Below are 57,671 nucleotides of genomic sequence, written 5' to 3'. Positions count from 1 at the left end.
TGACTTTCCTGGCAGAAATGAATCTCCCGAACATTTAAAAGGACTATTAGTTAGACCTTGTTTGCGAAAATACTTTCCCAATTTTGATATATACCTTTGGATTGATGCGGATGCTTGGGTTCAAGACTGGAGAGCCATTAATTTGTTGGTTGAAGGAGCATCGCGCAGGGGACTGGCAATTGTTCCCGAAGTTCACAGGGCGAGCTTGCAGCAGTACGGGCAACTTCCTCAGTTTTGGCACTGGGTTTATCAACAATATGAAGCTAACTTTGGTGAAGAAATTGCTAAGAAATTCTACAGTTATCCGATATTAAATGCCGGAGTTTTCGCACTCCGAAAAGATACTTCGCACTGGAAAATATGGGCTGAAAAACTCAATCAAGGATTGCAAAGATCCGGCTGTGTCATGACAGATCAATTTGCCCTCAACCTCGCTGTTTACAGTGGCGAATTGTTCAATCTCACTGAAATGCTCCCAGCTTGGTGCAATTGGATATTCAACGGTTTTCCGGTTTGGGACAAGCAGCGAGGCTGTTTTGTGGAGCCTTACTTGCCGCAGGAGGCGATCGGCATTTTGCATTTAGCTGGCCGCCAGCAGTTTGACCGAGTACAATTGATGGCAACTGACGGCGATATACTGGAAATTAGCGTCCGTTATCAACCTAAAAAACAGGAAGCAATACCAATATTTCAAGAACCCAAAATGACTTACCAACAATCTGAACTTAGCAAAAATAATTTATTACAACCAGGGGATTACGTTTCGCCAGAGTTCCAAATAATTATACCTGACTCCTATTTCCCCAATATGATTATTGCCGATCCAAATGCGAGTAACTGGCCTTACTTGCGCCGGGAAATTCCGCATAATTGGTATGCAGACAAGCGCTATCCATTCATCGGGTTTTTGAATCGCGACGAAGCCCACATTCTTTACAACACAGCCCTGCAATTCAAAGGTAAAAAAGCATTAGAAATAGGTTGCTGGCTGGGTTGGTCAGCCTGTCATTTAGCCCTCGCAGGAGTTGCATTAGATGTCGTCGATCCGCTGTTAGAAAGAGAAGACATCAGACAAAGCGTAATCGACTCAATTCAAGGTGCTCTAAATGCGTCGGGCGTTCAAACATCAGTCGAGCTAATACCAGGCTACAGCCCCCAAAGAGTAGAAGAATTTTCCGCTCAATTCAACCGCAAATGGTCGTTAATTTTCATTGACGGAGAACACGGAGGTGATGGGCCGTTAAATGATGCCATTGCGTGTGAAAAATTGGCTGAGGAAGATGCAATAATTTTATTTCACGATTTAACCGCTCCCGATGTTGGTAAAGGTTTAGATTACTTGAAGCAAAGAGGATGGCAAACAGTAGTATATCAAACAATGCAAATTATGGGTGCTGCTTGGCGGGGCAATGTCGAGCCAGTAAAACATCAACCCGACCCCAATATTTCCTGGCAATTGCCAGCACATTTGCAAGGTTACAATATTAGTAGTTTAGAGACAATTAACTCTCAAAGAGCAAACCAAACCCATCAAAACCAACAGTCATCTTATACAAGAGATTGTTACCAATTAATCGGAGAAGGAACTCGCAGTTCTGCTAGAGAAATTATTCCCCTGCTGTTAGACTTGCTGCAACCGACTTTACCTAAAAGTGTGGTGGATGTGGGCTGCGGTACGGGAAGCTGGTTAGCGGCTTTTCACAAGTTGGGAATTGCTGATTGTTTAGGAATAGATGGCGATTATGTCGATCGCACTCTTTTAGAAATTCCTTTAAATCAGTTCAAGTCTTACGACTTAAAGCAACCGCTGCAAGTAGAAAGAAAGTTTGATTTGGCAATTTCTCTGGAAGTTGCCGAACATTTACCCAGTACCTGTGCGGAAAAATTTGTTAATTCTCTAACTAAACTAGCACCAGTAATTTTGTTTTCAGCAGCAGTACCATTTCAAGGCGGTGTCGAACACGTTAACGAACAGTGGCCACAATATTGGGCTTATTACTTTCAGCAAAATGGTTTTGCAGTCATTGATTGCTTGAGAAAAAAAATCTGGAACAATGAAAAAGTAGAGCCTTGGTACGCTCAGAATATCTTAATTTTTGTTAAAGAAGAATACTTGTCGAAATATCCCAGGTTAGTAAATGAGTATCAAAATACCGATTTAAATCTATTAGCGATTGTTCATCCAAAGATTTATTTTTACGGCTTACAAGCGGCTCGAAATTCTAGGGAAAATTTACCTTCAAACCATCCTAAAAGCCTCCCGCCAATTGCGGCTTCGCCACAGCTTAAAAGTCAACCTTTGATATCTGTGATTATTCCCTGTTACAATCAAGCTCATTTTTTGTCGCAAGCAGTAACTAGCGTTATCAATCAAACTTACAAAAATTGGGAAATAATCATTGTCAATGATGGCAGCTTAGATACTACTAGCACAGCAGCCAAAAATTTGATAGCAGCAAATCCCCAGCATCAAATCAGGCTAATAGAACAAGCCAATCAAGGGATATCAATGGCTAGAAATACTGGCATATCGGCAGCAAACGGCGAATACATAATGCCCTTAGATGCCGATGATATTTTAGCTCCAAATGCCTTGATTTGTCTTTTAGAAATATGTCTAACATCCAAAGTACCTTGCGTAGCATTTGGTTCTTATCAACTTTTTGGCGGCAATGAAAATCACACAATACCCAGTTATGATTTATATTCACCCAAAAATATCAAACAATCTAATATGATTTGCACGTCTTCATTGTATCACAAATCAGTTTGGAATTTGGTCAACGGTTACAAAGCAGAGATGAAAGAAGGTTATGAGGATTGGGAATTTTGGGTTAATTGTCACAAACATAGGATTCCTTTTTTGGGAACGAGAGAAAGAGTTCTTAATTATCGTAGCGTTCATGGTTCTAGGAATGCAACTGCTCAACAATATCATCACAAATTGGTAGCACAAATTGTTTCTTACAATCCAGAACTATACGATAGTGAAAGTGTAAACAGTGCTAACAAACTATTGGAATCAATCGCCAATTAATCTTTTTTATAATGACTAAAGTCTTTACTACGAACAATTTCCCGAAAGTTTGTAGTCAGGACTTTAGTGTTATCTACATATCCGCAATCACATCCAAAAAACGCTTAACTTGTTTTTCCCAAGTCCAATCTAGCATAAAATTAGCCGCAGCTAAACCGCGACGTTTTGATTCTTCGCGATTAGTATAAACTTGTTCCAAAGCCTCGACAACTTCTGCAACCTCAGACTCTCCCCAACCTTCTACACCGGAAAAAGGAGCAGTCAGTTTAACTCGTCCTTGGCTCGATAAAGGATAGCAAATGTTGCTGTAAATCAAGTCTAAATGACCAGTATTTGCTGATAAAATAGTCGGAATTCCGCAGGCCATGCTTTCCATCGCGACTAAATTAGTGCCGCCTTCACAGCGATTGGTGAAAACAGCGCAGTCAGCTTCTCGCAAAATTTGTCCGGCGAGGTGATTGGGAATTAAGCCGAGGTCGATAAAAGAGTCAGTCTGCAAACCGTTAGCCACCAACCATTGGGAAATTTCTAAACTTCCGTCGCGGTTGATATTGGGGAGTCCGGCAACGTTTCCGGTTTGTTCGATTCCTAGCATATACTGAGGCCAGAAGTTGTGCCATGTTGTTAGTAACAAAGCCTCTGGATGTCTGGCGCGAAATCGTTTGAAAGCAGCAATTACAATATCTTGACCTTTGCGATATTCCAGTTTGCCGCCGGAGAAAATGACGAAGCGATCGCCAAATAGATTAGATTTGGGTGCAGGATGGAAAATTGTTGGGTCAATTCCTTGATGTACCATCGCCACATTAGTCAAGCCGCGGCTTCTCAACACATCGGCATTCCAGTTAGAACCGGCGACAATCACGCGATATTTTTTGGCTGTTTCTAGTGCTTCTGCTGTGATTCGTGTGTCTTCAAAAAATATGACTCCTATTTGACAAGCGCTGGTAATTTGATTGTCAACTCCAGAGGATGCTAAATTATTCCCCAAAGCATAAAGTACGGGAAAATTACAACTGATTTGTTTGTCGGAATTTGCTGCTACTAATTCCTGAAAAATTTTGTGCTTTTCAATTACAGGTAACAACAGCGATTTATGCAGCGGATTCATTGAATCTGATGTGATTGATGGCGGTGCTAAAAGTGCAACTTCCCAGGCGGGATTTTGCCGCAGTTGTAGTGTTAAATTCATGGCGTAAATTCCCCAGCCGCTGGTGATGCTGAGGGGCCAACTAATGCCGATTCCGGTAATTTGTGGGGGAGTTTCTGGGGGTTGGATTTGAGGCGGAGTATCAGAATCTGCGTTACCAGGCTGAGTATGGGAACGAGTAGATTGTAGGGGCGGTGCCCCCGTGCCCGCCCTATCTAGCAAGGCTGCTTTTATACGATCGCACACTCCATCCCAATCACCCGGTTTTTGCTGGCGAAACAGACGCACAGTGGGATACCAAGGGCTATCTTCGCGTTCCAGCATCCAGCGCCAATCGGGAACAAAAGACAGCAAAATCCAGACGGGCTTGCCCAAAGCACCGGCTAAATGCGCCACAGCAGTATCTACGCAAATTACTAAATCGAGTTGCGAAATAATTGCTGCTGTGTCGGCAAAATCGACGCAATGTTCACTCAAATCTTCAATTTGGTGTTGATTTAATAAAGTGCGTGAAGCGCAGCTATCCTGTAGGGAATCGCCCGCTGACAAATCTTTCTGAAGACTGTAAAACCTCACTCCCGGAACATCTACAAATTTCACAAAATCGCTCAATTTACACGAGCGCTGGTGATTGTTGCGGTGCAGCGGGCCGCCCGCCCACACAAGACCTACTTTTAGTTTATTGTTCGGCTCTAGGAAAAATTTAAAATCCTGTGGCGGAGCTAAATAAGGAATATTTGCCGGTATATTTTCCAAAGTCGTTCCCAGAATTCTGGGCAAACTTAGCAGGGGGGCTTGCACTTGAAAATCTATCAAATCGCTCGGCCTGACTCCTACTCGATCGACTCCGGCAATTCCTTCAAATAAACGCTTCAGCAAGACATGACAAGCAACAATAACTTTCCCACGTTTTTGCTTAACTAAAGGCGCGTAGCGGATAAACTGTATCGTATCGCCAAAACCTTGTTCAGGGTGCAGTAAAATTGTTTTTCCCTGCAAATCAGAGCCGTCCCAAAGCGGTTGCTCAAAAGAGTTCCGATCCAATTGTTCAGCTTGCCAGCGCGATTCGTACTCCGCAAAACCACGCTTCAAATCTCTAGTTAAGAGCAAAGCGAAGGCTAGTCTCAAGCGCCAATTTGGCGAGTTGGGACGTAGTTGAATTGCTTTATTGTAGAAGTTGATCGCCTCTGCGACTTGTCCCTGTTCTTCGAGGGCGGTACCCAAGTATAAGTTAGTTTCAGCCTGGTTGGGATTGATTTTTAGCGATTTTTGGTAATGAGCAATAGCCTCGGCTATTTGCCCGTTTTCCTGTTTGATATCACCTAAACAACTGTGGGCTTCTGCGTGGCTGGGTGAGGCAGCAATTACTTGTTCGTAGCGATCGGCTGCTTCTGCTTTTTTACCTTGTTTTTGTAAAGCATTTGCTATGTGAAATTGTACCTGTGCGGGCGATAAGGAAAATCGAGGCGAAGCCTGGGGATATCCGTTACCAGGCACAGCCTGGGAACGATTAGAGATTAGGTGTTTTAAGGCTGTTTTTACGCGATCGCAAACTCCCACCCAATCGCCCGGTGTTTGCTGCCGAAACAGTCGCGCCGTCGGATACCAAGGGCTATCTTCGCGTTCCAACATCCACCGCCAATCCGGCATAAAACACAGCAAAATCCATACGGGTTTACCCAAAGCACCTGCTAAGTGCGCGACAGCGGTATCCACACAAATTACTAAATCTAGTTGCGATATCACCGCCGCAGTATCGGCAAAATCGTTCAAATTGTCGCTCAAATCTATCACTGGAATCTGAGTTAACAAAGTACGATTGCCAGCCGACATTTCTTTCTGAAGACTGTAAAAAGTTACACCGCGAATATCTAACAATTGCAGGAAGTAGCTTAAATCGCTCGATCTCTGAAAATCTTTCAAATGTTCCGCACTTCCCGCCCACGCAATTCCAACTTTAAACTGACCATCGGAATTTAGAGAAAATTGCCAATTCGGCGGCGCAGCTAAATAAGGAACCTTTGCCGGTATATTTTCTAAATTTGTTCCGAGAATATATGGCAAACTCATCAGCGGTGCTTGCAGTTGGAAATCGGGCAATTCATCCATCCGAATCACCACTTGTTCAATCCCAGGAATCTGCTTAAATAAACGCTTCAGTTCTTGATAGCAAGAAAGGATTACTTTGCCGCCTTTTTGCTGCACAATTGCCGCGTATCGCACAAATTGAATGGCATCGCCCAAACCTTGTTCGGATCGGAGTAAAATAGTTTGCCCGTTCAAATCTGAACCGTCCCAAATCGGTTGATCAAAATTCAACCTTTGCAATTTTTTCGCTTGTTCTGTTTGCCAGCGCCACTCGTATTCTGCTAAACCGCGCGACAAGTCCCCAGTTAGCAGCAAGACTAAGCTTAAATTGAAGTGAGCTTTAACACAATTTTCATCAATTTTTAGAGATTTATTGTAACAATAAATTGCTTGATTTACGTCTCCTAATTGTTCATTTGCACTGCCTAAATTAGTGAGAGCTTCTAGATAATTCGGATTCAAAGATATTGCTCGTTCCAAGCTAGAAATTGCCTGTTCTATTTTGCCAGCACCCAAGGATAACGTTCCCAGGTGATAGTGTCCTTTAGGATTGTTGGGTTCTGCTTCAATTGCACGCTCGTAAAGCCGTTCTGCCTCGGCTAACTGAGCTTTTGCTTGCATCGCCGCACCCAAATTTACCAGCGCTGGCGCATAATTGGAATTGACAGAAAGTGCTTGATGAAAACAGGCGATCGCAGTCGGCAACTCGCCCTGCTGCTGGAGTGTCGCGCCGAGATTGTTGAGAGCTTTGACGTAAATCGGATTCAGGGCGATCGCCTTTTGAAAACAAGATACAGCATCGGGTATATTACCTTGATCTTGCAGCAAAATACCCAAGTTATTGTGCGCTTGAGCGCAGTTCGGGGCGATTTCGATCGCGCGCTGATAATAGGTGGCAGCTTCGGCTAAATCGCCTGTTTGGTGCAGCGTTACTGCCAAATTCGTGGCGGCTTCGATCGAATTCGGCTGCCAAACTAAAGCCTTTTTAAAACAAGCGATCGCCTCCGACAATCTACCTTGCGCTTTCAGAACATTTCCGCAATTGAACTGTTCTTGAGCTAAGTCAACATAGGGCTGAGCTTCTATTAGTGGTTGAGCTTCCTGATCCTGAGAAATTCTTTTTCTGAGCGCCAAACTAGCTTGTTCTAAAACTCCTTCCCAATCTCCCGCTGTAGACTGGCGAAACAGGCGCGCCGTCGGATACCAAGGACTATCTTCGCGTTGCAACATCCACCGCCAATCCGGCACAAAACACAGCAAAATCCACACTGGTTTGCCCAAAGCACCAGCCAAGTGTGCCACACAAGTATCTACAGAAATTACTAAATCCAGAGCCGAGATTGCCGCCGCAGTATCCGCCAAGTCGTGCAAATAAGAGCTTAAATCTGTTACGGCCATTTGCTCTAACAAAGCGCGATCGTCTGCTGTCATTTCCTTTTGCAAACTGTAAAAATCTGCTCCGGGAATATCTAACACTTTGGTGAACAAATTTAGCGGAAACGATCGCACCTTATTTTGGGAGTATTGAGAATTTCCAGACCACACAATCCCTACTTTCAAATTAGTAGTTGGATTGAGAGTAAATTCGCAACCGGGCGGCGGAGCTAAATAAGGAACTTTGACGGGTATAGTTTCTAAAGTTGTTCCCAGAAGGTGAGGCAAACTCATGAGCTGCGCGCGCACTTGAAAATCCGGCGCATCCTCTGGATTAACTATTAACGCATCGAGTCCCGAAACTTGTGCAAACAAGCGCTGCAACTGCGGCAAACACCAAACAATTACCCTGCCGCCTTTTTGCTTGACTAAATCTGCGTAGCGGATAAACTGAATTGCATCGCCTAAACCCTGTTCCGGGCAAAGCAAAATAGTTTTTCCCTGCAAATCTTTGCCATCCCAAAGCGGCTGAATAAAGTGGTGGGATCGGAACTGTTTTTCTTTAACTAGGAGTCGCCATTCGTACTCGCAAAAACCGCGCTGAAAGTCTCCCGCCAGCAGCAAAACTAAACCTAAATTTAGGTGAGATTCAGGATGGCCGACATTGAATTTAACTGTTTGGCTGTAGCAGGTGAGAGCATCTGCAACTTGGCCGCGATCGTGCAAAGCACTTCCCAAACTGGTGAGGGGATTGATATAACCGGGTTTGAGTTCGATCGCCCGACGGTAACAATCGATCGCCTCTGCCATTTTTCCCGCTTCCTCAAAAGCTTTGCCGAGATTGTTCAAAGCTTGTGGAAAGTCGGGTTTCAGGCTCAAAGCTTGCTCGTAGCAGGCGATCGCATCTTCAATTTTGCCCTGTTTGTGCAGGACAATTCCCAGATTGCAGTGAGCCTGTGCACTGGCTGGCAATGCCTGAATCGCTTGCTGGCAAACAGCTAAATCCTCATCCACCTTATCTGGGCTAGACAGCGAACTCCCGAAAGCCAGATCAGTTTCTGCCCAATCCGGTTGCAGCGCCAGAGCTCGATCGTAGTATGCGATGGCGCGGTCAATTTTGCCCTGTCGGATCGAGGCGTATGCTAAATGCTGCAGGGCGTCCACATAATTTGGCTCTATCGCGATCGCCCGTTCGTAATTCGCGATCGCCCGTTCGTAATTCGCGCCCGATTCCTCCCCTTGTTCCTCCAAAGCAATTCCCAAATTCAAATAAGCGACCGCGCAATTAGGATTGACTTGAATGGCTTGCTCGTAGCAGCTTATAGCCTCCGCCACATCTCCTTGCTCTTCCCGCAACAGGCCCAAATTAATCAGCGCTTCCGCGCAATTCGGGTTTAAAGACAGCGCCCGCTCATATTCTGCGATCGCCTCTTCAGTCTCTCCTGCTTCCGCGAGCGCGCTACCCAAATTGCTTGCAGTTTCCGCCAAATTCCCGTCGATTGCTAGGGCTTGTCGGTAGTGGGTGATCGCCTCTGTTAGCCTGCCCGTTTGCTGTTTGACAACGCCTAAATTGCTGTAGGCGGCTGCGTAATTAGGAGCGATCGCGATCGCTCGCTCATAACAAGTGATCGCACCGCCAAAATCGGCTTGCTGCTGCAAATCCACGCCCAACCGAAACTCTGCATCCGCCGAATCCGACGGCACAAATGCAGCAGCAACCGCGCCTAGACCTTCCGCCACCCGATCGAAAACGTCCTCCCAGTCCCCCCGCTGATGCTGGCGAAACAGCCGCGCCGTGGGATACCAAGGACTATCTTCACGCTCCAACAGCCACCGCCAATCCGGCGAAAACGCCAGCAAAATCCACACTGGTTTGCCCAAAGCGCCCGCCAAATGGGCGACAGCGGTATCGACACTAATGACTAAATCCAGTTTGGCGATCGCAGCAGCAGTATCGGCAAAATCGCCAAAATGCGGGCTCAAATCTACGATCGACGTTTGATTCAACAGCGCGCGATCGGCCTCGGAAACCTCTTTTTGCAAGCTGTAAAAACTTACCCCCGAAACGTCCAAAAGCGGCAGAAACTGACTCAAACTGCACGAACGCTGCTTGTTTTTGCGGTGTTTTGGATTCCCCGCCCAGACAATGCCAACTTTCAAAGTGCGATCGGGCATAAGCGTAAATTCAGCACCCGCAGGCGGAGATAAATAAGCAGTATTTGCCGGTATTGTTTCCAGCTTTGTACCAATAATATAGGGCAAACTCAACATCGGCGCTTGCACGTCAAATTCCGGCAGTGGCTCCCCTTTAACTATTAGCAAATCAATGCCATCAACCGTTGCAAATAAACGGTGCAATTGCGGGTAACAGCCCACAAGGACCCTACCGCCTTTATTTTTGACGATCGCAGCGTAGCGAATAAACTGAAGCGAATCGCCTAAACCTTGTTCGGCGTGCAGCAAAATAGTCTTTCCCACCAAATCAGAACCGTCCCATAGTGGCCGGTATTCTCTCGCCGAAACAGTATTATCCGGCCCCGTCAAAAAACACGAGTGACCAGTGTGAAATTCTTTAATTTGCCAGCGCCACTCGTATTCGGCGAGACCATTTTCCAAATCTCCCACCAACAGCAAAGCCAAGGACAAATTGAGGTGAGCGCTAGCATGATTTGGACTTAAATGAATCGCTCGTCTGTAGCAGGCGATCGCATCTTCTACCGCGCCTTTTTCCAGAAACGTCCTGCCTAAATTGTTGATAGCTTCCACAAAATCCGGCAGCAATTCCAGAGCTTTGTGATAATACTCCAGCGCCTCTTCTAAATTGCCCTGTTCTTGCAAAACTGTTGCTAGATTGTTGTAAGCTTCCCAGCTATGCGGCTGAATTTCCAGCGCTCGTCGGTACAGCTCGCTAGCCCTGAAAAGTCCCCCCTTTTCTTGCAGCGCCACAGCTAAATTAATCAGTGCGGGTACGAAATTCGGTTCAGCGAAAAGAGCTTGTTCGTAATGTGCGATCGCCTCTTCCACTTGACCTTGTTCCTCAAAAATCTTTGCCAAGTTGTAAGATGTTTGAGGAATATTGGGATTAAGCGCTAAAGCTTCTCGGTAATGCGACATAGCTGCGTCCACTTCGCCGTTTTCTTGCTTGAGAAAACCCAAATTAATCCGCGCTTGGACGCAACTTGTGTCAAGAGATATTATCTGTTCGTAAATGGCTATCGCCTCTTCCCTATCGCCTGTTTCCATTAAATGCTCTGCTTGCCGCAATAAATCCTCTAAAACAACCAAACTCTCCCCGCCAGTTCCAATCGCAACCGATGTCTCAATCCCCTGCGATTGCTTAGCTGCGGAGCCTTCTGCTAACCCTTCGCTCCCAATCACAAATATTTGTTTACTTTCTTGAACTACGCTTGCACCTGTCATTTTGAGAGCTACAGAATCGAGGTCAGGCGTATGATTAGCAGTCATTGCAAGTGAAACGAAGTCAAGCTGAGCGTGGGCAGAATCCTCGGAGTAACTAGCAGTATTGGCGATCGCAAAAGAACTCAAAGCTGCCTGCACTTCCTCAAACAATTCTTGCCAACTTTCCGGCTGACTTTGGCGGAAAAGCCTCGCAGTTGGATACCAAGGATTGTCTTCACGATCCAGCAGCCAACGCCAGTCAGGAGCAAAAGAAAGCAGCACCCAAACCGGTTTTCCTAAAGCACCGGCTAAGTGCGCCACAGCCGTATCGACACTAATGACTAAATCCAGTTGAGATATAGCCGAAGCGGTATCAGCAAAGTCGTTCAAATGCGGAGTTAAATCCGGCACTAAGTGTTGGTGTAACAAAGTGCGATCGCTCTGGGACAAGTTTTTTTGTAAACTATAAAAAGCAATCCCCGGAACATCCAAAAATCGAATAAAATCGCTCAAGCTGCAAGAACGCTGATTGTCTTTCCGGCGCTTCTGGTTCCCCGCCCAAACAATCCCTACCTTCAATTTTGCATCAGAAGAAAGCGCAAACTTGCACTCAGCAGGCGGAGCTAAATAAGGAACATTTGCCGGTATTGTTTCTAGAGTTGTCCCGACAATTCGCGGCAAACTCATCAGCGGCGCGTGAACATCAAATTCTGGCAAACCTTCAAGACTAACTGATAAATATTCAATACCAGCAACTGTCGCAAACAAGCGCATCAGTTCGGGGTAGCAAGCCACCATAACTTTAGCCCCTCGGCTGCGAAGAATTGGCGCGTAGCGAATAAACTGAATAGAATCGCCGAAGCCTTGCTCGACGTGCAGTAAAATAGTTTTTCCCTGCAAATTTGAACCATCCCAAACCGGCTGTTTAAATTGCCTCGGTTGTAGTTGCGGAGTGCGCCACCGCCACTCGTATTCAGCAAAACCGCGTTGAAAATCTCCGAACAATAGCAAAGTTAAGGCGAATTCCAGATGGGCTGTGGCATTGTCTGGCTGCAATTCCAAGGCTCGACTGTGACAAGAAAAAGCCTCTTGAAATTCTCCCAAATCGACCAAAGCGTGTCCGAGATTGTTAATAGCCTCCACGAAATCGGGCTTTAAGTTTAATGCTTGTCTGTAGTAGGATATGGCGGCTTTTACATTGCCTTGTTCGTGGTAAAATGCTCCTACATTGTTGTGAGCTTCGGGATTGGTGGGTTCTAGTTTTACAGCTTGCTGGTAGCAGTTGAAAGCTTCGGCGAATTTCCCCTGCTGTTGCAAAACTGTTCCCAATCCCATCAGGGAATATATCAAATTTGGATTAATTTTTAAAGCGTGGACGTAATAAGTTATCGCCTCGTTTAACTGATTTTTTTGTTTAAATAAATGTCCTAAATTGTGCGCTGTTTCCGACAGGTTGGGGTCGAGTTGCAACGCTGTTTTGTAATATAAAATAGCCGCGTCTATTTCCCCTAATTGCTGTTTTACCCAGCCCAAATTATTGTAAGCGAGTGCGGAATTTGGCTGGATTTTGATGACTTGTTCGTAACTGGCGATCGCCCTTTGATACTCGCGTACATCCAGCAAAACATTAGCTTTATTTAAATGTGCTTCTACAAAATCGGGGTTTTGGGCGATCGCTTGTTCGTAAAAGTCGATCGCTTCGGCAATTTTTCCCTGCTGTCGCGCCGCTATTCCCAACAAACACAGCACGTTTGCTGATTCCGGCTGCACTTCTATTATTTGCCGGTACAAATTCTCAGCTTCTAACAAACGGCCCGCTTGGTGATGTTCCCAAGCTAATTTCAAAGAGTCTTCGGCACCCAGTTTGCAGGCAGTTTTCCGAATTTTTTTTTGAGAAGCCATAGTTGTCTTTGTTGTTTGGGAGTTCGCTAACTGGTAATTGTCAAATTGTTCTAACTTGTTAACTCTTCCTTCCTTCTTCCTTCCTTCTTCCTTCTTCCCCTTCTACCCCAACAAACAAGCTGCGGGAAAAATCAGATATTCTAAGAAAAACAACTTCCAGATAAACTGATAAAATGCCGCAATTTCTATTTTATCGTCCAAATCAACTTTCGCACTCCAAAACCACATCAAACCCAAAGCCGCCAAATGAGAAACTGCCAGAAACACTAAATTAACATTAGACAATACGATCGCTCCCGCCAAAGTCGCGCCCAAATAACAAACCGTCAACACCCAGCGAGATAAATTAAAGACGGCAGGCTTGCCCAGCTCAATCGTAAACGTAGTAATATTATATTGCTTGTCCCCTTCCATGTCGGGGATATCTTTAAAAATGGCGATCGCAAACGTAAACACCACAACAAAAATCGTCAGTACCCAAACTTCCGCAGGAATCCGAAAAGACACACTCTCCAAACTCCAGCCAGAAAAAGCGCTTTTCGCCATTCCCAAATCCAACACCCAATTAAAGTGCAAAAATAACCCTAAATTTACGATCGCACCCCGCACCGTAAAAATGCACAGCGCCGCCCAAAAAGGAAACCGTTTCAGCCGAATTGGGGGCAGAGAATAAGCAGTCCCGATCGCCAAACTAACGCCAACGGTAGCCAGCAAAAACGGGCCTTGTAAAACAGCGGTCAAAATTGCTATAATTCCCGTTGCAATTACAATTAATTCCCCGGTTTTCCGAGAAAACACTCCCGAGGCGAGCGGCAAATACGGCTTATTTATTTTATCAATTTCAACATCTTCTAACTGGTTCAATCCCACAATATAAATATTGCCGCAAATGCAAGCCAGCCATGCAAAAGCTAGGGGCCCAAATACAGGATTCACAAACAGCCGCGCACTTTGGGCGATCGCGTACAACGCCAATACACTCAAGCTAGTACCCACAATTGTGTGAGGCCGAGAAAACTCCCAAAATGCCCTCAGCCAGCTTTGCGGAGCCGAGCCATTTTTATCAATCCAAGACTTGCCAATCGAATCATTGCCCATAAATCTCACACCCGCACCAGACAAATAATATTTTGTAGGTGCGTATTACGCACCTTACTCATCAACTCAAGACTCAAAACTTCTCTGATCTATCCCTGTTATTTTACAGCACAAATCAGCCCAAAACGAATCAACCCGCTCTGATATCCACGGCTCATCAATCCGAGAGCAAGTGCTGCTTGAATAGTCGTCCAACCGCTCGTGAGCAAACCCCAAATCGCGCTCGGAGTTAAAGCAGAATCGATCACCACATCCCAAAAAGGAGCAACAGCTTTTGACCAATCAGCGGTGCGAATACTTGTCAAAGGCAAACTGCGGACAATTTCCTCATATTCCGGCAAAGAAATCACATAAGGCAAAGCATAAACTCGGTAAATTTCTGCCAACTGCTTTCTCTCTTCATCAGTTAATTCTCCCGCTGTTTCTCCCACCGGGCGGTGACACCAAGTTGCCAAAATCAAAGTTCCTCCCGGCTTGAGCACGCGGCAGCATTCCTGTAAAAACTTAATTTTGTCGGGCATATGTTCGCCACTTTCGAGCGACCAAACCAAGTCGAAGGACTCGTCAGGAAAAGGCATATTCAAAGCATCGGCCACCAAAAAGTTCACATTGCTTTGAGCATCGGCAATTTTAGCGCGTTCGGTCGCTCTGTTGGCCTGTACCGGACTCAGAGTAATCCCGGTCGCTGTAACGGTAGCGCCCGTTTTGTTTAGTTCGGGCGATCTGCTAAAATCATGATCCCTCCCGCCATCCAACTTTAAATTATTTTCCGCGATCGAACTAAACTTTTCGGTCAAATACAGCGTGCTGCCGCCGATCCCGCAACCGACATCGAGAATGCGGTAAGATTCACAGAGTGCCTTCTCTGACGGTACTCCAGCCCAAGCCAGCAGTTCTTCTATCAAATCTATCTGAGCCTGTCGGCGCTCTTTTTTCAAATTGCCATCCGGGCCGTAGTAACCGTGGTGCATATGTTCGCCCCACACCTGCTCCCACAGACCGCTAGAAGCGTCGTAAAGTTGCTGAATTTGCTGGTAAAGTGTTGAAGTCATCGCCGGATCGCAAGTTATTAAAGGAATTCTACCGTTATTTTCCCGCTGTTGTCATAGAATTTGGTCATTTAGTTCGATCGACCGCAGGCACTCGCCAGACAGAGATGTCCTTATTTGAAGCCCGAGGATCGATTTGTGGGTTCCCTCTAAAACCTCAAATCTAAAATCGATTTGTGGGTTCCCTCTAAAACCTCAAATCTAAAATCGATTTGTGGTTCCCTCTCAAATCTAAAATCTAAAATCTAAAATCTAAAATCGAATGACTGTCTCGCGAACCATTGCTTTGGGCTTTCTCGCTGTCATCCTCGCAGGTGCTCTATTACTGATGATGCCCTTTTCCACAATTGATGGAACTTGGAGCGATCCAATAACAGCACTGTTTACCTCTACTTCCGCTGTCTGCGTCACGGGCTTGTCGGTTGTGGATGTGGGAAAATATTACTCTTTTTGGGGGCAACTGTGCCTAGTTTTACTGGTGCAAATAGGCGGCTTGGGCTACATGACAGCCACCACTTTCTTGCTGCTGTTATTGGGCCGCCGTTTTGGCTTGAAAGACAAAATTGCCCTGCAACAATCTCTCGACAAATCCGGGCTAGCCGGCGTAGTACAACTCGTGCAGTCCATTCTAGCAACAACGCTTTTGTTTGAATTAACAGGAGTGTTTTTGCTGATGACGGTTTTCGTCCCCCAATACGGATTTAAAGAGGGTGTGTGGTCTGCTATATTTCACAGCGTTAATTCCTTTAACAACGCGGGTTTTAGCATCTATTCAGATAATTTGATCGGCTACATCACTTCGCCTATGGTTAACTTCACAGTCAGCGGTTTAATCATATTTGGGGGAATCGGCTATCAAGTAATTATGGAAATGTACCTGTGGCTGCGCGATCGCTTCAACAAAAGCCCTATCTGCACAGTTTTTTCCCTGAACTTCAAAGTTGTTACCACTACAACGGCTGTTCTTTTAATTTTAGGAACGCTAGCCTTTTTGGTGCTCGAATACGACAACCCAAACACTTTCGGCGCTCTAAATTTTCCTCAAAAGGTGATGGCAGCTTGGTTTCAATCTGTTACTCCCCGCACGGCGGGGTTCAATACAATTAGCATTGGCCAAATGAGCGAAGCCTCGCTATTTCTGACTATCGCGCTGATGTTTATCGGCGCCAGTCCTGGCAGCACCGGCGGCGGAATCAAAACCACAACTTTTAGGCTATTGTTTTGCTGTACCACAGCAGTTATCGAAGGCCAGGAAGATGTGGAGTGCTATCAGCGTCAAATCCCGCCACCAATGATTCTGAAAACCATTAGCGTAGTCTTCGGTTCCCTGTTGGTCGCGTTCACATCTGCAATTTTAATCGAGCTGACCAATCCCCAAGTAGAATTTATCGCAGCGCTGTATGAAGCCGTTTCAGCTTTTGCTACGGTCGGTCTTTCGACTGGAATTACACCCACGCTTTCAGCGATCGGTAAATTGATTTTGATTGCTACGATGTACATAGGTCGGGTTGGGGTGCTGCTGCTGATAAGTGCTGCCTTCGGCGACCCAAAACCCAGGTCTTTTAAGTATGCTGAGGAAAGTTTGTTAGTGGGATAAAAAAATCCTGTCTCGTTGCTGATAATCTAAACAATGGGTGACAACCCAAATCAACTTTTACTACTTACCAAAAAATCAAAAGGAGGCGGCGCTGTCTCTGCTAAAATTTAAACAGCAAGACGCTCAGCGCTGGAAATTTAGTGAACCTGTCATCTTTGAATTTTTTTCGCACTTTGCGCGCCGACAACAAGCAGTTTGCAGTTATTGGTTTGGGACGCTTCGGCAAAGCTGTGTGTTCTACTCTGCACGGTTTGGGTTACGAAGTCCTGGGAATAGACACCGATGAAAAAAAAGTAACTCAAGCTTTGAACGATCGTATTGCTGCTCACGTTGTGCAGTTAGATTCTACTGAGCCTAGCGCTCTTCAGGAAGCGGGTATATTTGAATTTGAAACAGTGATTGTTGCGATCGGCAATTACCTAGCAGAAAGCATTACCACCACCCTAAATCTTAAGGAAGGCGGGGTAAGTCACGTAATAGCCAAAGCTTCTTCGGAAACTCACTTAAAACTGTTGAAAAAAGTCGGGGCAGATCATGTAGTTTTTCCCGAACGAGAAATGGGCTGCTCTTTGGCCCGCCTTCTTACAAAACCCAGCATTTTAGAACGCTTTGACCTCGACCCAGCTCACAGCATCGTTGAGTTGCTCGTTCCTGAAAAGTTTGATGGTAAAACCATCTCCGAATTGGAACTCCGGCGCAGGTATGGTTTGAACTTGCTAGCAGTCGGGCGCGCCGAAAAGTTCGAGATTAATCCTGAGCCAAGCGAACGCTTGAGAAAGGGCGACGCCATGGTAGTAATTGGTTCTAATAAAGATATCAATCGCTTGCCAATTTAACAGCTCGCCATTTTACGCACATACAGCAAAACTCCTGGACTCAGAAACCGGGTTTCTTGTGTTCCGAGTGTCTAAGTCCTAAGCAATTCTTGCGGGATGTGTGAAAATTTAAGCCCCCCACAAACCCGGTTTATCTAAGATAAACCGGGTTTTTCTGTCAATGTTTATGTTCTAATTTTTAACTGAAATATGTAAATTGAATTTCACCAGTTCTGGGGTTAGTTCCGCCTTTGCGACCCCCTCTGAGAACCTAGCCTGACAAATTGCGAAAAATTTTAACAAAGTAGCAGCACTCGATCGCGCTCCCGCAAATCATAGGAGCGCTAGCCTTGAAAATTCAGCCGACTTTCAAGATTTTTTGCAAATAAGCTTTGCCAAAAACCACCACCGCCAAGACTAGAGCGAGTTCAACAAACCAAGGACACGCCGCCACAAACCAAATTAACGAACACACTCCAATAATTGCAGCTATGGGAGCCGGAATTCCGTCTAGCGTTCTGTTGTCAGTCCCGGCAGTCACCCACCAAGCAACCAAGCAGACCGTCAAAGGAATCAAGCAACTTGTGATCATGATTTTTACCCCATCAATGTTTTTTACATATGGCATCTGAGCATATTGTTACAATACATCAAAGATTCAGAAATGCACCATCAACTGCGATAAAATTTAAGGTTAGGTAATTCATACTCTGGGGTGATATATTTTGTAATTTTTAGCTTAGCCTCTCTCAGAAGGCATAAGTAGGTTGGCATCAGGCAGGATTGTGGGATTTTTATTTCGGCAGAAATGCTTTTGCTTTCTACCTTGAGATGAATTGCAATGCACCCATCTCTGCAAGTTATAGTGAGGATTGCAGTCAGTTACTGTAGAGCGTGAATCAATGCTGGGCAAATTTTTTCGCAAGCCAGAATCAGAAAACAGCGATCGCGTCCCCCCGGGTCAATACCTCGCCAACGGCTTTCCCGTGCTGACCTACGGGGATACACCCTCCGTCAGCATTGAGAGTTGGGAATTTAAAGTCTGGGGATTGGCAAAACCAAAAACCTTCACTTGGTCGGACTTCCAGGCGATGCCCCAAAGTAACTTTACTGCGGATTTTCACTGCGTCACCCGGTGGTCAAAACTCGACGTGCAGTGGACGGGAGTCAAAGTCACAGATTTTATGAACTACATAGAATTCGATCCGAAAGCTCTGCACGTCCTGGAACACTGCTACGGCGGCTACACTACCAACATTGCGATCGCCGACTTCCTCCGAGAAGAAAACTTTTTCGCCCACACCGTCTTCGGCGAACCTCTATCGGCCGACCACGGCGGCCCAATGCGGCTCGTAGTTCCCCACTTGTACGCTTGGAAAAGCGCTAAATGGATTAACGGCCTGGAGTTTACAGAAACCGAAGAACTGGGTTTTTGGGAACGTAACGGCTACCACCAGCGGGGCGAACCTTGGGCAGAGGAACGCTACAGCGGTCTGTTTTGATCGTCGATCAGGAGCAAGGACGGGGCCAGACCTTCTCTATACAATCTTTGTTGAGGGCCAATCCGGTCTTTTACCACTTAACTCTGCAGAAATTGCATCTCCTCGATCGCATCTTTGGGATATCTCACGCCACGGTATCTATTCAATTCAACCAAAATACGTAGACCCAAAGATCGCATTTTGTAGGTAATTTACCCGATAGATAAACTACTTTAACTCCCCTACACAAGCCCCAAAAAACAAATATTGCCAGTTTCTGGCTAATAGAAAACTTCTGGAACTGTCACTACCTACGAATATTACCGTATTTATACTTAAGTGTTTGCTATTGAGGATTTAGACTTGAGAATATAATAAAAAATTAGCATAAGCCCCATCCCCATCACTTTGGCTGACCCGTACTCCCATGCCCGCTACTGCAAGGTTTCAAGCCACAATATTTATAATTATTTAGTGGGTATTATGAGGGAGCGATCGCCCGCCTGCACATGCGATCGACACCATTTATGAAGGATATGTAAAGGCTTGATAAAGAATATGTCAAACTTTACCTAAAGTCCCCCAAATACAAACAAAGTATCGCATAATGAAAATATTAAGACCACCGCACAAAAGGAACAGGTAATGAATACCAAACTCTTATCCGCCCTAACAGCTACCGCCGCCGCCACAGCTCTGTTTGGCGCCGGAGCTCCAGCTCAAGCCGCCTCCTTTGGTGCCAACGGCATCACATTCAGCCAAGATACAAGCGTAAAGTTTAACTTCAAAGAATCTCACGGTGGGTATACTTCCTCTTTGGGAATCTACAACGTGAAGGACTCGGCGCGCACTCTAGTTCAAACCCTGTTTTCGGAAACTAAATCCTCAGACGACGACTGGGAGAACGAATGGAAAGGAACTCTGGGCAATACAGTCTTGGGTTCTGGATCGGTAGTATTCACATTCATGGCTAATCAAATTTATACTTTGGGACTCAACAGCGGCACCAACGGCAGTGTCTACTCGACCTCAGCTTTGAACAGCAAGGGCAGCCAGCAAGCCGTGTTTGGCGCGCAATCGCAATTGTGGAACGAGCTCGACAGAGAAACCACGAACGCCTTCCAAGCAGCCGGAAAATTCACAAACGGATTCGATTCTCTGTTTAACGGAGGCACGCTAATTGGCTTCGATGATCGCGGTGGCGGGAACGACTCAGACTTCCAAGATTTCACAGTGAGCGCAGAAGCAGTTCCCGAACCGATGACAATGACTGGTTTGGCTCTCGGTTTGGGTGGCTTGGTTGCAGCGCGCCGTCGCCGCGCTAGCAAGACTACTTCATGATATTTTTCAACGGGGACAATTTCCTCAATTACGTTTGACAAAATAAAATTCAATTAGGAGGCGTGCTAATCAGAAATGGGCTCGCCTTTTGCTTGATTTTAAAAGTCAGCAGGGAGAAGTCATATCAATTCTGGTTGCACTCTTCATGATTGTTGACTCGGGGTAGCCAAACTCAATGATGGTTGAGTGTTGGATGTTGACTCGATTTTACGCCCCACGATGAAGCGCGGATTTGATATCAAAGGGAAGTTCGGCCACGCAGCAGCGTACGAGATTTAACGGATTTAACGCATGGGTGTGGAGGGCAAAAGTTAAGAGTGAAGAAGGCCGACCGGAAACACAGGATTTTTCCGACTCTCCGACTATCCCACTCTCGCCCTCTCCCACTGTCTCCCTCTCCCAATTCAAAATTCAAAACTCACTTACGGTAAAGTGTTCGATCGTCCAAAGTCACCGATCCCAGTTGAAGAATTTGGCGTTGCATAATAACGAGATGATTTTGATTGTTTTGTGGGATGGGCCCATGAGCCCGAAGGCGTGTATTTTCACAGCAGGCGGGACGCCTAACCCCTACTCCCCACAAGAATCATCCTCAAATTGTGCAACGCCCCGAATTTGGTCTGCCCGGACACACGCTACTTTAATCGCCCCCACAACCAGGGCTTTTGTCCGTCGCACTTGTGATTGTTCCTGCAGCGTCCAATAGCGGAGAATAAGATCGAAAGAACCTTGGTTAATGCCTGAACTATCCACTTCTCAAGTTGTTTGGGACAAAACGCCTTTGACGGAAATAGCTTTAACCAAGGTTTCAATTGCTCAGGAAGGTCGGTATCGTAGGATAAAATTAAACGCAGGTTGGTTCGCCTGTGTGGAATAGTTTTTAGTATCCGCACTGAATTGGTAAATACGATCACCTTCGGCACGATAACTCGTTCTCCCCGATCACTAATAAGTTTAGTTGAACGCAGCCAAATCTTTTCAACATTACCTTCAAAGCCTTCTACAATTATCCGATCGCCCAATTGAAACGGTTCGTGCCACAGCAAGAATATTTCCGCTAAAAAGTATTTGAAGATGTCTTGGAATGGGAAACTAATCCCTACGGAACCAAGTCCTAACCAACTGATGATATGTGCAGGTCGCCAAGCTGGGAACGCAATCACGCAGGCGCTCAAACTGCCAGCAGCCCAAGTGAGAGTGTCAAATAATTAAAGAATGCCACGCTAACACAAAAGATTGAGATCCATCGCCGGACAGGAATATTTGACTCTCACTGTGCGGGTGACTCCATCGACTCGTTCGCTAATCATTAAAACACAATCAAAATTTAAGATTAGCAGCGCCGACCCCGATCGAGTAAAATCACAGCACTTGCCCGCCGATGACTTAATCTGCTAAAACTAACAAAGTTTGATGATTTCTGAGAAATAACATACATGGTTGCTACATCCGTCAAGATTAAACACGAAGTCAAAGACTTGTCCCTCGCCCCCTTGGGAAAGCAACGCATCGAGTGGGCCGGCCGGGAAATGCCCGTTTTGCGGCAAATTCAAGAACGCTTCGCTAAAGAAAAGCCTTTCGCTGGCATTCGCTTGGCTGCTTGCTGCCACGTAACCACAGAAACCGCTCATTTGGCGATCGCCATCAAACTCGGCGGTGGCGACGCCGTACTGATCGCCAGCAACCCCTTGAGCACTCAAGATGACGTAGCAGCTTGCTTAGTTGAAGACTACGGCATTTCCGTCTTCGCCCTCAAAGGAGAAGACGCGGCTACCTACGAACGTCACGTCTACACAGCCCTAGACCACCGCCCCAATATTATCATCGACGACGGCAGCGACGTGGTAGCCGCACTGATCCAGCACCGCCCGAACCAAATTTCCGACTTAATCGGAACTACCGAAGAAACTACCACAGGCATCGTGCGCCTGCGGGCCATGTTGAAAGACGGCGTGCTGACTTTCCCCGCAATGAACGTCAACGACGCCGACACCAAGCACTTCTTTGACAACCGCTACGGCACCGGTCAATCTACCCTAGACGGCATTATCCGCGCTACCAATATTTTGTTAGCCGGTAAAAATATTGTGGTTGCAGGTTACGGTTGGTGCGGCAAAGGCACGGCACTGCGCGCCCGCGGTATGGGTGCTAACGTAATTGTCACCGAAATCGATCCGATTCGGGCGATCGAAGCAGTGATGGACGGTTTCCGCGTCATGCCGATGGACGAAGCAGCAACAGTCGGAGATATATTCATTACCGTTACGGGCAACAAACACGTCATTCGTGCCGAACATTTCGAGACAATGAAAGACGGCGCAATTGTTTGCAATTCCGGTCACTTCGACATTGAAATTGACCTCAAATCCCTCGGCGCAAAAAGCACCGACGTGAAAACAGTCCGGTCTTTCACTCAAGAATATCACCTCAATAATGGCAAGTCGATTATTGTGTTGGGCGAAGGTCGTTTGATCAACTTGGCAGCCGCCGAAGGACACCCCAGCGCCGTGATGGATATGAGCTTTGCTAACCAAGCTTTAGCCTGCGAATATCTAGTTACGAACAAAGGCAAACTAGAGCCTGGTATTCACTCAATTCCCGTGGAAGTTGACAAAGAAATTGCCCGTCTCAAATTGGAAGCAATGGGTATTCACATTGATACCTTGACTGCCGAACAAATTGAGTACACAAACTCTTGGACTTCGGGGACTTAATCATCGTTTATCGTTCCCAGGCTCTTCCTGGGAATGAATGCAGCAAGGCTCTGCCTCCCGTATTCGGAGTCGAGGCAGAGCCTCGCTTATATGCGTTAATAGGCTCTGCCTTTAATGAGCAAAAACGAGCAAAAATACAAGCAACAAAAGCAACAAGAAGATTACAAACTACATATTACCTAGTGAATCAAAATGGTTGAATGGATAACTAACACAATGCAGTCGATGGGCTATCTGGGAATAGGGCTGTTGATGTTTTTAGAAAATCTTTTTCCGCCCATACCCTCAGAATTGATTATGCCGCTGGCAGGATTCACGGCATCAAAGGGTGATGATATGCAGTTAGCACCGGCGATCGCAGCAGGAGTAATTGGTACAATTCTGGGCGCGCTTCCCTGGTACTATGCGGGTAAACTATTGAGCGAAGAACGCTTGAGGAATTTAGCCGACAAATACGGCAAGTGGATCACAGTATCGGGCGCCGATATTGACAAAGCAAATAGATGGTTTAACAGACACGGCAACAAAGCCGTGTTTTTGTGTCGCCTCGTACCGGGAGTTCGCACCCTGATTTCCCTGCCCGCTGGCATCAATAATATGCCTTTAATTCCTTTTTTACTATACTCAACAGGTGGCACTCTTTTATGGGTAAGTTTCCTGACTTTTGCAGGATATAAACTAGGGGAAAATTATACACTTGTAGATGATTATCTGGGCCCTCTTTCCAAAATAGTTGTGGTGATTATTGTCATTTGGTTTATATTGTGGGTTGTCAAAAAGAATATGCAGAAGGAAAAATATCGCAAATAAATGCAAAATTTGTGAAAATAATCTGCGTTTATTTGCGTTCATCAGCGGCTACAATCACCATTTTGACCCGCCCAAAAACCCATACAAGTTTCTGACAAGAGTCGTGATCCGCCCAAAATTTTAGACTAAGGTTCAACCTCCAAGATTCATCGGGGGAGTAAATCTAAAAATCTAAAATCTAAAATCTAAAATCCACTGACCTGTTTCCAGCATCTTCCCAACCGTAGCGCTGAAAGATAGAGAGGGAGATTTGATAGAAACTTCTGCTATCTTTGCTACTTTTTTAAATTAGCTTTTAAATGGGTAATCGCCCAAAAGTCACAGTGACGGGCAGCCCAGCGCCCAAAAATCCCACTTAAATTTATACAAATATTTAGGATTGGTTGAGGTTTAGGCAGACAATCGTGGCAAAATAGGGAACATTCCTATCCGCACTGTTAAGATATGTACGAAAAGATTGTAGCCCCAACAACAGGTTCTAAAATTACTTTCAAAGACGGTTCGCCGATCGTCCCCAATGACCCGATTATTCCCTTCATTCGCGGCGACGGTACCGGCGTTGACTTGTGGCCTGCATCCCAGAAAGTGATGGATGCTGCGGTAGAAAAGGCTTACGGTGGCGATCGAAAAATCAACTGGTTTAAAATCTATGTAGGCGACGAAGCCTGCGATGTCTACGGTACTTACCAATATCTGCCCCAGGATTCCTTAAACGCCATCAAAGAATACGGAGTCGCCATCAAAGGGCCACTGACAACCCCAATCGGGGGTGGCATTCGATCGCTAAACGTAGCTTTGCGGCAAATCTTCGACCTTTACGCCTGCGTGCGACCCTGCAAATATTATGCTGGAACACCATCGCTACACAAAACTCCTGAACTCCTAGATGTAATTATTTACCGGGAAAATACAGAAGATATTTACCTCGGAATTGAATGGGCTAAAGGCAGCGAAATCGGCAAAAAATTGATTGAATTCCTCAATAATGAGTTAATTCCAGCAACACCAGAACATGGCAAAAAACAAATTCGCATCGATTCTGGAATCGGAATTAAACCCATTAGCAAAACAGGTTCTCAGCGTTTAGTACGGCGCGCCATTACACACGCTTTGCGGTTGCCGAAAGACAAGCAGCAAGTGACTTTGGTGCACAAAGGCAACATCATGAAATATACCGAAGGAGCTTTCCGAGATTGGGGTTATGAATTAGCAACCACCGAATTTCGCGAACAGTGCGTAACGGAAAGAGAGTCTTGGATTCTGGGCAACAAAGAAAAAAATCCCGACATTAGCTTAGAAGATAATGCTCGCCAAATAGACCCCGGATACGATGCTTTGACTCCAGAAAAACAAGCCAAAATTCGTCAAGAAGTAGCCGACGTTTTGTTTGCAATTTGGGACAGTCACGGCAGTGGCCAGTGGAAAGAAAAAATCATGGTCAACGACCGAATTGCTGACAGTATTTTCCAACAAATTCAAACACGACCGGCCGAGTATTCGATTTTGGCGACAATGAATCTGAACGGGGATTATTTATCCGATGCGGCCGCTGCCATTGTGGGTGGATTGGGTATGGGCCCTGGTGCGAATATTGGTGATGAATGTGCAGTTTTTGAGGCTACTCACGGCACTGCACCGAAACACGCTGGTTTGGATAAAGTCAATCCCGGTTCCCTGATTTTGTCCGGGGTGATGATGTTAGAATACATGGGATGGCAGGAAGCAGCAGACTTGATTAAGAAGGGTTTGGGAGCGGCAATTTCTAACGGTGAAGTTACTTACGATTTGGCGAGGTTGATGGAGCCGCCGGTGCCTGAGTTGAAGTGTTCGGAGTTTGCGGAGGCGATTATTAAGCATTTCGCGGATTGAGTTCCTCGGTGCGCAAACAATTGAGTGCTGGAAGCAGGTCACAAAATCATTCCCATCCTGAATCAGCAGTAGCTTTAAAACAACACCGCGATCTTCTATGTATTGGTACACTTGCCAAGATAGGGAGAGCGGTGTTATAAAGTTCTTGAGTCCCAGAGCAATTATCACTCAGTCGCGAACAATTAGTTAGGGTAGGGAAGCAAGGAGGCAACCCCAGGGAATTTCTCCTAAACCTATATCCCGAATTATGACAACTTGTAGAGATACTGGAGTTTTTATGGAAAATAGAGAGAAAACTGATACGATGCGGGTTTTGATTCTGGCGGATGTTTGCAATCCTGAGTGGCCTTCTTTACCGGTAGTTGGATATAAATTTGCGCGAGCGATAAGCAATTATGTTGATGCTACGGTTGTTACCCAAATTAGGAATAAACCAAATATTGATAAAGTCGGGATGGGTAACGCTAAAGTAGTTTATATAGATACAGAAAATGTTGCTGCTCCCATTCAAAATCTAGCTAATTTACTAACCGGTGGCTCAGAAAAATCCTGGACTATTAGGACAGCGCTGGGTTATTTCAGCTATCTCGCCTTTGAGTGGGAAGTATGGCAGCGCTACAAGCAAGAGTTGCAAAGCGGGGATTTCGATGTCGTTCACCGGGTTACCCCGATGTCGCCCACGCAGCCAAGTCCTATGGCAGCTTGGAGTCCTATTCCTTTTTTGCTAGGGCCTCTCAACGGCGGGCTGCCTTGGCCGAAAGCTTTCACAACAGAGTTGAAGCGGGAACGCGAGTGGTTGAGCTATGTGCGAAATGCTTACAGGTTAATGCCTTTTTACCGCTCTACTTATGAACGTTCAGCAGGAATTCTGGCGGCATTCGATCACACGATCGTAGATTTGCCAGCTTCAGCGAGATCGAAGACAATTAATTATGCCGAAGTTGGCATCGATCCCGAATTGTTTAAGCTGCCCGAACGCTCTAGCAGCGAACAAGTGACTGTACTGTTTGCCGGGAGGCTAGTTCCCTATAAATTGCCAGAAGTTGTTATTCGCGCTTTCGCTAACAGTTCGATTTTGCAGCAGCATAAATTAGCGATAGTTGGCGACGGACCCGAACGTCCTAGACTAGAACAATTAATCGCAGAACAAAATTTAGGCAACTGCGTTAAACTTTTAGGTCAAAAAACCCAACCTGAAGTGGGAGAATTGATGCGCCAAGCTGAGATTTTTGCTTTTCCCTCGATTCGCGAACTGGGGGCTGGCGTTGTAGTTGAGGCAATGGCCTGCGGTATGGCTTGTGTTGTAGTTGACTACGGCGGACCAGGTGCGCTGGTAGAGCCCGATCGGGGGATTAAAGTTCCTATGGGTAATTTTGACACACTGGTAAAAAATTTTACCGCAGAACTCGAACAGCTTGTCGCCGATCGCGCTCGTGTTGCACGCATGGGCATTGCAGCCCACAATTATGCCATGAATCACTATTCCTGGGATGTTAAAGCTCAGCAGATGCTGCAAGTTTATCAATGGTTAGCAAGTCATGGCAGTGTCAAACCGGATTTTGAGCAACAGTCAAATACCTTGTGACCGCTCGTCAAGTTTAATTCTCAGTTAGGACTTACGCCAACTGCCATGCCACGCTCAACGGCGGGACGCTTCTGCACTGTTTCTACCCAACGTTTGAGGTGGGGGTGGTTGTCGAGGGTTAATCCTTGAAATTCGTAAATAGCAACCCACGGATAGGTAGCAATGTCTGCGATCGAATAGTCGCCGCAAATGTATTCGTATTTTGCTAGTTGAGTGTCTAATACTCCGTAGAGCCGCAAGGTTTCTTTTTCGTAGCGCCCAATCGCATAGGGAATTTGTTCGGGTGCAAAGCGTTTGAAGTGGTTGAGCTGACCAAACATCGGGCCGACGCTGGCCATTTGAAACATCAGCCACTGCATAACTTGAAAGTATTTTTGTTTGTCGGTGGGCAGAAATCTGCCACTTTTTTCGGCAAGATAGATCAGAATAGCGCCAGACTCGAAGACGGTGATGCCGTTATCTCGATCGACTATCGCCGGAATTTTGCTGTTGGGGTTGATGGCGATGAACTCTGGGCTAAATTGGTCGTTTTTTGTGATGTCGATGACGTGCACGTTGTAGGGTAAACCTATTTCTTCGAGCATGATCGAGACTTTGCGACCGTTCGGGGTGGTAAAAGTGTAGAGGTCAATCATAGTTGTGATGTTAAGTTGAAAGTTTGCAATGTAGGAAATAACCTGATATAATATCACAATTTGGATAAAAATTCCGATAGTATATCTATTGTGTTAAAATTATATTCTAATAATAGAAGAATAACGATCGCTCGAAATGGACATTATTGAAATTATCAAAGACGATTATCAAAGATTTCCCGATAATCAGACTTACAGCATCTATGCAAAAGATGTTTATTTTGAAGATCCGGTGAACCGATTTACAGGAGTTGAGCGCTACCGCAAAATGATCGGGTTTATAGGCACTTTTTTTCAGGATGTAAATCTCGATTTGTACGGAATTTCTCAGTCGGGAGATACTATAGACACTCGCTGGACTCTGAGCTGGATAGCACCGCTACCTTGGAAACCGAAAATGGCGATCGCCGGTAGGAGCGAACTGAAAGTCAACAGCGACGGTTTAATTGTTTCTCACATCGATTACTGGGACTGTTCGCGGTTGGATGTTCTCAAACAGCTTGTATTTCCTCGGAAAACTAATGTTTGAGAATTTTTATTAGGTTTTTTAGCAATAAAAAATATTGTTTTAAGAGCGATATCCCTTTTTTAACCGCAGATGTTAGCAGATAAACACAGATGAACGCTGATGGATTTTTATTTGTTGCAATTGATATCTGAGATAAGTAATTTTAACTGATCTTGACATTGCAGCAATTTCCTGGAGCACGGGAAAGGTGCTGGGTTCAGCGGTGGGCGATCGCCCAAATTAATTCCCCCACAAAATTAATTTTTGTTACATAACGTTACAATATAGGAGTAAATTACTTTCAGGCGAGCTAAACAATCAATGCGCTTAATATTAATGACTGGAAAAGGCGGCGTCGGCAAAACCTCCGTAGCCGCTGCGACGGGGCTGCGATGTGCCGAATTGGGATACAAAACCCTAGTGCTGAGTACAGATCCCGCTCACTCCTTAGCCGACAGCTTTGACATGGAACTGGGACACGATTCGCGGCTGGTGAAACCGAATTTGTGGGGAGCAGAATTAGACGCTCTCAGGGAATTAGAAGGCAATTGGGGAGCAGTTAAGCGCTACATTACTCAAGTCTTGCGAGCGCAGGGACTCGAAGGGGTGCAAGCTGAAGAATTAGCCATCTTGCCCGGAATGGATGAAATCTTCGGTTTAGTGCGGATGAAGCGGCATTACGACGAAGGTGAATTTGATGTTTTAATTATCGATTCTGCTCCGACTGGCACAGCATTGAGACTGCTAAGTTTACCGGAAGTTGGCGGCTGGTACATGAGAAAATTTTACAAGCCGCTGCAAGGCATATCAGCCGCCCTTAGACCTTTAGTTGAACCTATTTTTAGACCAATTGCGGGCTTTTCTTTACCCGACAAAGAGGTGATGGATGCACCTTACGAATTTTACGAACAAATCGAAGCTTTGGAAAAGGTTTTAACTGACAATACTGTGACTTCGGTAAGGTTAGTTACCAATCCAGAAAAAATGGTAATTAAAGAGTCTCTGCGCGCTCATGCCTATTTGAGTTTGTACAATGTAGCCACAGATTTAGTAGTGGCTAACCGGATTATTCCAGCCGAAGTAACTGACCCATTTTTTAAACGGTGGAAAGAAAGCCAGGAGCAGTACCGTCAGGAAATTCACTCAGATTTTATGCCCCTGCCAGTTAAGGAAGTGCCACTTTATTCAGAAGAAATGTGCGGTTTGGCAGCTTTGGAACGGTTGAAAGAAACCCTTTACAAAGACGAAGATCCCAGTCAAGTTTATTACAAAGAAAATACGATTAAGATTGTGCAGGAAAACAATCAATATAGTCTTGAGCTGTATTTGCCCGGAATTGCTAAGGATCAGATCCAGTTGAGCAAAACGGGAGATGAGTTGAATGTTCGGATTGGGAATCACCGCCGTAATTTGGTGTTACCGCAAGCTTTAGCAGCGCTGCAACCTTCAGGGGCAAAGATGGAGGATGATTATTTGAAAATTAAGTTTGCTTAACCAGACTTACGCACAATCAACCTAAACAACCCGGTTTCTAGGAAAAATCGTGGATAATCTCTTGAGATATTCACGCAGAAACCGGATTTTTTGCCTGCGTGCAGGTACAGGGTAAACGCATCTAAATTAATTTGACAAAAAGGTGGATTTTGTGCATTACTAAATAACTAAAAAAACTTTCTTATAATTTTAAAACTTAACCCCCTTTAAGCAGATTAAATAAAAACTTTAAGAATTCCTAAAGTTTTTAAAGCCGGATAAATTTCACAATAGATGGGTATTATATCCATTCCGGTTGCACCGTCTGTAATTGTTGACTGTTGACTGTGAGTCAAAAAAATGAAAACTGCGCGAATTATTTGTTGGTCTCGGGATTCGACTTTACGCCCGACGAATGAAGCAAGGATTTGATATCATTCCGGCGCAGCCGGATTTGATATTACATGGGTCTTTCCAAAACTCGTCTACAACATATTCTGACTGCTGCAGCTATGAATATTTCAAGAATGTGGGCGTTTTGGCGTAACATTCCGATTGGCTTGAGCCGTGTCTCTAGTTTTTTTGCTCTTTTTCCCTCTGGCTCATCATAGTTTTTTTGCATGATTATGGGATGTTTGGCTTCACCCTTTTTTAATTCGCCAACAGTCTCTTTCCATCGCCGATTTCTATCTTAACTTTTTGAGTTTCTTCAAGTGCGATCGCCTCAAATTTTCCACCAACTGCCGCAACTGCTTCAAATTACCCGCTTCGCCGCCATACTTCCACCGCACGTAAGCTTGCGAAACTTCATCAATTACCTCAGCTTCATCAGTTGCATGATTGCCCCGCATAGCCTCAGCATACTCCAAAGGCGTTTGAGCTTTCTGCTTGGCAAAACCCCTACTCGCCAAATCCTTCAACATTTCCTGATAAACCCCCTCCACAGGCGGCAACTTCGCCAGCCAGCGGCGGTGGCGCCACTTGCGCCACAGTTGCCAAATTAACCAGCCAATAAAGCCAAAGGCGATCGCCGCAATCAAGCCAGTAAATAACCCCACCCAACCCTTAGCAAACTGTCCCAGAAACCAGCCCACAATCAAAGTTATCCAGCCAATTACAAAACCTATGACTGAATCCAGCCCGCTTCTGAGAGGAGTCGGTAGCCAACCCGCGATCCACTTCCAAAACGATTCGATCGCACTAAAAGTCTGGTTGTCTTCTACCGAAGCCGGAATCAGCGGATAACCGGGAATCGGATTAAAACCAAACCAGCCGTTATTGGGAAAATATACCTCCGTCATCAAGAAAGCATCGGTATTTTTCACAACATAGTAACCCGTAAACGGGTTAAATTCCCCCGTATTGAAACCCCCCGCCAGTCGCGCCGGAATCCCGATCGACCTCAGCATAATTGTCAGTACGGTCGAAAAGTGGTCTGGATATCCACCTGTAACTTTTTTGCCGTCCTGGGTGTTTTTATAGCCAAACAGAAAAGCCTCGACTAAATCTTCACCTTCTTCTAAGTAAGGCAAAGCTTTTTCTATTTTGTAATTCGGATTTTGCTTTAAATATTGAGCTAAGTACAAAGCTTTTTCGTAAGGAGAATCGATCGGTCTGTCCGACTGAGATACTCTAGTTCTTGCCGCCAATATTTCTTCAGTTTTTTCTCGCACCTTCTGGGTAATTTTAGGCGGCACATCCAAATAGAACTTGCGAATATTTTTCGGGTAATTAGTACCAGTTTTTCCTAACAAAGCTCTATCGCGAAAAGGCACATTTGAAATCACCGTATAAGTCACACCCTCCGCTAATTCCAAAGGCGATCGCAAACCCCCCTCGGCATCAACCGCCACCTCTGTCGTCGGAAAATACAGTTCCCTCGGCTTGTTTAAAGCCGGAATCAAATTCGGCAACTGAGCAACGATAGTATAACTTTGAATCACCTCTTGAGTGCGAGGCGCATTGGGAAAAGGATTCAGATAAAATTGATAAGACCAGCGAGGTCTATTCACCTTTTGAGCTTGTTCGTTGCGAGAAATTTCCCAACCCTGACCGGTGTATTTGTCGAATCCCAACACCCGCCAAAAACCCGCAGCCTGCGATCGCACCCGCATCACCACTTGGGGTTTCATTTCGCCCCGCAAATTTTGATTTATGCGCTGGTTGAAACCGTAATAAAAAGTAGAGTCCACCTCTCCTGGCCCTTTGTCTGGGTTTCTCCCCCTTCCTCCGCCAGTCCCTTTTTCATTTCCCCCTCTGACATACCCTGGATTCAGAATGCTGCGCGAGTCAAACTCCCCCTGATATTCAATAGGAGCACTCACCGGAAAAGTCCGCAACTGATACCCAGGGAGGCGCGGCAAAAACGCAAAAATAGTCAGCCCCAACCCGACAGTTATCAGCAGCAGCCAACCAAAATACTTTGGGGATAAAGTAGCAGCAAATAGCGACCGGCTTTCATTTTTCCCTTTACCTTGTGCTTTGTCGCCAATGGCTTCTGGCTTCACAAATCCCAAACGCGATCGATAATCCAAAACCAAAGTCGGAAGCGCTAAAGCCAAAAACACCAACAATAGCGGCGCAAAAGTCAAGGTTTGGCTGAGAGTCGCTGCTACCCCTAACAAAATTAGCCCGATTACCATCGAATAGCCTAAATCCTTGCGGCGAGGCAAATCGAAACTGTGCAGCACTTGAAGTTGGATTAACAGTTGCGCCAAAACTAACCGCGTATCATTTAATTCTCCCACCAAGCGGCTAAAAAAAGCGAACAGCGCCACCAGCATTCCAATAGCTATGCAGAACTTAGCAGCTACATTGCGATCGCGGCGGCGGTACCAACTCCAAGTTGCTCCCACAATACTAACAGGCACAGCCCACAGGTTCAGGGGTTCTTCAGCAGCAACGTCAGTAGCCACAATTCCCACAATTACCAACAACTGAACTAGGATTCGCAGCAGTAAAGAATCCTCAATCACCGGCGGAGGCATGGCCTCAATCTGCTCCCACAGCTTACCCAAAACAGGTATATTTCGCAGGTTATCAGTTGTCATATGCACCCATCCAAGTCAACGAGCAGTAGATTGTAGATTTTAGATTTTAGATTTACTCCACCGATGAATCTGGGGGCTTGAACTAAGATCTAATTTTTTTCGCTTTCCACGACCGAAGTCGAGGGATTGCATCTGTTTTTGTGTGAGGTCAAACCAGAGAGTAAAACACCTAAATTATTTACTCTAAATAGACCTTTCTAATTGCTATCTTGTCCTGCCCCAATTGGACGAATAGCAAACATCAAAGGTCTGGTCTCGAAGTTTTGGAATCTAACTTCTAGGGCATAAGTCTTGTTAGGTTGTGGGTCAAACAACTCCACACTTAAATGCCCGGAATTCGGACGATGTGCAGTTGCTTCGGCATCTCCTCCCTTGAGTTCCAAACTTCCTGCCCCGGGAAATTGGCACTCAACTCTTAAACACGGCATTGGCTGTTCTCTGTTGCGGTTCGACAGGTATTGAGCCTCCAGAGTCAGCGAACCCAAACCAGTCAGCCACTCCCGCGAAACCGGCGGCTGATTCACAGGACAATCCAAAGTTAGAGACTCAATGATTTCCTTGGCGGCCAACAGCGACAGCACCATTTGTTGATCGGTACTCGCTGCTTCGTAATTCGGGAAATCTTCTAAATCTAGAAGTCCCCGCAAAGAACCTCGGAGCACTAAACCAGCTAATTCGTTGAGTTCCTGAGACTGGCCCGGAAATAAGCCATCTACAGCGCGAACTAACTTTGAGCCTTGCCGCAGCGACGACATTACCAGTTCCTGACAAGGTTCTAGCAGTTGAGCAAAAACCCCTTGGGCAATCGGAATTGGCAGGCGGCCCCACCTGATATTTTGTAGTTGGGGAGTCCAGAGGTGTAGGGGGGGAACCCATTGCGGGGCTACATCGTCTGGATAATCGTGGTCGTAGCTTTTGAATTCTGTTTCCCAGGGGAACAGCGGCGGGTTAGATTCAATTTCGGCTCTAAGCCTTTCTTTTAACAAGGTCTGAAAACGGTCTTGCACGGTCGGTATTTCTCCAATTGTCAGCGGTTGTGCGGGTGCATTGCTGTGCGCCCCCACTTGATAGTCCAGCGGGTCTGGTTCGTCCCATTCCCAGTATTCCACCCCGGAATTGTCGTCTGTGTCGCCCCACTCTTCTGAGCGAGGGGATGGATTGAGGTTTTCCTCATCTTCGTTAGAGGTATTCGCGATCGGCGCCTGCAATATCCAGTCTAAAAAATGGCGATCGAAAGCCTCTGCATCCCTGTTCGTTTCGTTATTCATCACTAGATGCCCCTTCTCCGGAATCTGAACGATTTCGCAATTCCCACGCAAGTTCCAGCAATTTAAACCACCGCTTCTGTACCTGGGCTACCGTGCTGCCCAGGGTTTGGGCGATCGCTGACTCTGACAGACCCTGTTGTTTCAACTTTAGCAAACGCTGTCCCTCTGGACCAATTTGCTCGCCAAAAGCCTGCCACTGAGAAGGCAGCAAACCCAAATTTCGATCTAAGTCTGCTTCCAGCCACTGGTGAACGAGTTCCCAGCGGTGCGACATGGCGAACCTGAGCAAATGGTACTTGAAGCGCTGCTGCAAATAATCTCTTTGGCGGGGAGTTATGCCCAGAAGCGACTCTATTTCATTAGTCGGCAAGTCTTGCAAGCGCAGCACGAAGTAATCGGCGCAGTCTTGTTGGTTGCGCTCTTTCAAGTAACCCACTAATTCGTCAATCACGTTTTGCCGCAGAGATTCTGACTCGTCGCCTAGCGGACGAATTGCCGCCGAACCCTGTCCGGCCATCGCTTCCCGCACTGAGTGCACCGAGGTGTCATTCCAAGTTTGGTCGGAATCAGAAGCCCCTCCGTCGGCGGCTTGTTCCATATCTACGGAGGTTTCTTTGGGCTGCTGCTGGGAAAACGTTTGGGCCCGTAAAATAATTAGTTGCTGGCTGCGGTTCCGAGGTAAAGGAATGCGCCGCTTGCCGAAGCGCTCTACAAAGGCCATGTACTCTGCTAGTTCTAAGCGAGTGCGGGGACTGTAGGTGGGTGGCAGTTGGGTTTCGCGCCGGAATGCCTTTAAAGCTTCGAGATAAAATCCTTGCAAAAAATCTTTGATCAGTTCTACTCGCGCCTGATAGCTAGACTGCACCTGCGGAGGGGTGATGTAGCGATAGACGATCGCGCTGAGGGTACTGTGCAATTCTACTCGCCCGGGCCCGGAGCCTAAATTGTAATAGTGGAGGCATTGTTGCAAGCGGTGCTGAGCGAGGCTCTGGGCTGAACCTTCTATATCTCCGGAGGCTTGAATCCGCTGGCTTTCAGTGCATATCCTGTGGACTTCTGCTGCGAGTCGCCCTGCTACATCTTGGCAGTTCTGCTCAGACGCGCGAGTGGACTTTTTAAGTTCGTCTAACAGCAGTTGAAATATGGTTTCCACGCTCTGGCAGATTTCCCGCATGATGGTTTACAGCTAACAATGAAAGTAGCACAGTTAGTAAAAGTATGGATAAATCTTTCCTACCGCTACTTTACCCCGTATTCCCCACATAGGACAAACTGCAATGCCCTCTATCTCCTCCTTCGCGCAAACACAGAGGACTGGTTTTTTTATCTGTCCTGGAGGCGCCCTCCGTTAAGAACCAGGTTTAACCAGTGGCCATAACGATGGTTCAAGTGTCGGGTTTGACAAAGCCTTCATGGCGGCCCAAAACGCTACACTGCCGTTGATACGTTCGGCTTAGTGCTGTGGTGGTCACAGCCGCGCAAGTCTTCCTGAAGGTGAAGCGAGCAAACAGGTTCTCTCTTTCGGTCTACTAGATGGGGCCAAGGGTTTCACGGCTGTATTTGATCTGGGTCTTCCGCCACTTTTGCCATAAAGTTTAGACGGCGATCGCGCGTCTGTTTCTTGGTAGCATCCTGGAACGTCGATTTAACGGTTTGACTCAATATCATTTCTAGCATCCCAATCACAGAGGTCAGCACCGCTCCTGTCAGACAATCTGTTTCCTAGCTTTCTAGGATAAATGCGGTTATATTTAATTGCAAATCTCTTATCCCGTCATTGAAAGCAGCCCGCACAATTAAGTGTGTTGGAGGTTGGTTAATTTCGGCATAAATTCCTTATAAATTCCTTAATTTTTACTGGCAATCAGAATGCAGCCTTTTTCTATAGCGGGATTGAGCGGGGGTTCACCTGCGGGCAATTGCTGTGTTCGCCAATCAAAGGTACTCCGGAACAATAAGTTTCATTGCATCTATCTAAGGGTATCAATATTGCAATCACTTTAACCTGAAAAGCAGATATTTTACTAAAGTGCGATCGTCTTCGATCGTCCTCTGGGTTGATGTAAGTGGCAGGCGAAATTTGTTCTAATAAATGTAAAGTTAGAGTTGTAAGGAACAATTTTCAATGCGTAAGTTAAACATAGGTCTATCTGACGAGCAGCGTGCAGGCGTTATCGAACTCTTGAATCACGACCTGGCAGATGCTTATCTACTGTTAATTAAAACCAAAAAGTATCACTGGGACGTAGTTGGTCCACAGTTTAGATCGCTCCACCAGTTGTGGGAAGAACACTATCAGGCGTTAACACTAAATATCGATGCTATGGCTGAACGGGTGAGAACTTTAGGTGGCTATCCAATTGGTACTGCTGAGGGTTTTCTGAAGTATGGCTCGATTAAAGAACATATCGGCGATTTGCCTTTGGCTACGGAAATGGTATCGCGTTTAGTTGACGACCACGAACTGATTATTCGCAATCTCCGCCAACACGTCGAACAGTGCGGGGAAGAGTTTAAGGATGACGGAACCGCAGACTTTTTGACTGGTTTGATGGAACAGCACGAGCAAATGGCTTGGATGTTGCGCTCATTTATTGAAGGGGAATCCCTTGCGCCAGACGGCCAGCAACCAAAAGCTCAAACGGCTACAGCTTCTCACGCTTAGAGAGATTAAGTAAAAGGGATAAGGAAGAAGGAAGAAGAAAGAATGGAAAATTAAAATTCTTTTATTTAACCCTCATTCCTGATTCTTGATCGATCAACAAGGCAGAATTAAACGCCCTCTAGCTTCTTCAAAAACCCGGTTTCTTCAAAAAACCGGGTTTTTCAATGTTGAGTATATGTAGATTTTCGATTTCCTAAACTATTGAATCGCATTCTTTCGTATAGCTGCGACGGCAAAATTCTGTGAAGTTTCGTTCGCGTCTCAATCTTAGCAAGTGTCGTCCCTTCACTCGATGAGTCTAAGGCTTTTTTAACTCTAACCCGGAGCCACTTGGTGGTGGAACTATTATTTTTAATATACTTTCTATTGAAAACAGGTACAAATTATGGCGTAAAAGAGTCCTCAAGGAATCTTCTCGAAAAGCTCGATATAGCCAGAATAATGTACTGCGCTGGTTGGCGTTACGGTTGCTTTTAACGGATAAATTGTATATAGAAAAAATGCTGCTAGACTAGCGATAAATATTGGCAGGAATTTCAGGATGCCGCTCCCGGACATCTGCCATAATTAGAGAGTGAGATTTTGCCATTGCTGCATAGTTGCAAGACCTACTGCTAGAAATCTGTCGGTAGCCAACTAAAAATTCTGGCACTACTTTAAATTGATAATGCTCAGCGATGGGGAGAAAAAGTTCCAAGTATTCGCAGCCTTGGGCGTTTTCGGCTTTCAATTGGCCATTGTAACCGCCGACTCTCTCGAAACAAATGCGGCATATCAGAGATGAGCTAGCATTACCCATAAAATATTTATAAACTAAAGCTTTGTATACTTCTCCTTCGATGGTGGAGTTGTAAAATCCACCTGTGAGAAAGTCTTTTTCGTTGATATCAAGTGACCAGGAATAGACAACTCCTACGGATTGTTCTGATTTAATTAAGCATTCGACTTGTTTTTCTATGTTTTGGGGATACCAAATATCGTCGGCATCGATGGGAGCAATATATTCGCCTTTTGATGTTTCAATTGCTAGGTTGCGAGCGGCGACGCCGGCATTTGACTGTTGGAATAAGCTGACTCGGCTATCTTTTTGAGCAAAAGATTTGACAATTTCGGCAGTTGTATCTGTAGAGCCGTCGTCAACTACTAAAACTTCTATGTTTTGAGAAGTTTGAGATCAAACAGATTTTAATGTTCTAGCAATAAAAGTGTCAGCGTTGAAAGCTGGTATGATGATGGAAACTAATAGCTAATTTAAATTGTTTTGGGAGGTGCTTATGTAATATAAAAACTTGTTTCTGTAAAAATTTTGGCTCAAAGGGAGCTAGCTAAGGGTATGTTAGCAAATTACGAAAGCTTGATCGTACAGCGTCGGAAATTTTAAGACGTATATTTTAAATATATTGCCAAAAGTCATAAAATGTGCAGTGAGTCCGCAGTCGCGATCGAGACTTGGTGCAGGAGTCACTCGCGGATGAGATCTGTAAAAGAAATTGTACCCGGCCAGTCCTGACAGTTCCCGCGTACCCGTATAAACGATGTTTGATTTTATACGGTGGGCCTACTTATAAAATCAAAGTCTTGTGCATTGCACCACAGCCGTACCAAATTGCTGCTGGGGCTTTTTCCGAAGTTTACACAAACAATGATATATTTAAAGATTTTGTAAAGCTGTTGTCTACATCAGGTCAGTCTCAGCAAGATATGGCGTAAAATAGAGGTAAGAATGGGGAAAATCAAATCGAGAATACCAGAAAAAAATCTAGTTGAAGACAAACAGCAATCGAGTTATAAATAAAAAAGTAGAGCTGATTTTACCCTTCGTAAAGTAGCACCAATAAAATTCCAGCAAATTTTAGCCCCTGCAATTTAAACAATTTAGGTAATGATTTCTACCGCCGACCCCACTGTATCCGTTATTATCCCAGTCCACAACGGGGGCGCTTTCTTCCGCACCTGTTTGTCAAAACTGGCTCAAGCTGTGCCCAGGCCGATCGAGATTATTGTAGTAGCAGATGGCGAAAGCGACGGTTCCTGGCGTCTGGCCAACGAATTCGGCGCCAAAGTGATCAGGATTCCCGAATGCGGGGGGCCAGCGCGGGCAAGGAATTTGGGTGCCCAAGCTGCAAAGGGAGATATTCTGTTTTTTGTGGATGCTGATGTCGCTGTTTGTCCAGAAGCTGTGGGCTATGCGATCTCGGTGTTCAAAAATAATCCCTACTTAGCTGCTTTCATCGGCTCTTACGACGATGCTCCAGGAGATCCCGATTTTCTATCGCAGTACAGGAACTTGCTGCACCACTACGTCCACCAAACAGGTAACGAAGAGGCTTCGACTTTTTGGGGCGCTTGCGGAGTGATTCGCCGGGAAATTTTTTTACAGATGGGCGGCTTTAATGAGAGTTACCGCCAAGCTTCGATCGAAGATATTGAGTTCGGCTACCGTTTGAAACAAGCAGGCTATAACATTCGGCTGTGCAAAACATTGCAGGTTAAGCATTTAAAGCGGTGGAAACCTATGGGTATGGTGAAAGCTGACTTTTTCTACCGAGCACTGCCTTGGACAGAACTGATTTGGCGCGATCGCAAATTGAATAACGACCTCAACTTGCAAGTTTCAAACCGCATCAGCGTGATTTTAACTTATGCAGTGCTACTGGCAATTTTGGGAACGTGCTGGTCGCTGAGCTTTCTGCTACTGGCTGGTTTGCTGGCAATACCGCTGGTAGCAATTAATGCACCACTTTACCGATTTTTTTACCGTAAACACGGTATCCTATTTGCCCTAAAAACAATTCCTTGGCACTGGCTTTTCTACTTTTACAGCGGACTGGCATTCGCGATCGGCACTGGTCGCTATTTATACCAAAAAAAGCCTGTGACTGGCAAAGTTAGCTTGCCGGTATCCGCTCAATAAATCAAGGCAAATTGTGCTTAAACATCAGGTCGATCGCTCGTTTCTCAGGGTATTCACGGGTGCATCTATCACTGTGACAAGTTATAAATAACTGTATAGTTTGGATAAAAAAGCTGGAGGTAGGCTGAGTGAAACATTATCCTGTTGCGATCGTCGGTGCAGGCCCTGCGGGCTTGACTGCTGCCTACGAGCTCGTCAAGCAAGGCATCATCCCTGTTGTACTAGAAAAAGGTGATAAAGTTGGGGGAATAGCTCGCACCGAAACCTACAAAGGCTATCGTTTCGACATTGGCGGCCACCGCTTTTATACTAAAGTTGAAGCCGTGCAGCAGTTGTGGCAAGAGGTGCTGGGAAATGAGTTTATTAAAGTGCCACGATTATCGCGAATTTTTTATCGAGGCAAATTTTTTAACTATCCGATTAGTGCCTTCAATACTCTTTTTAATTTGGGCATAATTGAGAGTACGCTGATTATTTTGAGTTATCTGAAGGTGAGAATTTGGCCACTTACGGAAGAAAAAACTTTTGAACAGTGGGTGATCAATCGTTTTGGCGAGCGCTTGTATAAAACATTTTTTAAGACTTACACTGAAAAAGTTTGGGGCATTCCTTGTTCGGAAATTCAAGCAGATTGGGCGGCGCAGCGCATTAAAGGATTGTCGCTGACGACTGCAATTATTAATGCTTTGTTTGGCAGCAACGACACTAAAACATTAATCAAAGAGTTTGATTATCCGGCTTTGGGGCCGGGGATGATGTGGGAAAAGTTCGCGGAATCTGTGGAGAATAAAGACGGCAAAGTTTATCTGGATACTAAAGTGATTAGCTTTGAGCGTGAAGGTAATAAGATTAAAAGTATTACTGCGGAGCAAAACGGAGAAGTAGTTCAATATTCGGCGGATAATTTCATTACGAGTATGCCGATATCGGCACTGGTAGCAAGATTGAAACCGCAGCCACCAGAAGAGGTGCTGCACGCGGCGCGCTCGCTCAAATATCGAGATTTTTTAATTGTATCACTGATTGTCAATCGCAAGGATTTGTTTCCTGACAACTGGATTTACATTCACTCCCCCGAAGTCAAAGTTGGACGAATTCAAAACTTTAAGAATTGGAGCGCCGCTTTAGTTCCCGACGCCAACAAAAGTTGTTTAGGAATGGAATATTTCTGTAGCGTAGGCGACGAGATTTGGGAAATGTCGGACGCAGATCTTGTTGAATTAGCAACTCGCGAGTTGGTTGGTTTGGGTTTAGCAACAACTGCCGATGTTGAAGATGGAGTTGTCATACGGCAACTTAAAGCTTATCCAGTTTATGATGGGGAATATCGAGGACACTTGCAGGTACTTGAAGGTTTTTTCAAGGGATTTGAGAATTTGCAGACGATCGGGCGAAACGGTATGCACCGATACAACAACCAAGACCATTCCATGCTGACGGGGATGCTGGCTGTGAGAAATATTCTCGGGGAAAAGCACGATTTGTGGGATGTGAATACTGAGCGATCGTACTATGAAGATTTTTCAGTCGATCGCTCAAAAGAAAAAAAGGATTCGTCTTTGATTTCGCAATCAAGCTGATTTGACGCTGGAGCTTTGAGAAAGGGAAAGGAAATCTGTATTTTCCTTTCCCTTTTAGTTTTTAACTGGTTGAACAGGTTTTAACTGGTTCCCCCGAAGATCCTGGAAACCCATTGACCGAGGCTCTGCCTCGTTTCCTGGCCTGGTACGCCTTCCCGGGAAGTTCACGGGAACGAGAGAAGAAGCTTGTTGCAGCGGTGTATCTTTAAGAGTTCACGTAAAAGTTGAAAATCTGTGCTAACTCTTGACTTACAGACTTAGAGAGTGGAAATATGCTAAAACGCAACCAACAAACGAACCAACCTATGAACTTTTCCCAGAAGTCAGGCAGCAAAAGTGCCACACCCCCAAAAATCAACTCAACACACAATCTCGGCGTCGTAGGATTGCGGAAATTACTTTTTGCTGCCGGAATAGCCTCTCTGTGCGCTAGCTGTCAAAATCCTCCAGCACCCACCGCCACAACTCCCGGAGGCAGCCCCGGAACCAGTCCCGCAGCCACTCCCGTCGCAGTCAGCAGCCCCGGAGACCCAAATACTGTCAAAATTGTCTCCATGCTCCCGATGACAGGCAGCGCCTTGGGTCAATCTCAAACAATGGTCAACGGCATCCAACAAGCCCTAGCCGAAACCGATTCCAAAGCTTGCGACGGCAAAATCAAAATCGAATACGAAGTTTACGATGACGCCACCGCCGCCGCCGGCAAATGGGACCCGGCCCAAGTAACGTCCAACTCCAACAAAGCCGTCGCTGACGGTTCGGTAGTTGCCGTCATCGGTCACTATAACTCCGGTGCCGCCAAACTTTCCATTCCCGTGCTCAACCAAGCTAACATCGTGATGATCAGTCCGGCTAACACTTATCCGGGACTGACTAAACCAGGAAAAGGCGAACCCAAAGAACCCAACGTTTATTATCCCGCTGGCACTCGCAATTTCACCCGCGTTGTCCCCGCTGACGACCTTCAAGGGGCTGTAGCTGGCAACTGGGCGAAATCTTTAGGCGTGCAAAAAGTATACATTCTCGACGACCAAGAACTATACGGCAAAGGCATCGCTGATGTTTTTGAAGCAACGGCTAAAAAGTTGGGAATTCAAGTCCTCGGAAGAGAGGGAATTGATATTAAAGCTAGCGACTACAAGGCGTTAATGAATAAGATCAAAGCTTTAAATCCCGACATGATTTACTTCGGCGGCACTACTCAGAGCAACACCGGACAAATAATTAAAGACATGAGAAATGTCGGGATGGCGCCTGATGCAGTTAAGTTCATGGGGCCCGACGGCATTAAAGATCAAGCTTTAATTGACGCAGCAGGCAAAGATGGCGAAGGTGTTTATGCTACTTTTGGCGGCTTGCCTCCTCAAGAATTGACTGGTGTCGGCGCCAAGTGGTACACAAGTTACAAGGCAAAATATAATGCTGAACCGGAAGCTTATACAGCTTACGCCTATGAAGCTGCTAAAGTTGCGATCGGCGCAATTAATAAAGTTTGCAAAAATGACCGCGCTGCTATCCGCGAAGCTGTTTTGGCAACTAAAGATTTTAACGGGGTACTCGGCACTTGGAGTTTTGACACCAACGGCGACACGAGCTTGACTACAATGTCAGGAAATGTTGTTAAAGGTGGCAAGTGGGAGTTCGTGAATGCGCTCAAGACGGAATAATTAATTAGAAGGAAGAAGGAAGAGGGAAGAAGGAAGAAGGAAGAAGGAAGAAGGAAGAAGGAAGAAAAATCCTTGAACTTTTCCAATTCCCAATGCCCAATTCCCAATGCCCAATTCCCAATGCCCAATTCCCAATGCCCAATTACTCAAAAACATGAAGAACTGGAAAAGTATTCTCTTATATCTAGGTGTAGTTTATATAGTTTTGCTCTTAGGTCCCATCGCAGGATTTGATTTGCCAAAAATCTTTGGAGAAATAGTCAGCAGTCCTGAAGTTTTTATCCAACAATTATTAGTTGGTCTTGTCAACGGCGCGTTGATTGCAATTATTGCTTTGGGTTACACTATGGTTTATGGCATTATTGAGTTAATCAATTTTGCTCATGGCGATTTGTATATGTTGGGTGCTTTTGCTTCCCTAACCGTGTTCGGGGCTTTTGGGATGCAAGATGGCGCACCTTTGGCTATTGCTATACCGGTGATGTTAGTTGCTTTAATTGTATGTTCGGTGTTTTGTGCTGGGCTGAATATTGTTGTGGAAAAGTACGCTTATCGGCCTTTGCGAAATGCTCCCCGTTTGGCTCCTTTAATTTCGGCGATTGGAGTTTCTTTTATTTTCCAAAATATGGGGCTGTTTTGGGGAGGATTGAAAGCTTTTATTCCGGTGATGGGTTCTAATTCTGCTGCTCCGAAAAGCTTTCCCGATTTGTTGCCGCGAGTTGATATTTTCAAAGCTTTGGGAATTCAAACGAGTATTGTATTTACTACAAAAGATTTAATTGTTTTGGTGGTGGCGGTTGTATTGATGGTTTTGCTTCATGTCTTTGTGCAATACACTCGTCTGGGAAAGGCGATGCGGGCAACGGCTCAAAGCCGCGATGCTGCTAAAATTATGGGAATTAATGTGGATCAGATTATTGCTCTGACTTTTTTGATTGGGGGAGCTTTGGCTGGTTCGGCTGGGATTCTGGTTGGTCTGTACAACAATACTATTGTGTTTACGATGGGGTTTACGGCAGGTTTGAGGGCTTTTACGGCGGCAGTTTTGGGGGGAATTGGCAATATTGTCGGGGCGATGTTAGGAGGGGTTTTGATTGGGTTGCTTTCGTCTTTGAGCGATCAGTATTTGTCGAGTCGCTGGACTAATGCTTGGGTGTTTGGGGTTTTGGTGGTGATTTTGGCTTTTAGACCTGGGGGTTTGTTGGGCGAGAACGTTCAGGAAAAGGTTTGAACTTGTAGAATTTAAATAATCGCAAGAGACATTTAAGTATACCTGAAAAAAAAAACAACGCAGCTCTCAGACTTCTTTAAAAAGTCGGGCCACTAAAAGCGATCGCGTTTTACGTTTTTGTTTTACGTTTTAAATATTCCCTGGTTTGAGCCAGCCAAAAACTTCGCCTAAAGTCAACTGCATTTCCGGCATAAATTTGGGCATCGGAAGTATATCGGTTGGTTCTTGCAATGAAATCGGTTGCTGCCTTGCGGGATAGGCTAAAATGTTTTTTTCATCCGGATCGACCAACCAACCCATCTGACAACCGGCGTTCAAACAGTGCAAAATATTGTTTGTGACTTTGGTTTGGCTTTGGGCTGGAGACAATATTTCTATTGTCCAGTCTGGGTGAGCATTAAATGTATTGGCAATTTCGCCCTCAGCGTCTAGGGGAATGCGATTCCAAACAAAAATGGCGACATCGGGGACAATAGAACGTCCGCCAAACGTGCAGCGAAGTTCTGGTAGGGCTAGGGCAATTTGCGGTTTCTCTGCGATGTCGTTGATGACTGTTACGAGTCTGCCTTGTAGTTTGCTGTGTTTTCCTTGTGGCATAGGTTTTTGTACGATCGCACCTTTGATGTATTCGCTAGCGGGTTTTGTTTCTGGGAGTTGCAAAAACTCGTCGAGGGTGATAGTTTTTTGAGGTGCTTGTACCATATAGCGATCGCCCGTTTGAAGTGTGTTTCGGTAACAGTTCCAGTATATTTGAAGTTTCGAGCGCTTTGGTGAAACAATCGCTCTCAAAAGACTCTAAACTGTACCTAGCCCGCTCAGCAGTTTCCCGAACCAGCCGTCGATCGAGTTGATTGAGGCAGTAATTGGCATTGCCCGCGTCAGTCGCATCTATAAAACTGCGATTCCTAGCATTCTTTCATCTAACTACTAACTGCTGACTAATAACTAATGACTAATAATTTATTACTATGTCAAAAAAAATAATTAATGCGATCAAATCGACTGGTATTTTAGGGGCGATCGCCTCTTTGACTGTTTTGTTATTCGGCGGTTGGAGCGGCACTGTGATCGGCTGGCTGATGGGTACGGCTGCGGGCTTTATTGGCTGTCGGGATCAGAAGGTTTACAGCCCGAAAATGGGTGCGACTATCGGCATTTTAGCGGGATTGGGATTGGGAGTTTGGCTGTTAGTGGCGAGTGTGTTAGAAGGGGTTTTGATTAGACCTTTTTCTGGTCAATCTGCTGTGGCTTTGCCGACGACGCTGCTGTACGGGATTTGCAGTTTGACGATCGCAATTTTGACAGCTACGTTAATGGGTGCTTTGCAGGGTTTGCAGGGGGAACGCCAGCGGCTGGCAACTTTGGTGACATTAGCTTTTATTCTGATTCTGTTTCCGTTTATCGACATTCAGGCTCAGACTGGCTGGATTGCTACTGTAGTACAGATTCAAATCTTTATTATGTTGGCGTTGGGTTTGAATATTACTGTGGGTTTTGCGGGTTTGTTGGATTTGGGATATGCGGCGTTTTTTGCGATCGGCGCTTACACGACGGCTTTGCTATCTTCTGGGCAGTTAAATATTGCTTGGAACTTTTGGGTGGTACTGCCGATCGCGGCAGGTGTAGCTGCGATCGCGGGCGTAATCCTGGGTATTCCGACACTGCGACTCAGGGGCGATTATTTGGCGATCGTTACCCTCGGTTTTGGCGAAATTATCCCGGTTGTCTTTAGGAATTTAACCGCGATTCGGATCGATGAACCAGTCTCGAAGATTGTTGCTGCTGTTTTGGGTAAACCTGAGTTGGTGCTGTGTCTGGTTGGGTGCGATCGACCTTTTAACCTCACTGGGGGCGAAGCGGGAATAAACCCGATCGGGCGTCCATCTCTCCCCATCGTCGGCACTTTCAGCACCGGCAACTACTTTCCCTGGTACTACCTAATTTTGCTGCTAGTTGTCTTCGCTTACTTCATGATTTCGCGGCTGCGAGATTCCCGCTTGGGCAGGGCATGGAATGCCATGCGCGAAGATGAATTAGCGGCGAGTGCGATGGGCATTAACCTGGTCAAAACCAAACTTTCGGCTTTTGCAATGGGAGCGACGTTTTCGGGCTTTGCAGGCGCGTTTTACGCCGCCTATATCAGCGCGATTTTTCCCAGCGTTTTCGATTTCTCGGTGTCGGTAATCATCCTGTGTATGGTGATTTTAGGCGGTTTGGGCAACATGACCGGGGTGATTTTGGGGGCTATCATTATCATGTCTGCCGATCGGCTTTATCTGCCACAATTAGCGCAAGTCCTCAAGGGTTTTCTGAATACTTTTGTACTCCCCAGGATTGCAATTCCCCAGTTGCGAGACTTTCTGGCAACCAGTTTAGACCCGATTCAAATGCGCTTATTTCTATTCGGCCTAACTCTTGTTGTCATGATGCTCGTGCGGCCGGAGGGACTGATTCCTGATAAAATACACCAAGCTGAACTGCATTCTGATGGTGAATCGAGCAATGAGTCTTTAGCAGATGCGAGAAGTCAATAAGTAGGTAAGGGCAAAAACCATAGTATTTTGTAGGCTGGTTTAGCTAAAAATCTAGGATGCAAGGGAGTTTATGGGCGTAAAAACCCCGTCCCCATCTAATGTTTATTTGTAACCAACTACTTAGTAAGGGTGAAAGATTAGCCATGAAAAATGTAACTGGTACTGCTTTTATCGTTGCGGAATTTAGATCAGAAGAGAATGAAGAAGCCATTCCTCTCTATACTGATCATGTAGTCAAAATATGGCTCACTGAGGAAACAAAAAAAATAGCTGAACAAATAGCTCAAAACTCTCCCGCGGCTAAAGAAATGGTGAAGTTGCGGACTAAATATTTTGATGATGTTTTGTCAAATCAAATTTTAGGAGGTTGCAAGCAAATAGTTATTTTAGGTTCGGGTTTGGATACTCGCGCTGCTAGAATTAATGGAGAAGGAGTTATTTATTTTGAAATAGACGAGGGCGCGACTCTTCAATTAAAAGAAGAAACTCTCAAAGCTAAAAAAGTTACTGCTAATGTTCGCTATATTCCCGGCGATTACGTAAAAGACGGTTTAATCTCCTTGCTAAAACAGAGTGAATTTGATTTCACTCGACCGACATATTTTTTGTGGGAAGGCAACACTACCTTGCTTAACAAAAAAGATGTAATATTTGTGTTAGAACAAATTCGCGACAATGTTCATAATTTTCGATTGTCCTTTGATTATATGTCGGAAAAGGTAATTTTGAGAACGACGGGCTACCAAGATATCAATGATTACATCGATAAATACGAAAGTATGTATGCACCGTGGATTACTGGGTTTGAAAACATTGCAACTTTGGCTGACGAACTTAATCTCAAAGTTATTGAAAACTTTTCGACCGCCCATTTACACGCACAATATCGCCCTCGCCGTTCGCTAGAGTCTAATCTTTTTAAGTTCTATTTTGTTTGTACGTTAGAGAATATGCCCTAAAAGATACCAAATTGATTCGCGTGCGTGAAAGCTTGCGAGCGGGACGATCGCACTACTATAAAATCTTAGAAAACAGAACCAAAATGTCATTATTAGAAGCACAGCAACTTACAATGCGATTCGGCGGTTTGACTGCCGTCAACCAGGTTAGTTTAACATTAGAAAAAGGCTCGATCGCCAGTTTGATCGGCCCCAACGGTGCGGGCAAAACTACTTTTTTTAATATGCTCACAGGTATCTACAAACCGAGTGGCGGTCAGTTGCTTTTGGAACAGAAGAATATCACGGGTTTGCCTCCGGATCGCCTGACTACTTTCGGCATTGCTAGAACTTTTCAAAATATCCGCTTGTTTAACAACATGACTGTCCTGGATAATGTTTTAGTAGGTAGACACTGCCGATTAAAAACAGGTTTGTTGGGTGCAATCCTCCGACCTCCCGCTGCGAATCTGGAGGAGCGGGAAGCTAAAATAAAAGCGCTCACTATGCTTGATTTTGTCGGTTTAGGTGGTTCTAAAGCGCCGGAGTTGGCAAAAAACCTTTCCTACGGCGACCAGCGGAGATTGGAAATTGCCCGGGCTTTGGCTTCCGATCCGAAAGTGTTGCTTTTGGACGAACCGACTGCCGGGATGAACCCGAACGAAACGGCTGATTTAACTCGCTTTATTTACCGGATTCGCGATGAGTTGAATTTGAGTATTTTGCTGATTGAACATGATATGAAAGTGGTGATGGGAATTAGCGATCGCGTGAGTGTTATGGAGTACGGTACTAAAATTGCTGAGGGAACTCCCGATCAAGTTCGCGCCGATCCTCGCGTAATTGAGGCATATTTGGGAAAAGAAGAAGATGGACATGGGTAATGGGTATTGTGTGCCGACAGATAAGTGAGGTGGGCAGTGTGTATTCTCGGAATAAGCAATATAATTTCCTGCCAATTAACCCAATAAAATTAGGGACGGGTTTCACCAATAATCTGTCATTCAAACAGATAATAGTTATCAACCCGCCCACGGCGACAGCATTTTATAACGAGCAATTCAACAGAAACGATAGGATGTGGGCATCGCACACCCTACGGATTAACATTCGGGGTTTTTCCTAAACTTTTGATTTGACTTCCGACTTTGTTTTCTTGTGTTTTCTATGCCTGACAAACAATCCTAAAAATATTGCAGTACCTAATACTGTGCTCGGTTCGGGAACTGCTTCTGCTTCTGCTTCTGTCTTTGCGATATTGTTCTTAAATTCTACTAACCTTAAGTTAGTGGCGCTGTTGAATGTGCGCGAATATACCCCAGAAGTATACAGGAGGCTAGCTGCTGCACTTTGTTCAGCCAGAAAATTAAAGTTAATTTGTGTGGGTTTAAAGCTGTTGCTAACCAAGGCATTTGCATAAAAGCCATTAGAAGAGTCTAAAGCGAGGGCCAATTGAAAAGAGTCTAACAAAATGTTAGTAACAGTGTTAATCACCAAGAAAGATATACTGCCCTTCGCCCTAGCGCGTTCGGATTGGGGGTTGTCAACTGATGTTAAAAGAGCTAAAAATGTCTGAAAAGTGAAGGAAAAAGTTTCTTCGGCATCAATGAAGAAGTCGCCGATAACTGCTGCTTTACTTTCGGCTAAACCGGAATAGTTATTCCCGCTGCCTATAACTGCACTTTGCGAGAGATTTGCTGCCAGCAATTCGTGACAGTTAGATATAAAAACTGCATCAGCAGTCGCCTCGCTAATAACTGAACCGCTGTTAGATATTGTCTGAGTGTAAATGTTAGTAAATGTACCTGTATCATTCGCTCTGTGACTGAAGTTGTCAATCCTTACTGCTGCCGCAGAACCGGCTATTGTGGCAGCACGGCTGGGCGCTACACCTACACTCAAGCTGGTTACTAAAGGAGTTGCTAATAAAAATGCGAGCGCTCCGGTACTGTGATGTAATTTCATGGTCAATCTCCTTAAATTTGAAACATTTTAAGTGCTGTTATTGGTTAGTGGTAGCGGTTGGTTTCGCTTACGTATTAATACTACCTACTTACTTAGAGATTTTTGTAAAGCTACTGTCAAGAGATCTGATGTTTAAGTAAAAATTCTGTAAAGTTGGTCGCCACAGCTACTAAAAATACATTGTATGGGAGCTAAGGCTGGTGTTGACCTAAGTAAAATTACTGGTTACTATAAAAAAAGTTAATTTTAAATAAATGCAATAAAAATTTATAATTAGTCTGGATAATATAATAAAGCACAAAGCAGAAAGAGTAATTATGTTGGAAATTAAAGACATTCACACTTACTACGGAAATATCCACGCTCTCAAAGGAGTATCGCTAACAGTCTCGCAGGGAGAAGTTGTGACATTAATCGGCAGCAACGGGGCGGGGAAAACTACAACTCTCCGCACAATTCAAGGACTCCTGCGCCCGCGCCAGGGCACTGTATTATTTGAGGGAAAGCCTTTAGAAGCACTATCTACAGAGGCGATCGTCCGTTTGGGGATTTCTCAAAGTCCCGAAGGCCGGTTGATTTTTCCGCGAATGACGGTGCAAGAAAACCTAGAAATGGGTGCTTATCTCCGCAACGATACTCTCGGTATCAAGTCCGATATGGAAAAAGCATTAAATTTATTTCCTCGTTTGCGAGAAAGAATTAGTCAAAAAGGGGGAACTCTCAGCGGCGGCGAACAGCAAATGTTGGCGATCGCCCGCGCTTTGATGTCGCGCCCCCGCTTGTTATTATTGGACGAGCCGAGTATGGGATTGGCACCGATGTTAGTCAGTCAAATTTTTGCGATCGTCCGCGATATAAATGCTGAAGGAACAACTATTTTACTGGTGGAACAAAACGCCCGCATGGCTTTAAGTGTAGCCCATCGCGGCTATGTCATCCAAACAGGTCAGGTTGTAGTCGCTGGTACTGCTAGCGATTTGCAGTCAAATGAAACTGTTCGCAAAGCATATTTAGGTGAAAGTTAAATAGTTATTCTGGTAATCGGTAACGGCAATTCTTCATTAGCAATTACCAATTACCAATTAGAAATTACCCTATTTGCGATCGCAACTTCCCCGTTTCCAATTCCGTCTCAAAAGCCGTCCGCACCTTTTCCCACTCAGCTTGGGCTTCCAACAGACGATCGCGCGCCGTACTCACATCAAAAACCTGTTCCCCTCCAGACTCAACCGCCACGCGGCCCATATACTCCAACTCCTTGCAAACAGCAGAAAAAGACACCGCTCCTAAATTGGCGCTGCTCGACTTCAGCGTGTGAGAAGCCAGCTTCAAACTATCAGCATCGCCGAGAAAAATAGCCTCCTTAATAGTTTCTAAATGTTGCGGTGCGTCTACCAAATATATCTTAATCAGCTCCCCCAAAAAATCTGGGTCTTCATCATCGTCTAGCTCGCGGAGATTTTGCAAAATGTGAAAATCAATCGGCGAATCGGCTCCCGGTTGAACGCTCGAAGATGCGGCAGTATCACTGTCAACTTTATCAGAAATATCTTGATTGTTTTGCTCACTAACCGCATCCAATTCATCCCGAATCAAAGGTGAGCACTTGCTTAAGGCGATCGCCAACTCTTCTCGACGCACCGGCTTAGTAATATAATCGTCCATACCTGCTTCCAGACACTTTTCGCGATCGCCCTGCATCGCATTAGCAGTCATCGCAATAATTCTCGGCTTCTTGTTAGCAGGCCATTCCTGACAAATGCGGCGCGTCGCTTCCAACCCATCCATGTTCGGCATCTGCACATCCATCAGCACAACATCGTAAGATTGCCGCTTCAGCGCCTCCAAAACCTCCAACCCATTAGCCGCAATATCAGCCCGATATCCTATCCTGTCGAGTAAATGCGTAGCGACTTTTTGATTCACCACATTGTCCTCAGCCAGCAAAATCCGAATCTGAGTCGAATTAGCTGCATCCTGTCCAGCAGAATTGGTTCCAACCTGCCTCAAAACAGCAGGCGTCCGCTGCACGCGGTGCTGTTCTTGAGAATTTTCAAAATACTTCAATCCCGAAGTCAAAGTCGCCACATTAGAAACTTCTCCCCTGCCGCTTCGGCCAGTAACATATCCAAAAACTTGCAGCAACACATTATAAAACTGGGACTGTTTTAAAGGCTTAGTTAAAAAAGCAGAAAAATGTACTTCTGTAGTTTCAAGTTTTTTCCAAACTTCCGCCTTACTTAAATAAGTAAACAGCACCAAAGGTAGTGCTATTTTGCGAGTGTTTTTAACGATGACATTCGGATTTAGACCGTCGCCGCCGGACAAATTGCTCAGCTCAAATTTCCGAATCTCCACAGCCAAAGCCACACCGTCCATATCTGGTAGATTCATCGCCAAAATAGCTAAATCGAGCGGCGAGTTTCCTTTGATGATTTCCAAAGCCTCAGCACCCGAAGTTACAGCCACGGGTATCATTCCCCAAGACTCTGCCTGCCGGATCAAAACTTGCCGATTAATGGCATGATGCTCAACAATTAACAAGTGCTTACCAGCGGCAAATTCGGGCCTTTTTTCCTCAGCCCGGATGTCATTCGCTTCAGCCGTCACCGTGAAATAAAAAATCGAACCCGAACCCGACATCGACGGCGGAGTAAATTCTGCAGGCGACATTCCAGCGATACTTTGTCCGATCGCAGAAACGGCCGGTTGAGACTTAGAACTTCCCGGAGTAACCTGGCTGACAACCCACATTGTACCGCCCATCATATCGCTCAAACGCTGGCTGATAGCCAGTCCCAAACCCGTCCCGCCGTAATGTCGCGTTGTCGAAGCATCCACCTGCGAAAAAGCTTTAAACAGGCGATCCATCCGGTCTGGCGGAATGCCAATTCCGGTATCTTGGACAGCAAATTGAATCTCGTATTGTCTGTTACGTGCCAACTCTCCCTGGTTAATTGCTAGCGGTTGTGGCGCTAGAATATTAATTCTATCTGGCGAACTGTTAGCAGCTACCTGTTTAATTTCCCTAGCCGTACAGCACACCACAATTTCTCCAGATTCTGTAAACTTAACTGCATTGCCCAGCAGATTTACCAAAATTTGGCGCAGCCTCGTGACATCTCCTAAAATATTTTTCGGAACAGAATCATCAATAAAGTAAGCCAGCTCTAAACCTTTTTCTGAGGCTCTAGGAGCCAGTAATTCCAGAGATTCTTCTATACAGTTTTGCAGCTCGAAGGGGCTGCGTTCCAAATCCAATTTTCCAGATTCAATCTTGGAAAAGTCGAGAATATCGTTAATAATAGTCAGCAAAGCATCGCCGCTGGTACGAATTGTCTCCACAAAATCCCGCTGTTCAGGAGTTAATTCCATATCCAGCAGCAAGCCCGTCATCCCGATGACTGCATTCATCGGAGTGCGGATTTCGTGACTCATAGTCGCTAAAAATTCGCTCTTAGCTCTATTAGCAACTTCCGCCGCTTGTCGTGCTTGATCCAAAGCTTCATTTTGCTCTGCTAACTGTCGCTGTCGCTGAACTTCTGTTTCTAAAAGTTGTGCTTGAGCTAAGGTAATTCCAACTTGAGCGGCAACATCTTCTAAGAGTTCAATTTCGTCTGGATTCCACTGGCGAGTTGCATCGCACTGGTGCAAAGTAATAATTCCATTTGGTTCTCCTTGATAGGAAGTGCGAACAGCCAACATAGATTTTAATCCGATGCGGCGGCACATCGGCCCCGAAGATTCCAGCAAAGGATCGGCAAACACATCGGGAGATGCCAGGGCTATATCTTCAGCGAGGAGTTTTTCTGTGTAGGGGTTATAAGTGACAGAAAGTTCTAAATCCAAAGCCGATTCGTGACCGGGTTCTAAGTATTCCGCGACGCAAGGAAGGTGGGGATAAGGTTCGGAAAGATAAGTGTGAATTGTACAGCGATTGACACCAAATACGCGGCCGATTTGGGTGGCGGTAGTTTGAAAAATTTCTTGAGTGTCTAAGGTCGATCGCACTTTTTGAGTAATTTGTTTGAGTAGTAAAACGCGCTGGTACTGACGTTGCAAAGTTCGCTCTCGCTCTTCGCGGGCAATTTCTGCGCCGATGTAATTGCCCATCAACTTTAAAATTTCAAAATTCAGCGGTTTAAAAGGAGATTTGGTGGTGCGGGAAGTAAAGCTCAAAGTGCCAAAAACTCGCCCTTGCACTATTACCTTCGTCCCCACAAAAGCCTCCAACTTGCGTACGCTGTAAGCGGGGTGGTTGCGCCACTGAGTAGTGCCGGCTGATTCGACAGAAATAGGTTCGCTCGATCGCAGAACCTCTCGCTCAAAGGTTCTGCTCAAAGCAAAACCGTCTCCTTTAGCAAATCCAAAGGGAAAATCTTCCGGTACATAAGCGGCAATCACTTCGTAGCGATCGCCCAAAACCCTGCCCAACAGCCCGATATCCATCCCAAACTGACTACAGCCCATTGCCAGCAACCGGATCGTTCGATCGTCAAAAGAGCCTTCCGAGCTCACCATTACCTCGTAGAGCGATCGAATTGCTCGCTCGCTTTCCCGCAGTTCCTCAACTCCTTCGAGGCGGTTGCAGACATCGTGCAAAGTCCCGAAAATTCCCGCTATTTCGCCTTGCGAATTCCGCCGGACTTGGGCAAATAGTTCCACGGAAACAAAGCCGGAATTACTGTGAATTCCCAAGGAGTTTTTCCCTGGAACCGACTTGGACTTAAATCGCAGTTCTCGCCGTTCAAATTCCGACTTACCCGACAGCAAAGACTCCAATAAATTTGCACATTGCTCGCGCTCATCTGGATGCACCCACTCTAAAAAATTAGTTCCCAAACTTTCGGACACCGAAAAATTCGTAATTTCCGTCCAAGCGCGGTTGAGAAATTTCCAAACCCCCGCCGCATCTATGTGGAAAATTACTGTTGCTTTCAAAGAGTCAAATAGATGGAATTGTTCTCGATCATGATCGCGGTTTTTGACTTCAAACTGCTTGTTTGGAGTAATATCTGTATGAGTTCCTACTACCCGCAGCGGTTTCCCGGTAGCGCTGCGTAAAACTTGACCTCGGTTCAGCACCCAGACAGTGCTGCCGTCTTTACAGTACATCCGATATTCTGCTGCAAAATCCGGTGTCTTTTGGGCGAAGTGGTCTTCTAAAGCTGCCTTTACCGAGTCAATATCATCTCGGTGGATGCGACTCCACCATTCCGATCGGCGATTCGAGATTTCCCCTTCTTGGTAGCCCAGCATTTCTTGCCACCGCGCCGAATAAAAAAACTCATCTGTTTCGAGATTCCAGTCCCAAATCCCCTGATTATTGACTGCAGGGGGGAGATTTGGCCGCTCTACGACACTGTAGTGAGAAATTTCAGCCATCTCGTGGCTATTTGGTGCTGTCCGCTGTATTTCTGCTGAGAGTTTTTTGTATTGAGCGTTGCTAGATTCTAGCTGGCGCTGCAAAGCAATTAAGCCAGAATGCAGAGATTTTGAATCCAGCGCTTGTAAAAGAATAGTTTTAGGATTGATTATCCCGATCGGGTGATTTGTTTCGTTGATGACTAATAAAGGCAACTGGCAGTAGTGTTTTTGCAGCAGCGCGACGGCTGCTTCGAGGCTAGAGTGCGATCGCACCAGTGGCGGCGAACTGCTGCAAATTGCTCCCGCTTTAATTTTGTTAGAGTCTCTTCCCATGGCCTGCAACTGCACAATATCCCGCGAACTTACCACACCAACCAGTTTGTGAAGGTTGGGATTTGTAAATTTGGAATTGTGAGCCGCACCAGTCGAGTGTTGATCCGGGGTTTCAGTGATTAATACATAACTAACATTGTGTCTAAACATCAGTTGCGCCAAATAGCGAACCGAAGAATTAGAAGGAGCGTGAATTATTCGTGAGGCTGCTATTTGAGGGATTTGATAAAGTTTAATTAAACTTGCAGGTAGCTCTAATTTCTGATTCAGAATTGGCAGCGGTGGAGGGAACGCGAAAGCCGCAGGTGGCGAAGCGCTGCTAATTGCTTTTGGTGTCGGTTCCCCAATTCCCTGCAACATTTGCACCAAGCTTTGAGAGCTAATTAAACCGACAAGTTCTTCAGCCTCGCTGACGACGGGCAAATGGCTGATATGATTTTTATCCAGCAGATTTGCTAAGGCAAAAAAGTCGGGAATTTCCGATTCTCGGGCTACAGTTACGGTTCTGATCATGATTTGCTCGATCGCAAATCCCCTCAAAGCAGCGCCGATCGAATTTAGCTGTACGATATCTCGCGCTGTAAAAATCCCCAGCACTGTCTGGCCGGCCCCATAGGGAGCTTTTGAGCCGTTGAGACGCAGCCCGTTGCCTCCTGCGTGTACCGCACGCGGTACACCGTTGTAGAAACCCGACTGTTCCCGCGATTGTGGGGTCGTCCCGTTCGTGGGATTTCCGAGTTGAGAATTCCCGCGCGCTTCTACCACGAGGACGTAACTGGCTCCTGTGCTACTCATCAGCTCGATCGCCTTTTCTACGGGCGTCTCAGGGCTGACGGTGAGGGGATTGCGGTTGATGACCTGACTGAGGGAGGGAATAAACATCAGGGGGCAGAAAAGTGATATTTGTTGGAAAAAGCCGATCGCGAGCAGCAGGTGGATTGAGAGGCTTTACCCGCGAGATTTCCAAGCGCCCTCAAAGTTTCTGTACGATTAGACTCACCCATACTTCCAGCATCTTGGCATTTAAAATTAATTCCGTGCCATATCCTGATAATTGACGGCTTCTGACTTTCAGAAGCAATGCTATCTGCCAGAGGGCGGACATGAAGGCTGGCGGGCAATTCCTCGCTTAGCATAACTGCTGCGGGTTTACGAGCAAGAATTTCTACGATTGTCTAGACTGCACCCTACTTTCTGCCCCTCAACGGAACTCTCGCTCGCATTCTGTTTGAGGCAAGATACCTGCACGCTACCAATTTACCAGCGACAGGAGGGGAATCACAACAGGACGACTTAGGTATGGCAACTGTGCAATTAGGGGTTCGAGGGTTCGAGGGTTCGAGGGTTCCAGGGCCAAACAAGCAGAAAATAAATAATTCTGAGCATAACTAATTCTATCTTATCCCAATTCTGACCCAAAGGATTTGAGCTTCTATTCTGGCGAGCGAACTTGATGAGAATAGCGCTGTTCCCCGCCAGTGCAAAACTCGCATTGCCGCCCTTAAGCCTTAAGCTACCAACAACCTCATCCATTGTTTTATAACTGAACTCCCGCACCGTGCCATTACCAGTTTTTATCAGCTCCGAAATATCAGCATTAACAGTGTAAGATGTTGCTCGGTCATTGACAACCAGCAAGTAAACATTCTTGCGAGCATCAAGAGTTGCAACTGCCATTAAATCCGAACTGTTAGTGATAGGAAAAAAGCTAGCTCTCCCGCCCTGCAAAGCCCTAATTCCCATCCGCAAAGCATAGTAGCCAGCGCGCCGTTTTCCCCCCGTCCCCTAGCAAGCCTTCTGGCAGTCCCGGCTTTCCCCAGTCGTACAAACAGAATATGTGACTGCCGTAAATATAATTATCCCCCGGTTGGGAACCTCGAATCAAATTCTTAATCAAATTTAAAGCTAAAGAGAAATCCCCGTAGCTAATCTCGTAACTTCCCCATTCTCCTACCCAAAGCTGCGAGTTAGCGCGGACAGTACCGTTCATCCAGCCGCGCACTTTGCGGGTGTAGTTAGAAATATCTGCATCGTAGTTGTGGACATTGACTGTATTGAAATAATTCGGTATTTCCTCCAAAACACTAGCCGACCAATTGCTGCCTCCTAGGGTTTTCGGGCCGTGGATGCGGTAAGTGCGATCGGGCAAATAAGTGTTATAGCGATCGCAAATGGTTTGTAAATCATAAATCCTGTATTATGAGGTATGTGAATCTAAGTAGGAGTTGAAATGA

Annotated in this window: 37 protein-coding genes (1 of these 37 running past the window's edge); 20 read left to right on the top strand and 17 right to left on the bottom strand. The window is 45.7% G+C overall.

Annotation, left to right across the window (positions count from 1 at the left end; all coding sequences use genetic code 11):
• Positions 1-3,037 carry the 3' portion of a glycosyltransferase gene (locus QUA42_RS11465; protein ID WP_333137398.1) on the top strand. Its footprint begins 191 nt before the window's first position, so 3,037 of the gene's 3,228 nt are visible here — the last part of the coding sequence; its start codon lies off the left edge, out of view; its stop codon occupies positions 3,035-3,037.
• 73 nt (positions 3,038-3,110) lie between these two features.
• On the opposite strand, the gene QUA42_RS11460 is transcribed toward QUA42_RS11465, so the two are convergent.
• The 3 genes from QUA42_RS11460 to QUA42_RS11450 form a co-directional block, all read right to left on the bottom strand.
• Positions 3,111-12,950 carry a tetratricopeptide repeat protein gene (locus tag QUA42_RS11460; protein WP_333137397.1) on the bottom strand — a complete coding sequence of 3,280 codons (9,840 nt, stop codon included), beginning with the start codon at positions 12,948-12,950 and terminating at the stop codon, positions 3,111-3,113.
• A 102-nt stretch (positions 12,951-13,052) separates the two neighbouring features.
• Positions 13,053-14,048, bottom strand: coding sequence for a homogentisate phytyltransferase (locus tag QUA42_RS11455; RefSeq protein ID WP_333137396.1), 996 nt, complete (start codon positions 14,046-14,048; stop codon positions 13,053-13,055).
• 98 nt (positions 14,049-14,146) lie between these two features.
• Complete coding sequence (locus tag QUA42_RS11450) at positions 14,147-15,100, bottom strand: methyltransferase domain-containing protein (RefSeq protein ID WP_333137395.1); 954 nt, start codon at positions 15,098-15,100, stop codon at positions 14,147-14,149.
• Between the two features lie 259 nt (positions 15,101-15,359).
• On the opposite strand from QUA42_RS11450, the gene QUA42_RS11445 reads away from it, so the two are divergent.
• Entirely contained in the window at positions 15,360-16,694 is a 1,335-nt protein-coding gene (locus tag QUA42_RS11445) for a TrkH family potassium uptake protein (protein ID WP_333137394.1), read from the top strand.
• Between the two features lie 140 nt (positions 16,695-16,834).
• Entirely contained in the window at positions 16,835-17,530 is a 696-nt protein-coding gene (locus QUA42_RS11440; RefSeq protein ID WP_333137393.1) for a TrkA family potassium uptake protein, read from the top strand.
• A gap of 337 nt (positions 17,531-17,867) precedes the next feature.
• Here QUA42_RS11440 and QUA42_RS11435 read toward each other — a convergent pair whose 3' ends face one another.
• Complete coding sequence (locus QUA42_RS11435; protein ID WP_333035001.1) at positions 17,868-18,101, bottom strand: hypothetical protein; 234 nt, start codon at positions 18,099-18,101, stop codon at positions 17,868-17,870.
• A gap of 310 nt (positions 18,102-18,411) precedes the next feature.
• On the opposite strand from QUA42_RS11435, the gene QUA42_RS11430 reads away from it, so the two are divergent.
• A complete protein-coding gene (locus QUA42_RS11430; RefSeq protein ID WP_333035002.1) occupies positions 18,412-19,011 on the top strand; it encodes a sulfite oxidase-like oxidoreductase in 600 nt (199 codons plus the stop codon).
• A gap of 624 nt (positions 19,012-19,635) precedes the next feature.
• Positions 19,636-20,331, top strand: coding sequence for a PEP-CTERM sorting domain-containing protein (locus tag QUA42_RS11425; RefSeq protein WP_333137392.1), 696 nt, complete (start codon positions 19,636-19,638; stop codon positions 20,329-20,331).
• 635 nt (positions 20,332-20,966) lie between these two features.
• Here the strand turns inward: QUA42_RS11425 and QUA42_RS11420 are convergent.
• Positions 20,967-21,494 carry a mechanosensitive ion channel domain-containing protein gene (locus QUA42_RS11420; RefSeq protein ID WP_333137391.1) on the bottom strand — a complete coding sequence of 176 codons (528 nt, stop codon included), beginning with the start codon at positions 21,492-21,494 and terminating at the stop codon, positions 20,967-20,969.
• Between the two features lie 273 nt (positions 21,495-21,767).
• On the opposite strand from QUA42_RS11420, the gene ahcY reads away from it, so the two are divergent.
• The 4 genes from ahcY (at position 21,768) to QUA42_RS11400 (ending at position 27,309) form a co-directional block, all read left to right on the top strand.
• The gene (gene ahcY / locus QUA42_RS11415) at positions 21,768-23,045 is read left to right on the top strand and encodes an adenosylhomocysteinase (protein WP_333047387.1); all 1,278 of its coding nucleotides are present in this window, start codon (positions 21,768-21,770) and stop codon (positions 23,043-23,045) included.
• Between the two features lie 192 nt (positions 23,046-23,237).
• Positions 23,238-23,855 carry a DedA family protein gene (locus QUA42_RS11410; RefSeq protein ID WP_333063603.1) on the top strand — a complete coding sequence of 206 codons (618 nt, stop codon included), beginning with the start codon at positions 23,238-23,240 and terminating at the stop codon, positions 23,853-23,855.
• A 444-nt stretch (positions 23,856-24,299) separates the two neighbouring features.
• Positions 24,300-25,724, top strand: coding sequence for an NADP-dependent isocitrate dehydrogenase (locus QUA42_RS11405; protein WP_333137390.1), 1,425 nt, complete (start codon positions 24,300-24,302; stop codon positions 25,722-25,724).
• Positions 25,725-26,001: 277 nt separating this feature from the next.
• Positions 26,002-27,309, top strand: a complete 1,308-nt coding sequence (locus tag QUA42_RS11400; RefSeq protein WP_333137389.1) for a glycosyltransferase family 4 protein — start codon at positions 26,002-26,004, stop codon at positions 27,307-27,309.
• A gap of 20 nt (positions 27,310-27,329) precedes the next feature.
• Here QUA42_RS11400 and QUA42_RS11395 read toward each other — a convergent pair whose 3' ends face one another.
• Positions 27,330-27,944, bottom strand: a complete 615-nt coding sequence (locus tag QUA42_RS11395) for a glutathione S-transferase N-terminal domain-containing protein (RefSeq protein WP_333137388.1) — start codon at positions 27,942-27,944, stop codon at positions 27,330-27,332.
• Between the two features lie 136 nt (positions 27,945-28,080).
• Between QUA42_RS11395 and QUA42_RS11390 the strand changes: the two genes are divergently transcribed.
• Positions 28,081-28,473, top strand: a complete 393-nt coding sequence (locus QUA42_RS11390; RefSeq protein ID WP_333137387.1) for a DUF2358 domain-containing protein — start codon at positions 28,081-28,083, stop codon at positions 28,471-28,473.
• Positions 28,474-28,773: 300 nt separating this feature from the next.
• Complete coding sequence (locus QUA42_RS11385) at positions 28,774-29,946, top strand: TRC40/GET3/ArsA family transport-energizing ATPase (protein ID WP_172188640.1); 1,173 nt, start codon at positions 28,774-28,776, stop codon at positions 29,944-29,946.
• 665 nt (positions 29,947-30,611) lie between these two features.
• Here the strand turns inward: QUA42_RS11385 and QUA42_RS11380 are convergent.
• The 4 genes from QUA42_RS11380 to QUA42_RS11365 all read right to left on the bottom strand — a co-directional run bounded on the left by QUA42_RS11380 (position 30,612) and on the right by QUA42_RS11365 (position 35,920).
• Positions 30,612-32,975: a transglutaminaseTgpA domain-containing protein gene (locus QUA42_RS11380; protein ID WP_333137386.1), complete on the bottom strand. Its 2,364-nt coding sequence runs from the start codon at positions 32,973-32,975 to the stop codon at positions 30,612-30,614.
• Positions 32,976-33,172: 197 nt separating this feature from the next.
• Positions 33,173-34,243, bottom strand: a complete 1,071-nt coding sequence (locus tag QUA42_RS11375) for a hypothetical protein (protein ID WP_333137385.1) — start codon at positions 34,241-34,243, stop codon at positions 33,173-33,175.
• Complete coding sequence (gene hetZ, locus QUA42_RS11370; protein WP_333137384.1) at positions 34,236-35,417, bottom strand: heterocyst differentiation protein HetZ; 1,182 nt, start codon at positions 35,415-35,417, stop codon at positions 34,236-34,238. The genes QUA42_RS11375 and hetZ overlap by 8 nt, the downstream gene beginning before the upstream one ends.
• Before the next feature lie 374 nt (positions 35,418-35,791).
• Positions 35,792-35,920 (bottom strand): hypothetical protein, encoded by a 129-nt coding sequence (locus QUA42_RS11365; RefSeq protein ID WP_333137383.1) that lies wholly within the window; start codon positions 35,918-35,920, stop codon positions 35,792-35,794.
• Between the two features lie 448 nt (positions 35,921-36,368).
• On the opposite strand from QUA42_RS11365, the gene QUA42_RS11360 reads away from it, so the two are divergent.
• Positions 36,369-36,908: a Dps family protein gene (locus QUA42_RS11360; RefSeq protein WP_333124837.1), complete on the top strand. Its 540-nt coding sequence runs from the start codon at positions 36,369-36,371 to the stop codon at positions 36,906-36,908.
• 511 nt (positions 36,909-37,419) lie between these two features.
• Here the strand turns inward: QUA42_RS11360 and QUA42_RS11355 are convergent.
• Positions 37,420-38,064, bottom strand: a complete 645-nt coding sequence (locus QUA42_RS11355) for a glycosyltransferase family A protein (protein WP_333137438.1) — start codon at positions 38,062-38,064, stop codon at positions 37,420-37,422.
• A 726-nt stretch (positions 38,065-38,790) separates the two neighbouring features.
• On the opposite strand from QUA42_RS11355, the gene QUA42_RS11350 reads away from it, so the two are divergent.
• The 4 genes from QUA42_RS11350 to QUA42_RS11335 all read left to right on the top strand — a co-directional run bounded on the left by QUA42_RS11350 (position 38,791) and on the right by QUA42_RS11335 (position 44,300).
• Positions 38,791-39,822 (top strand): glycosyltransferase family 2 protein, encoded by a 1,032-nt coding sequence (locus tag QUA42_RS11350; RefSeq protein ID WP_333064086.1) that lies wholly within the window; start codon positions 38,791-38,793, stop codon positions 39,820-39,822.
• Positions 39,823-39,950: 128 nt separating this feature from the next.
• Complete coding sequence (locus QUA42_RS11345; RefSeq protein WP_333137382.1) at positions 39,951-41,402, top strand: NAD(P)/FAD-dependent oxidoreductase; 1,452 nt, start codon at positions 39,951-39,953, stop codon at positions 41,400-41,402.
• Between the two features lie 272 nt (positions 41,403-41,674).
• The gene (locus tag QUA42_RS11340; protein WP_333137381.1) at positions 41,675-43,069 is read left to right on the top strand and encodes a branched-chain amino acid ABC transporter substrate-binding protein; all 1,395 of its coding nucleotides are present in this window, start codon (positions 41,675-41,677) and stop codon (positions 43,067-43,069) included.
• A 106-nt stretch (positions 43,070-43,175) separates the two neighbouring features.
• A complete protein-coding gene (locus QUA42_RS11335; protein WP_333137380.1) occupies positions 43,176-44,300 on the top strand; it encodes a branched-chain amino acid ABC transporter permease in 1,125 nt (374 codons plus the stop codon).
• Between the two features lie 129 nt (positions 44,301-44,429).
• Here QUA42_RS11335 and QUA42_RS11330 read toward each other — a convergent pair whose 3' ends face one another.
• Positions 44,430-45,002: a Uma2 family endonuclease gene (locus QUA42_RS11330; RefSeq protein ID WP_333137379.1), complete on the bottom strand. Its 573-nt coding sequence runs from the start codon at positions 45,000-45,002 to the stop codon at positions 44,430-44,432.
• A 266-nt stretch (positions 45,003-45,268) separates the two neighbouring features.
• Between QUA42_RS11330 and QUA42_RS11325 the strand changes: the two genes are divergently transcribed.
• The 3 genes from QUA42_RS11325 to QUA42_RS11315 all read left to right on the top strand — a co-directional run bounded on the left by QUA42_RS11325 (position 45,269) and on the right by QUA42_RS11315 (position 48,656).
• On the top strand, positions 45,269-46,834 hold the full coding sequence (locus QUA42_RS11325) for an ABC transporter permease subunit (protein ID WP_333137378.1): 1,566 nt from the start codon (positions 45,269-45,271) through the stop codon (positions 46,832-46,834).
• Between the two features lie 143 nt (positions 46,835-46,977).
• A complete protein-coding gene (locus QUA42_RS11320) occupies positions 46,978-47,793 on the top strand; it encodes an SAM-dependent methyltransferase (RefSeq protein WP_333137377.1) in 816 nt (271 codons plus the stop codon).
• Positions 47,794-47,876: 83 nt separating this feature from the next.
• Positions 47,877-48,656: an ABC transporter ATP-binding protein gene (locus QUA42_RS11315; protein ID WP_333137376.1), complete on the top strand. Its 780-nt coding sequence runs from the start codon at positions 47,877-47,879 to the stop codon at positions 48,654-48,656.
• A gap of 238 nt (positions 48,657-48,894) precedes the next feature.
• On the opposite strand, the gene QUA42_RS11310 is transcribed toward QUA42_RS11315, so the two are convergent.
• Positions 48,895-49,737, bottom strand: a complete 843-nt coding sequence (locus QUA42_RS11310; RefSeq protein ID WP_333137375.1) for a PEP-CTERM sorting domain-containing protein — start codon at positions 49,735-49,737, stop codon at positions 48,895-48,897.
• 317 nt (positions 49,738-50,054) lie between these two features.
• On the opposite strand from QUA42_RS11310, the gene QUA42_RS11305 reads away from it, so the two are divergent.
• Positions 50,055-50,762 carry an ABC transporter ATP-binding protein gene (locus QUA42_RS11305; RefSeq protein WP_006631855.1) on the top strand — a complete coding sequence of 236 codons (708 nt, stop codon included), beginning with the start codon at positions 50,055-50,057 and terminating at the stop codon, positions 50,760-50,762.
• 64 nt (positions 50,763-50,826) lie between these two features.
• Here the strand turns inward: QUA42_RS11305 and QUA42_RS11300 are convergent, their stop codons facing one another.
• The 4 genes from QUA42_RS11300 to QUA42_RS11285 form a co-directional block, all read right to left on the bottom strand.
• On the bottom strand, positions 50,827-56,319 hold the full coding sequence (locus QUA42_RS11300) for a response regulator (protein ID WP_333137374.1): 5,493 nt from the start codon (positions 56,317-56,319) through the stop codon (positions 50,827-50,829).
• Complete coding sequence (locus QUA42_RS11295; RefSeq protein WP_333137373.1) at positions 56,319-56,573, bottom strand: hypothetical protein; 255 nt, start codon at positions 56,571-56,573, stop codon at positions 56,319-56,321. Before QUA42_RS11295 ends, QUA42_RS11300 begins: the two co-directional genes overlap by 1 nt.
• A 178-nt stretch (positions 56,574-56,751) precedes the next feature.
• Complete coding sequence (locus tag QUA42_RS11290) at positions 56,752-57,114, bottom strand: hypothetical protein (protein WP_333137372.1); 363 nt, start codon at positions 57,112-57,114, stop codon at positions 56,752-56,754.
• Positions 57,115-57,169: 55 nt separating this feature from the next.
• Entirely contained in the window at positions 57,170-57,586 is a 417-nt protein-coding gene (locus QUA42_RS11285; protein ID WP_333137371.1) for a hypothetical protein, read from the bottom strand.
• Positions 57,587-57,671: the final 85 nt, after the last annotated feature.

Source organism: Microcoleus sp. Pol11C2 (assembly GCF_036701505.1).
GTDB lineage: Bacteria > Cyanobacteriota > Cyanobacteriia > Cyanobacteriales > Microcoleaceae > Microcoleus.
This window is presented reverse-complemented; position numbering and strand designations above follow the sequence as displayed.

Excerpts from the sequence above, each read along its gene's own strand:
- QUA42_RS11380 (WP_333137386.1), bottom strand. The coding sequence starts at position 32,975 with ATGACAACTGATAACCTGCGAAATATACCTGTTTTGGGTAAGCTGTGG.
- QUA42_RS11390 (WP_333137387.1), top strand. The coding sequence starts at position 28,081 with ATGGACATTATTGAAATTATCAAAGACGATTATCAAAGATTTCCCGAT.
- QUA42_RS11360 (WP_333124837.1), top strand. The coding sequence starts at position 36,369 with ATGCGTAAGTTAAACATAGGTCTATCTGACGAGCAGCGTGCAGGCGTT.
- QUA42_RS11375 (WP_333137385.1), bottom strand. The coding sequence starts at position 34,243 with ATGAATAACGAAACGAACAGGGATGCAGAGGCTTTCGATCGCCATTTT.
- QUA42_RS11445 (WP_333137394.1), top strand. The coding sequence starts at position 15,360 with ATGACTGTCTCGCGAACCATTGCTTTGGGCTTTCTCGCTGTCATCCTC.
- QUA42_RS11300 (WP_333137374.1), bottom strand. The coding sequence starts at position 56,319 with ATGTTTATTCCCTCCCTCAGTCAGGTCATCAACCGCAATCCCCTCACC.
- QUA42_RS11305 (WP_006631855.1), top strand. The coding sequence starts at position 50,055 with ATGTTGGAAATTAAAGACATTCACACTTACTACGGAAATATCCACGCT.
- QUA42_RS11385 (WP_172188640.1), top strand. The coding sequence starts at position 28,774 with ATGCGCTTAATATTAATGACTGGAAAAGGCGGCGTCGGCAAAACCTCC.
- QUA42_RS11310 (WP_333137375.1), bottom strand. The coding sequence starts at position 49,737 with ATGAAATTACATCACAGTACCGGAGCGCTCGCATTTTTATTAGCAACT.
- QUA42_RS11395 (WP_333137388.1), bottom strand. The coding sequence starts at position 27,944 with ATGATTGACCTCTACACTTTTACCACCCCGAACGGTCGCAAAGTCTCG.
- ahcY (WP_333047387.1), top strand. The coding sequence starts at position 21,768 with ATGGTTGCTACATCCGTCAAGATTAAACACGAAGTCAAAGACTTGTCC.
- QUA42_RS11425 (WP_333137392.1), top strand. The coding sequence starts at position 19,636 with ATGAATACCAAACTCTTATCCGCCCTAACAGCTACCGCCGCCGCCACA.
- QUA42_RS11455 (WP_333137396.1), bottom strand. The coding sequence starts at position 14,048 with ATGGGCAATGATTCGATTGGCAAGTCTTGGATTGATAAAAATGGCTCG.
- QUA42_RS11320 (WP_333137377.1), top strand. The coding sequence starts at position 46,978 with ATGAAAAATGTAACTGGTACTGCTTTTATCGTTGCGGAATTTAGATCA.
- QUA42_RS11400 (WP_333137389.1), top strand. The coding sequence starts at position 26,002 with ATGGAAAATAGAGAGAAAACTGATACGATGCGGGTTTTGATTCTGGCG.
- QUA42_RS11365 (WP_333137383.1), bottom strand. The coding sequence starts at position 35,920 with ATGCTAGAAATGATATTGAGTCAAACCGTTAAATCGACGTTCCAGGAT.
- QUA42_RS11315 (WP_333137376.1), top strand. The coding sequence starts at position 47,877 with ATGTCATTATTAGAAGCACAGCAACTTACAATGCGATTCGGCGGTTTG.
- QUA42_RS11330 (WP_333137379.1), bottom strand. The coding sequence starts at position 45,002 with ATGGTACAAGCACCTCAAAAAACTATCACCCTCGACGAGTTTTTGCAA.
- QUA42_RS11295 (WP_333137373.1), bottom strand. The coding sequence starts at position 56,573 with ATGCTAAGCGAGGAATTGCCCGCCAGCCTTCATGTCCGCCCTCTGGCA.
- QUA42_RS11450 (WP_333137395.1), bottom strand. The coding sequence starts at position 15,100 with ATGACTTCAACACTTTACCAGCAAATTCAGCAACTTTACGACGCTTCT.
- QUA42_RS11325 (WP_333137378.1), top strand. The coding sequence starts at position 45,269 with ATGTCAAAAAAAATAATTAATGCGATCAAATCGACTGGTATTTTAGGG.
- QUA42_RS11350 (WP_333064086.1), top strand. The coding sequence starts at position 38,791 with ATGATTTCTACCGCCGACCCCACTGTATCCGTTATTATCCCAGTCCAC.
- QUA42_RS11290 (WP_333137372.1), bottom strand. The coding sequence starts at position 57,114 with ATGGCAGTTGCAACTCTTGATGCTCGCAAGAATGTTTACTTGCTGGTT.
- QUA42_RS11405 (WP_333137390.1), top strand. The coding sequence starts at position 24,300 with ATGTACGAAAAGATTGTAGCCCCAACAACAGGTTCTAAAATTACTTTC.
- QUA42_RS11430 (WP_333035002.1), top strand. The coding sequence starts at position 18,412 with ATGCTGGGCAAATTTTTTCGCAAGCCAGAATCAGAAAACAGCGATCGC.
- QUA42_RS11460 (WP_333137397.1), bottom strand. The coding sequence starts at position 12,950 with ATGGCTTCTCAAAAAAAAATTCGGAAAACTGCCTGCAAACTGGGTGCC.
- QUA42_RS11410 (WP_333063603.1), top strand. The coding sequence starts at position 23,238 with ATGGTTGAATGGATAACTAACACAATGCAGTCGATGGGCTATCTGGGA.
- QUA42_RS11435 (WP_333035001.1), bottom strand. The coding sequence starts at position 18,101 with ATGATCACAAGTTGCTTGATTCCTTTGACGGTCTGCTTGGTTGCTTGG.
- hetZ (WP_333137384.1), bottom strand. The coding sequence starts at position 35,417 with ATGCGGGAAATCTGCCAGAGCGTGGAAACCATATTTCAACTGCTGTTA.
- QUA42_RS11335 (WP_333137380.1), top strand. The coding sequence starts at position 43,176 with ATGCCCAATTCCCAATGCCCAATTCCCAATGCCCAATTACTCAAAAAC.
- QUA42_RS11340 (WP_333137381.1), top strand. The coding sequence starts at position 41,675 with ATGCTAAAACGCAACCAACAAACGAACCAACCTATGAACTTTTCCCAG.